Annotated in this window: 59 protein-coding genes (1 of these 59 cut by a window edge); 27 read left to right on the forward strand and 32 right to left on the reverse strand. The window is 65.5% G+C overall.

Features of this window, described 5'->3' with window-relative positions:
* A partial coding sequence (locus GSQ83_RS22795) for a hypothetical protein (protein WP_216850498.1) occupies window positions 1-330 on the forward strand: 330 nt, incomplete at its 5' end.
* Between the two features lie 18 nt (window positions 331-348).
* Window positions 349-996: a glutathione S-transferase family protein gene (locus GSQ83_RS22800; protein ID WP_158805165.1), complete on the forward strand. Its 648-nt coding sequence runs from the start codon at window positions 349-351 to the stop codon at window positions 994-996.
* Window positions 997-1,176: 180 nt separating this feature from the next.
* Here GSQ83_RS22800 and ppdK read toward each other — a convergent pair whose 3' ends face one another.
* Genes ppdK through GSQ83_RS22815 form a run of 3 tightly spaced genes read right to left on the reverse strand, consistent with a single transcriptional unit; the run spans window position 1,177 to window position 6,800 of the window.
* A complete protein-coding gene (gene ppdK / locus GSQ83_RS22805) occupies window positions 1,177-3,804 on the reverse strand; it encodes a pyruvate, phosphate dikinase (protein ID WP_158805278.1) in 2,628 nt (875 codons plus the stop codon).
* An 11-nt stretch (window positions 3,805-3,815) separates the two neighbouring features.
* Window positions 3,816-5,891, reverse strand: a complete 2,076-nt coding sequence (gene glyS, locus GSQ83_RS22810) for a glycine--tRNA ligase subunit beta (protein WP_158805166.1) — start codon at window positions 5,889-5,891, stop codon at window positions 3,816-3,818.
* 51 nt (window positions 5,892-5,942) lie between these two features.
* On the reverse strand, window positions 5,943-6,800 hold the full coding sequence (locus GSQ83_RS22815; RefSeq protein ID WP_174246720.1) for a glycine--tRNA ligase subunit alpha: 858 nt from the start codon (window positions 6,798-6,800) through the stop codon (window positions 5,943-5,945).
* Window positions 6,801-6,937: 137 nt separating this feature from the next.
* On the opposite strand from GSQ83_RS22815, the gene GSQ83_RS22820 reads away from it, so the two are divergent.
* Window positions 6,938-7,339, forward strand: a complete 402-nt coding sequence (locus tag GSQ83_RS22820; RefSeq protein ID WP_158805167.1) for a ketosteroid isomerase-related protein — start codon at window positions 6,938-6,940, stop codon at window positions 7,337-7,339.
* A gap of 214 nt (window positions 7,340-7,553) precedes the next feature.
* On the opposite strand, the gene GSQ83_RS22825 is transcribed toward GSQ83_RS22820, so the two are convergent.
* From GSQ83_RS22825 to GSQ83_RS22835, 3 genes are read right to left on the reverse strand one after another with little or no spacing between them, the layout of a single operon-like run.
* Window positions 7,554-8,213, reverse strand: a complete 660-nt coding sequence (locus tag GSQ83_RS22825) for a hypothetical protein (protein WP_158805168.1) — start codon at window positions 8,211-8,213, stop codon at window positions 7,554-7,556.
* Window positions 8,214-8,222: 9 nt separating this feature from the next.
* Window positions 8,223-8,876, reverse strand: a complete 654-nt coding sequence (gene aat, locus GSQ83_RS22830; RefSeq protein WP_158805280.1) for a leucyl/phenylalanyl-tRNA--protein transferase — start codon at window positions 8,874-8,876, stop codon at window positions 8,223-8,225.
* Between the two features lie 56 nt (window positions 8,877-8,932).
* Complete coding sequence (locus GSQ83_RS22835; RefSeq protein WP_158805169.1) at window positions 8,933-9,577, reverse strand: helix-turn-helix transcriptional regulator; 645 nt, start codon at window positions 9,575-9,577, stop codon at window positions 8,933-8,935.
* A gap of 448 nt (window positions 9,578-10,025) precedes the next feature.
* On the opposite strand from GSQ83_RS22835, the gene GSQ83_RS22840 reads away from it, so the two are divergent.
* Window positions 10,026-10,262 (forward strand): hypothetical protein, encoded by a 237-nt coding sequence (locus GSQ83_RS22840; protein WP_158805170.1) that lies wholly within the window; start codon window positions 10,026-10,028, stop codon window positions 10,260-10,262.
* 43 nt (window positions 10,263-10,305) lie between these two features.
* On the opposite strand, the gene GSQ83_RS22845 is transcribed toward GSQ83_RS22840, so the two are convergent.
* The 11 genes from GSQ83_RS22845 to GSQ83_RS22895 all read right to left on the reverse strand — a co-directional run bounded on the left by GSQ83_RS22845 (window position 10,306) and on the right by GSQ83_RS22895 (window position 20,241).
* Entirely contained in the window at window positions 10,306-10,575 is a 270-nt protein-coding gene (locus GSQ83_RS22845) for a hypothetical protein (protein WP_158805171.1), read from the reverse strand.
* 161 nt (window positions 10,576-10,736) lie between these two features.
* A complete protein-coding gene (locus GSQ83_RS22850; RefSeq protein ID WP_158805172.1) occupies window positions 10,737-11,684 on the reverse strand; it encodes a cation diffusion facilitator family transporter in 948 nt (315 codons plus the stop codon).
* A 23-nt stretch (window positions 11,685-11,707) separates the two neighbouring features.
* Complete coding sequence (locus tag GSQ83_RS22855) at window positions 11,708-12,370, reverse strand: tyrosine-protein phosphatase (RefSeq protein WP_158805173.1); 663 nt, start codon at window positions 12,368-12,370, stop codon at window positions 11,708-11,710.
* Window positions 12,371-12,397: 27 nt separating this feature from the next.
* Window positions 12,398-13,180, reverse strand: a complete 783-nt coding sequence (locus GSQ83_RS22860) for a succinate dehydrogenase iron-sulfur subunit (protein ID WP_158805174.1) — start codon at window positions 13,178-13,180, stop codon at window positions 12,398-12,400.
* A gap of 188 nt (window positions 13,181-13,368) precedes the next feature.
* Window positions 13,369-15,180, reverse strand: a complete 1,812-nt coding sequence (sdhA, locus tag GSQ83_RS22865; protein ID WP_158805175.1) for a succinate dehydrogenase flavoprotein subunit — start codon at window positions 15,178-15,180, stop codon at window positions 13,369-13,371.
* Between the two features lie 60 nt (window positions 15,181-15,240).
* Complete coding sequence (sdhD, locus tag GSQ83_RS22870) at window positions 15,241-15,642, reverse strand: succinate dehydrogenase, hydrophobic membrane anchor protein (RefSeq protein ID WP_158805176.1); 402 nt, start codon at window positions 15,640-15,642, stop codon at window positions 15,241-15,243.
* 11 nt (window positions 15,643-15,653) lie between these two features.
* Window positions 15,654-16,088 carry a succinate dehydrogenase, cytochrome b556 subunit gene (gene sdhC, locus GSQ83_RS22875; RefSeq protein ID WP_158805177.1) on the reverse strand — a complete coding sequence of 145 codons (435 nt, stop codon included), beginning with the start codon at window positions 16,086-16,088 and terminating at the stop codon, window positions 15,654-15,656.
* A gap of 156 nt (window positions 16,089-16,244) precedes the next feature.
* Window positions 16,245-17,273, reverse strand: coding sequence for an aspartate-semialdehyde dehydrogenase (locus GSQ83_RS22880; RefSeq protein WP_158805178.1), 1,029 nt, complete (start codon window positions 17,271-17,273; stop codon window positions 16,245-16,247).
* A 133-nt stretch (window positions 17,274-17,406) separates the two neighbouring features.
* Window positions 17,407-18,282: a CDP-alcohol phosphatidyltransferase family protein gene (locus tag GSQ83_RS22885; protein ID WP_254065850.1), complete on the reverse strand. Its 876-nt coding sequence runs from the start codon at window positions 18,280-18,282 to the stop codon at window positions 17,407-17,409.
* The gene (locus GSQ83_RS22890) at window positions 18,279-19,037 is read right to left on the reverse strand and encodes a phosphatidylserine decarboxylase (RefSeq protein WP_158805179.1); all 759 of its coding nucleotides are present in this window, start codon (window positions 19,035-19,037) and stop codon (window positions 18,279-18,281) included. Before GSQ83_RS22890 ends, GSQ83_RS22885 begins: the two co-directional genes overlap by 4 nt.
* 16 nt (window positions 19,038-19,053) lie before the next feature.
* Window positions 19,054-20,241 carry a LysM peptidoglycan-binding domain-containing protein gene (locus tag GSQ83_RS22895; protein ID WP_158805180.1) on the reverse strand — a complete coding sequence of 396 codons (1,188 nt, stop codon included), beginning with the start codon at window positions 20,239-20,241 and terminating at the stop codon, window positions 19,054-19,056.
* Between the two features lie 359 nt (window positions 20,242-20,600).
* On the opposite strand from GSQ83_RS22895, the gene GSQ83_RS22900 reads away from it, so the two are divergent.
* Together GSQ83_RS22900 and GSQ83_RS22905 are read left to right on the forward strand one after the other, a co-directional pair.
* The gene (locus tag GSQ83_RS22900; RefSeq protein WP_158805181.1) at window positions 20,601-21,185 is read left to right on the forward strand and encodes a TIGR00730 family Rossman fold protein; all 585 of its coding nucleotides are present in this window, start codon (window positions 20,601-20,603) and stop codon (window positions 21,183-21,185) included.
* Window positions 21,186-21,385: 200 nt separating this feature from the next.
* On the forward strand, window positions 21,386-22,201 hold the full coding sequence (locus GSQ83_RS22905; RefSeq protein ID WP_158805182.1) for a 23S rRNA (adenine(2030)-N(6))-methyltransferase RlmJ: 816 nt from the start codon (window positions 21,386-21,388) through the stop codon (window positions 22,199-22,201).
* Window positions 22,202-22,373: 172 nt separating this feature from the next.
* Here GSQ83_RS22905 and GSQ83_RS22910 read toward each other — a convergent pair whose 3' ends face one another.
* The 3 genes from GSQ83_RS22910 to GSQ83_RS22920 all read right to left on the reverse strand — a co-directional run bounded on the left by GSQ83_RS22910 (window position 22,374) and on the right by GSQ83_RS22920 (window position 24,346).
* The gene (locus GSQ83_RS22910) at window positions 22,374-22,961 is read right to left on the reverse strand and encodes an NUDIX domain-containing protein (protein ID WP_158805183.1); all 588 of its coding nucleotides are present in this window, start codon (window positions 22,959-22,961) and stop codon (window positions 22,374-22,376) included.
* Between the two features lie 5 nt (window positions 22,962-22,966).
* Window positions 22,967-23,599, reverse strand: a complete 633-nt coding sequence (locus GSQ83_RS22915) for a 2OG-Fe(II) oxygenase (protein WP_158805184.1) — start codon at window positions 23,597-23,599, stop codon at window positions 22,967-22,969.
* An 84-nt stretch (window positions 23,600-23,683) separates the two neighbouring features.
* Complete coding sequence (locus GSQ83_RS22920) at window positions 23,684-24,346, reverse strand: ribonuclease D (RefSeq protein WP_174246721.1); 663 nt, start codon at window positions 24,344-24,346, stop codon at window positions 23,684-23,686.
* Window positions 24,347-24,504: 158 nt separating this feature from the next.
* Between GSQ83_RS22920 and GSQ83_RS22925 the strand changes: the two genes are divergently transcribed.
* From GSQ83_RS22925 to GSQ83_RS22935, 3 genes are all read left to right on the forward strand, one after another.
* Complete coding sequence (locus GSQ83_RS22925) at window positions 24,505-26,154, forward strand: alpha-keto acid decarboxylase family protein (RefSeq protein WP_158805185.1); 1,650 nt, start codon at window positions 24,505-24,507, stop codon at window positions 26,152-26,154.
* A gap of 72 nt (window positions 26,155-26,226) precedes the next feature.
* Window positions 26,227-26,895, forward strand: coding sequence for a YoaK family protein (locus GSQ83_RS22930; RefSeq protein WP_256367096.1), 669 nt, complete (start codon window positions 26,227-26,229; stop codon window positions 26,893-26,895).
* A 3-nt stretch (window positions 26,896-26,898) separates the two neighbouring features.
* Window positions 26,899-28,332: an aspartate ammonia-lyase gene (locus tag GSQ83_RS22935; RefSeq protein WP_158805187.1), complete on the forward strand. Its 1,434-nt coding sequence runs from the start codon at window positions 26,899-26,901 to the stop codon at window positions 28,330-28,332.
* Between the two features lie 173 nt (window positions 28,333-28,505).
* On the opposite strand, the gene GSQ83_RS22940 is transcribed toward GSQ83_RS22935, so the two are convergent.
* The 3 genes from GSQ83_RS22940 to GSQ83_RS22950 form a co-directional block, all read right to left on the reverse strand.
* The gene (locus tag GSQ83_RS22940) at window positions 28,506-28,907 is read right to left on the reverse strand and encodes a VOC family protein (RefSeq protein WP_158805188.1); all 402 of its coding nucleotides are present in this window, start codon (window positions 28,905-28,907) and stop codon (window positions 28,506-28,508) included.
* A gap of 65 nt (window positions 28,908-28,972) precedes the next feature.
* Window positions 28,973-29,659, reverse strand: a complete 687-nt coding sequence (locus GSQ83_RS22945) for a helix-turn-helix transcriptional regulator (protein WP_371418062.1) — start codon at window positions 29,657-29,659, stop codon at window positions 28,973-28,975.
* 48 nt (window positions 29,660-29,707) lie between these two features.
* The gene (locus GSQ83_RS22950; RefSeq protein WP_158805189.1) at window positions 29,708-30,583 is read right to left on the reverse strand and encodes an oxidoreductase; all 876 of its coding nucleotides are present in this window, start codon (window positions 30,581-30,583) and stop codon (window positions 29,708-29,710) included.
* Window positions 30,584-30,652: 69 nt separating this feature from the next.
* Between GSQ83_RS22950 and GSQ83_RS22955 the strand changes: the two genes are divergently transcribed.
* Window positions 30,653-31,069 (forward strand): helix-turn-helix domain-containing protein, encoded by a 417-nt coding sequence (locus GSQ83_RS22955; protein WP_158805190.1) that lies wholly within the window; start codon window positions 30,653-30,655, stop codon window positions 31,067-31,069.
* 367 nt (window positions 31,070-31,436) lie between these two features.
* Here the strand turns inward: GSQ83_RS22955 and GSQ83_RS22960 are convergent, their stop codons facing one another.
* Genes GSQ83_RS22960 through GSQ83_RS22975 form a run of 4 tightly spaced genes read right to left on the reverse strand, consistent with a single transcriptional unit; the run spans window position 31,437 to window position 34,099 of the window.
* On the reverse strand, window positions 31,437-32,258 hold the full coding sequence (locus GSQ83_RS22960; protein ID WP_158805191.1) for a class III extradiol ring-cleavage dioxygenase: 822 nt from the start codon (window positions 32,256-32,258) through the stop codon (window positions 31,437-31,439).
* 5 nt (window positions 32,259-32,263) lie between these two features.
* Window positions 32,264-32,827: a YceI family protein gene (locus GSQ83_RS22965; protein ID WP_158805192.1), complete on the reverse strand. Its 564-nt coding sequence runs from the start codon at window positions 32,825-32,827 to the stop codon at window positions 32,264-32,266.
* Between the two features lie 24 nt (window positions 32,828-32,851).
* On the reverse strand, window positions 32,852-33,448 hold the full coding sequence (locus GSQ83_RS22970) for a cytochrome b (RefSeq protein WP_158805193.1): 597 nt from the start codon (window positions 33,446-33,448) through the stop codon (window positions 32,852-32,854).
* A 21-nt stretch (window positions 33,449-33,469) separates the two neighbouring features.
* Complete coding sequence (locus GSQ83_RS22975) at window positions 33,470-34,099, reverse strand: YceI family protein (RefSeq protein WP_158805194.1); 630 nt, start codon at window positions 34,097-34,099, stop codon at window positions 33,470-33,472.
* A 113-nt stretch (window positions 34,100-34,212) separates the two neighbouring features.
* On the opposite strand from GSQ83_RS22975, the gene GSQ83_RS22980 reads away from it, so the two are divergent.
* From GSQ83_RS22980 to GSQ83_RS23010, 7 genes are all read left to right on the forward strand, one after another.
* Complete coding sequence (locus tag GSQ83_RS22980) at window positions 34,213-35,253, forward strand: LysR family transcriptional regulator (protein WP_158805195.1); 1,041 nt, start codon at window positions 34,213-34,215, stop codon at window positions 35,251-35,253.
* Entirely contained in the window at window positions 35,144-35,647 is a 504-nt protein-coding gene (locus GSQ83_RS22985; protein WP_158805196.1) for a GNAT family N-acetyltransferase, read from the forward strand. The genes GSQ83_RS22980 and GSQ83_RS22985 overlap by 110 nt, the downstream gene beginning before the upstream one ends.
* 156 nt (window positions 35,648-35,803) lie before the next feature.
* Window positions 35,804-36,109 (forward strand): AtpZ/AtpI family protein, encoded by a 306-nt coding sequence (locus GSQ83_RS22990; protein ID WP_254065853.1) that lies wholly within the window; start codon window positions 35,804-35,806, stop codon window positions 36,107-36,109.
* Window positions 36,110-36,130: 21 nt separating this feature from the next.
* Window positions 36,131-36,883, forward strand: coding sequence for a F0F1 ATP synthase subunit A (locus GSQ83_RS22995; RefSeq protein ID WP_158805198.1), 753 nt, complete (start codon window positions 36,131-36,133; stop codon window positions 36,881-36,883).
* 50 nt (window positions 36,884-36,933) lie between these two features.
* Entirely contained in the window at window positions 36,934-37,167 is a 234-nt protein-coding gene (locus tag GSQ83_RS23000) for an ATP synthase subunit C family protein (protein ID WP_158805199.1), read from the forward strand.
* Window positions 37,168-37,189: 22 nt separating this feature from the next.
* Entirely contained in the window at window positions 37,190-37,813 is a 624-nt protein-coding gene (locus GSQ83_RS23005; RefSeq protein WP_158805200.1) for a F0F1 ATP synthase subunit B, read from the forward strand.
* 12 nt (window positions 37,814-37,825) lie between these two features.
* Window positions 37,826-38,347: a F0F1 ATP synthase subunit B gene (locus GSQ83_RS23010; RefSeq protein WP_158805201.1), complete on the forward strand. Its 522-nt coding sequence runs from the start codon at window positions 37,826-37,828 to the stop codon at window positions 38,345-38,347.
* A gap of 196 nt (window positions 38,348-38,543) precedes the next feature.
* Here GSQ83_RS23010 and GSQ83_RS23015 read toward each other — a convergent pair whose 3' ends face one another.
* From GSQ83_RS23015 to GSQ83_RS23025, 3 genes are all read right to left on the reverse strand, one after another.
* Window positions 38,544-42,014 (reverse strand): AAA family ATPase, encoded by a 3,471-nt coding sequence (locus tag GSQ83_RS23015; RefSeq protein WP_158805202.1) that lies wholly within the window; start codon window positions 42,012-42,014, stop codon window positions 38,544-38,546.
* A gap of 8 nt (window positions 42,015-42,022) precedes the next feature.
* Entirely contained in the window at window positions 42,023-42,634 is a 612-nt protein-coding gene (locus GSQ83_RS23020; protein ID WP_158805203.1) for a DsbA family protein, read from the reverse strand.
* 68 nt (window positions 42,635-42,702) lie between these two features.
* On the reverse strand, window positions 42,703-43,218 hold the full coding sequence (locus tag GSQ83_RS23025; RefSeq protein WP_254065854.1) for a DUF721 domain-containing protein: 516 nt from the start codon (window positions 43,216-43,218) through the stop codon (window positions 42,703-42,705).
* Between GSQ83_RS23025 and GSQ83_RS23030 the strand changes: the two genes are divergently transcribed.
* Together GSQ83_RS23030 and GSQ83_RS23035 are read left to right on the forward strand one after the other, a co-directional pair.
* On the forward strand, window positions 43,217-44,368 hold the full coding sequence (locus GSQ83_RS23030) for an A/G-specific adenine glycosylase (protein ID WP_158805285.1): 1,152 nt from the start codon (window positions 43,217-43,219) through the stop codon (window positions 44,366-44,368). The genes GSQ83_RS23025 and GSQ83_RS23030 overlap by 2 nt on opposite strands.
* A 10-nt stretch (window positions 44,369-44,378) precedes the next feature.
* Complete coding sequence (locus tag GSQ83_RS23035; RefSeq protein WP_158805204.1) at window positions 44,379-45,488, forward strand: S-(hydroxymethyl)glutathione dehydrogenase/class III alcohol dehydrogenase; 1,110 nt, start codon at window positions 44,379-44,381, stop codon at window positions 45,486-45,488.
* A 32-nt stretch (window positions 45,489-45,520) separates the two neighbouring features.
* Here GSQ83_RS23035 and GSQ83_RS23040 read toward each other — a convergent pair whose 3' ends face one another.
* Complete coding sequence (locus tag GSQ83_RS23040; RefSeq protein ID WP_158805205.1) at window positions 45,521-46,642, reverse strand: AI-2E family transporter; 1,122 nt, start codon at window positions 46,640-46,642, stop codon at window positions 45,521-45,523.
* Between the two features lie 294 nt (window positions 46,643-46,936).
* Here GSQ83_RS23040 and GSQ83_RS23045 point away from each other — a divergent pair, with 294 nt between their 5' ends.
* From GSQ83_RS23045 to GSQ83_RS23075, 7 genes are all read left to right on the forward strand, one after another.
* Window positions 46,937-47,830, forward strand: a complete 894-nt coding sequence (locus GSQ83_RS23045) for a helix-turn-helix domain-containing protein (protein ID WP_158805206.1) — start codon at window positions 46,937-46,939, stop codon at window positions 47,828-47,830.
* A complete protein-coding gene (gene sseA / locus GSQ83_RS23050; RefSeq protein ID WP_158805207.1) occupies window positions 47,827-48,678 on the forward strand; it encodes a 3-mercaptopyruvate sulfurtransferase in 852 nt (283 codons plus the stop codon). Before GSQ83_RS23045 ends, sseA begins: the two co-directional genes overlap by 4 nt.
* A gap of 49 nt (window positions 48,679-48,727) precedes the next feature.
* Window positions 48,728-49,894 (forward strand): cystathionine beta-lyase, encoded by a 1,167-nt coding sequence (gene metC / locus GSQ83_RS23055; RefSeq protein WP_158805208.1) that lies wholly within the window; start codon window positions 48,728-48,730, stop codon window positions 49,892-49,894.
* The gene (gene hisI / locus GSQ83_RS23060) at window positions 49,891-50,301 is read left to right on the forward strand and encodes a phosphoribosyl-AMP cyclohydrolase (protein ID WP_158805209.1); all 411 of its coding nucleotides are present in this window, start codon (window positions 49,891-49,893) and stop codon (window positions 50,299-50,301) included. Before metC ends, hisI begins: the two co-directional genes overlap by 4 nt.
* A complete protein-coding gene (locus tag GSQ83_RS23065) occupies window positions 50,294-51,127 on the forward strand; it encodes a DUF72 domain-containing protein (protein ID WP_158805210.1) in 834 nt (277 codons plus the stop codon). Before hisI ends, GSQ83_RS23065 begins: the two co-directional genes overlap by 8 nt.
* A gap of 33 nt (window positions 51,128-51,160) precedes the next feature.
* Window positions 51,161-51,934 (forward strand): VOC family protein, encoded by a 774-nt coding sequence (locus GSQ83_RS23070; RefSeq protein WP_158805211.1) that lies wholly within the window; start codon window positions 51,161-51,163, stop codon window positions 51,932-51,934.
* Window positions 51,935-52,103: 169 nt separating this feature from the next.
* Entirely contained in the window at window positions 52,104-52,868 is a 765-nt protein-coding gene (locus tag GSQ83_RS23075) for an SDR family oxidoreductase (RefSeq protein ID WP_158805212.1), read from the forward strand.
* A 35-nt stretch (window positions 52,869-52,903) separates the two neighbouring features.
* Here GSQ83_RS23075 and GSQ83_RS23080 read toward each other — a convergent pair whose 3' ends face one another.
* The gene (locus tag GSQ83_RS23080; protein WP_158805213.1) at window positions 52,904-53,818 is read right to left on the reverse strand and encodes a LysR substrate-binding domain-containing protein; all 915 of its coding nucleotides are present in this window, start codon (window positions 53,816-53,818) and stop codon (window positions 52,904-52,906) included.
* 109 nt (window positions 53,819-53,927) lie between these two features.
* Here GSQ83_RS23080 and GSQ83_RS23085 point away from each other — a divergent pair, with 109 nt between their 5' ends.
* Window positions 53,928-54,228, forward strand: partial view of an SDR family NAD(P)-dependent oxidoreductase gene (locus tag GSQ83_RS23085; protein ID WP_158805214.1) — the 5' end (the start) only. It continues 452 nt past the right edge of the window; the window shows 301 of its 753 coding nt (coding positions 1-301); the start codon lies at window positions 53,928-53,930; its stop codon lies beyond the right edge, outside the window.

The following is a 54,228-nucleotide window of genomic DNA, read 5'->3' on the forward strand; positions in this document are numbered from 1 at the left end:
CACCTACATTATGCCCGCTGCATAGACCCATATTTCGGACCTTCTTGGTACTGGCGGGTGCTCGGGGTCGCCCAGTTCGCGCTATATCAATACGGGGAAGCCTTGGCCAACTTTGATCGGGGCGCACCAACGGGCGCGGGCGAGACTGCCATGATGGCGGGATGCTGCGCGAAGTTGGGCTTCGTCGAACGCGCTCGGGAGTTGGTGGCGCAGTGTTTGGCAATTCAACCCGACGCGACGATAGGCTACCTCGTCGCCAGAACCCTCTTTAGCGAAGGTGACCGCGAGCATCTTGCCGAGTGCCTGCGTCTTGCCGGATTGCGCGAATAGCCCCGTTTGAGGAACACGATGTACACTCTCTATTATTCGCCGGGCAGGGCAAGCCTGGCGATCCACTGGATTCTGATCCATCTTGGCGTTTCCTTCGAGGCTCGCTTGATAGATTTCGTCACCAAGGCCCACAAGAGCCCCGAATACCTTCGGATCAACCCCGACGGAACGGTTCCAACGCTCGTCGTGGGTGGTGCGCGGTACTTCGAGTCCGCCGCGCTTGCGCTGATGTTGGCGGAGCGCCATCCGGCGGGCGACCTCGATATTCCGCAAGGAGCGCCGGAGCGGTCAGACTACCTGCAGTGGATGGTTTATTTTGCCAATACGCTGCAGCCGCTCTACCGTGCGTGGTTCTACGCCGATGAGGTTGGAGGAGCCGAAGCGGTCGAGGCGGTGAAGGCGCATGCGCGTGTGCGCATCGAGAGGGTTTGGGAGCGTGTCGATGCACGGCTGCGGGAAACGCCCTACATTGCGGGCAAGAGCCTCAGTGCCGTCGATTTTCATGCGACCATGCTTATGCGCTGGTCACGCGAAATGCCAACGGCCGCGGATCGATGGGACAATATAGCTGGTTATCTTGATAGGATGAGAGCTTTGAAATCATTCAGCCTTGTGCACGAGCGCGAGGGACTTGAGATGTGGCCTCGTGTCCTTCGCGGATTCTAGCTCGGGGGTCGACATTTCTATGTCTCATCTCCCAAACAAGAGAATTAAATATCTCGTTCAGCTCATTCGAGCTTTCCCGGGAAGACTTTCGCTCTACGGCACTTTTACGCCCTCTCTAGGGCCGACTGTTCCGGATAATCATCGAGCCTTCCCAGAAAGAGTCGCCGTTTTCTAACACTTTTATGGCCCACGGAGCTGGAACACCTTGACCGAGCGACCGGAAACATAGTCGAGCCCGACCTCCTGGCAGAAGGCGATCGAGGCCGGATCGCCGCCATGCTCGCCGCAAATGCCGAGCTTGAGCTTCGGTTTCGTCGCCCGCCCTTTCTCGACCGCGATCTGCACCAGCAGGCCGACGCCATCACGATCGAGCGAGACGAAGGGGTCCTTCTCAAAGATCCCGCTCTCGACATATTTCGGCAGGAACTTGCCGGCGTCGTCGCGCGAAAGCCCGAAAGCGGTCTGGGTCAGGTCGTTGGTGCCGAAGCTGAAGAAGTCGGCATCGATCGCGATGCGGTCGGCGAGCAAAGCTGCGCGCGGCAGCTCGATCATGGTGCCGACCTGATACTCGATCCGCTGTCCGGCGGCGGCGAAGACCTGCTCGGCCATGCGATCGACCTGGGCGCGGGTGATCTCCAATTCGCGCTTGCTGCCCACCAGCGGGATCATGATCTCCGGCACCGGTGCTTCGCCGCCCTCGGCCACGATCGCCAGCGCCGCCTCGAAGATGGCGCGGGCCTGCATTTCGTAGATCTCGGGATAGGTAATGCCGAGGCGGCAGCCGCGATGGCCGAGCATCGGATTGGCTTCCGAGAGATCCGCCGCGCGCTGGCGCATCACGGACGTATCGACGCCGATCGCCTGCGCCACCTCGGCCAGCTCCTGCTCGCCATGCGGCAGGAATTCATGCAGCGGCGGGTCGAGCAGGCGGATGGTCACCGGCAGCCCGACCATGATGCGGAAGAGCGAGATGAAATCGTCTCGCTGGAAGGGCATCAGCTTCTCGAGCGCGACGCGTCGCCCCGCCTCGTCGCCCGCCATGATCATCTGGCGCACGGCGCCGATGCGGGTGGGGTCGAAGAACATATGCTCGGTGCGGCAGAGGCCGATGCCCTCGGCGCCAAACTTGCGCGCCGTTTCGGCGTCGAGCGGGGTCTCGGCATTGGCGCGCACCGCGAGGGTGCGGATCTCGTCGGCCCAGCCCATCAGGATGCCGAAGTCGCCCGAAAGCGCGGGCTCGATCATCGCCACGGCGCCGACGAAGATCTCGCCGGTTGCGCCGTCCAGCGTGATGGTCTCGCCGCCGCGCACGGTGCGGCCGCCGGCCGAGAGGGTCTGCGTGCCGTAATCGACCGCGACGCCGCCGGCGCCCGAGACGCAGGGGCGGCCCATGCCGCGGGCCACCACCGCCGCATGGCTGGTCATGCCGCCGCGCGTGGTGAGGATGCCGCGGGCGGCATGCATGCCGTGGATGTCCTCGGGGCTCGTTTCAATGCGAACGAGAATGACCGCCTCGCCCTTCTGCGCCCGCATCTCGGCCTCATCGGAGGAGAAGACGACGATGCCGCAAGCGGCACCCGGGCTCGCGGGCAAGCCACGGCCAAAGAGCGTCCGCTTCGCATCGGGGTCGAGCATCGGATGCAGCAGTTGGTCGAGCGAGGCCGGGTTGATGCGCCGCACCGCTTCCGGCTTGTCGATCAGCCCGGCCTGAGCCATTTCGACTGCCATGCGCAGCCCGGCGGTGGCCGTGCGCTTTCCGTTGCGGGTTTGCAGCATGTAGAGCGTGTTGCTCTGCACGGTGAACTCGATGTCCTGCATGTCGCGATAGTGCTGCTCCAGCGTTTCGCGGACCTTCAGCAGCTCGGCATAGGCCTGGGGGAGTGCCTCCTCCATGCTGACCTCGCCGGGTTTCGCACGCGCCTTGGATAGCGGTTGCGGGGTACGGATGCCGGCGACGACATCCTCACCCTGCGCATTGACCAGGAACTCGCCGTAGAAGATGTCCTCGCCGGTCGAGGGATCGCGGGTGAAGCACACGCCCGTCGCGCAGTCCTGGCCCATATTGCCGTAGACCATCGCCTGCACATTGACGGCGGTGCCCCACTCGGCGGGGATGTCGTGCAGCCGGCGATAGGTGATGGCGCGCGGGTTCATCCAGCTGCCGAAGACCGCGCCGATCGCGCTCCATAGCTGGGCCTGCGGATCCTGGGGGAAGGGGGCGCCGGTCTCGTTCAGCACGAGATCCTGGTAGGCCTCGACGACTTCCTCCCATTGATGGGAGGTCAGCGCGGTGTCTTCCACCACGCCGGCATCGATCTTGGCTTGCTCGATGATCTCCTCGAAGCGGTGGTGATCGACGCCGAGTACGACGCTGCCGAACATCTGGATGAAGCGGCGATAGCTGTCCCAGGCGAAGCGGCTGTCGCCCGATGCCGCTTCCAGTCCGCGCACCGTCTCGTCGTTCAGGCCGAGGTTGAGCACCGTATCCATCATGCCGGGCATCGACACGCGCGCGCCCGAACGTACCGAGACGAGCAATGGCTTGGCCGGATCGCCGAAGTTCAGGCCGACGGCCTCCTCGACCCGCGCCAGGGCGCTGCGTACCTGGGCGTCGAGATCATCCGGGTATTTGCGGCCATTGTCGTAGAAGGCCGTGCAGAGATCAGTTGTGATGGTGAAACCGGGCGGCACCGGCAGGCCGATCCCGGCCATCTCCGCCAGGTTTGCCCCCTTGCCGCCGAGCAGGTTGCGCATTTCGGCGCGGCCCTCGTTATGGCCGGCCCCGAAGTTGTAGACCCACTTCGTCATCACATCAGCCATTACACGGCTCCCGTGGTTTCTAGTCGCGAGAAGTCTGCGGCTCGATCCATCGTGCCGCGCAGCCGCTTGAGCAGCCGCAGCCGATTGTCCCGCAGTTCAGGCACGTCGGTATTAACGATGACCGCCTCGAAGAAGGCGTCAACCGGGGCACGCAACCGCGCGAGCGCCGCCATGGCGCCCGAGAAATCCTCGTCGGCAAGGCGCGGCCCGATCGCCGCTTCGGCGGCGTCGAGCGATTGCACCAGTGCCGTTTCCTCAGGTTGCGTCAGCCGCATCGTATCGACCGGGCCCTCGGGCAGTGGCGCCTTACGCTCCTCGATGCGGAGGATGTTGGCGGCGCGGCGGTAGGCGGCAAGGAGATCCGCGCCCTCTGTCGTGCCGAGCAAAGCCTCGACCGCATCGGCGCGGCGCAGCAGGCGATTGAGGTCGTCATCATTGGCGGCCGCGAAAGCAGCGGCGAGCACGTCGTGACGGCGGCCCTCGGTGCGAAGTTGCACGCGGAGGCGTTCGACGATGAAGGCGAGCACGTCGTCGGCGAGAGCGGCTTCGCTGTCCGTCGGCTGCGCGAATGCTTGGTGTGCATGCCGCACCAGTTGGCGCAGTTCAAGCCGCAGGTCGTTCTCGCGGATGAGGCGCAGGACGCCCAAGGCGGCGCGGCGCAGCGCATAAGGATCGCCCGAACCGGAGGGCTTCTCGCCGATCGCGAAAAATCCCGTGAGGATGTCGAACTTCTCGGCAAGTGACACTGCTATCGAAACTGGCGCGGTCGGCGTCGGGTCTTGCGGCCCGCGTGGCGCATAGTGGTCGCGCACGGCATCGGAGACTTCGATCGTTTCGCCGTCATGGAGCGCGTAGTAGCGGCCCATGGCGCCCTGAAGCTCGGGGAATTCGCCGACCATTCCCGTCGTCAGATCAGCTTTCGCGAGTTGCGCGGCACGACGCGCTTGCGCCGGGTCCGCACCTACCAATGGCGCAATGATTCCGGCGAGCGTTTCCATCCGCCACACGCGCTCTCCCTGATTGCCGAGCTTGGCGTGGAAGGTCACGCGGTCGAGGGCCGGGAGGCGCGACGCAAGGGTATCCCGGCGGTCCAGATCCCAGAAATGCCGCGCATCCGATAGCCGCGCGCGCAGCACGCGCTCGTTGCCCGCGACGATCGCCATGCCACCATCCGGGGCCGCGATATTGGCGGCGAAGACGAAGGCCGGTGCGGGTTTTCCGAAGGCGTCGGTGAGCGCGAAATAGCGTTGGTTCACGCGCATGGAGACCTGTCTCACCTCAGGTGGCAGCTCCATGAATTCGGCATCGATGCGGCCGAGCAGTGGCACCGGCCATTCGACTAGGCCGGTCACCTCATCGAGTAGGCCATCGTCGGGTACCATGTGGTATCCAGCGGTCTCCGCGACCCGCGCCAAACCCTCGGCGATCTGCGTTCGCCGTTCGACGGGGTCGGCGAGCACGAAGCGCGCGCGCAGGGCGGATTCGTAGTCGGCACTTGACGCGATGGCGACGCCGCCGGGCGCAAGAAAACGGTGGCCTTCGGTCTTGTTGGTGCTGGCCAATCCGTGGCCGTTATCCTCGCTTTGGGCGAGATCGAACGGCACGACGGTGCCATCGAGCAGGCACAGGATCCGGCGTAGCGGACGGACCCAGGTGAAGGCACTCGTGCCGCCCCAGCGCATGGATTTCGGCCAGGGGAAGCGCCGCAACAGGGCCGGGATTGCTTCGGCGATCAGCGCTTCGGCCGGGCGGCCGGCGGTGCGCTTGGTGAGCAGCCAGTAGCCACCCTCCTCGCGCAGATCGTCGCGCGCGGCGCCGTGTTTGCGGAGAAAGCCGGCGACCGCTTGCTCTGGCGCGGCGAGCTTCGGTCCGCGTTCGTCGGTTGTGGCGGCCGGAACCTCGGCGGCCACCGTGCCGATCCAGGCGATCCGCCGGGGGCCATACAGCACGCGTGTCGTAGTGGGGGCGAGAGTGGCCAGGGCTTCGGTCAAGAGACGGCTGAGGTCCTCGGCGGCGCGCTGCTGCATGCGCGCCGGGACCTCCTCGGAGAAGAGTTCGAGCAGGAGCTCAGGCATGGACCGAGCCCGGCCGTAGCGGTGGGCTAGCCGGTGGATCGGCCGACGCCATCAAACTTCACCCGCCAGCCAGGCCTCGGCGCAGCCACGAGCCAACGCACGGACCCGGCCGATATAGGCCGCGCGCTCCGTCACGCTGATGACGCCGCGAGCGTCGAGCAGGTTGAACAGGTGGCTCGCCTTGATGCATTGGTCGTACGCCGGCTGCGCCAGCTTGCAGCTGAGCAGGCTGGCGCACTCGGCCTCGGCATCCGCGAAATGCCGTATCAGCATCTCGGTATTCGCGACCTCGAAATTGTAGCGACTGTAGTCCCGCTCGGCGCGCAGGAAGATATCGCCATAGCTCACGCCCTGACCGTTGAAATCGAGGTCATAGACGCGCTCGACGCCTTGGACGTACATCGCCAGCCGCTCAAGCCCGTAGGTCAGTTCCATGCTCGGCAATTCGCAGGCGATGCCGCCGACCTGCTGGAAATAGGTGAATTGCGTCACCTCCATGCCGTCGCACCACACTTCCCAGCCGAGGCCCCAGGCGCCCAGGGTCGGGCTCTCCCAGTCATCCTCGACGAAGCGAATGTCGTGCAGGGCGGTGTCGATGCCGATGGCGCGGTAGCTGCCGAGCAACAGCGCCTGGGCATCCGCCGGGCTCGGCTTCATGAGCACCTGATATTGGTAATAGTGCTGAAGCCGGTTCGGGTTTTCGCCGTATCGCCCATCGGTCGGGCGGCGGCTCGGCTGCACATAGGCGGCTTTCCACGGCCGCGGACCGAGCGCCCGCAAGGTCGTCGCCGGGTGAAACGTACCGGCGCCCATCTCGACGTCATAGGGTTGCAGGATGACGCAGCCTTGCGCCGACCAATACTCGTGCAGGCGCAGAATTATGGCCTGGAAGCTCAGGGGCTTGGCCATCGATGAAGCCCCTTCGACGGGGGGCTTGCACTGGTCCATCGAACTCGGGTTCATGGGCTCGCCACGCTACGGGGCCACTCCCTTACGGCCCCTCAGGCGCCAGGGCAAGGCGAGCGAGCGAGAGGGTTGGATCCGGAATGAGCGAGACGGCGCGGGTAATCGAGGCTTACTACCGAGCCTTCAACGCGGGCGACAAGGCGGCGTTTCTCGCTTTGCTCACCGAGGATGTCGTCCACGACATCAACCAGGGCGAGCGACAGGTCGGGCGGGAGGCGTTTGGCCGCTTCGTCGACCACATGACGCGCTGTTACAGGGAGCGGCTGGAGAATCTGGTGATCCTAACCGGCCCGCCCGGTAGTGGCGCGGCGGAATTCACTGTCCATGGCAGCTACATCGGCACCGATGAGGGGCTGCCGGAGGCAAAGGGCCAGACCTATGTCTTGCCGGCCGGCGCCTTCTTCGAGGTGCGGGACGGTAAGGTCGCTCGCATCACCAACTACTACAGCCTGCCGGATTGGATCAGGCAGGTCGGCGGCTGACGTTCTCGAGGCGTTGGGACGGACGGGCGCCTCGAGCGGGATGCGTTTGGTTTGCGACCATGCTCATTCCATCACGTCACGCTCGGCGAAGGCCGAGCATCCACGCCTTTGTTTGCCCGAACGAAGGCAGGCGTGGATGGCATGCGGGGGGCCGCCCCGCCTTCGCATGCCATGACCGATCTTTGGAGCGCCGTTCAGACCAAAGACACTAGGCTTAAGGTCCCGACAGCCCCGTGATGCCCGAAACCATGCTTTGAAACAGGCTCGGCGGAAGATTGACCGTTGGCATGCCGTCGGGCGGATCGAACAGATCGGGCGGCTGATCGACATAGTTCACACTCAGCGCCGTGACGCGGCCGGACGGGATCCGGCCGGAACTGTCAGGCTTGTCGCCCTTGCCCTCGGCGCTCAGGATAATGCCGTCATTGGTGATGCAGCTATCGCCAGCGCCATGCGGCCCCTCGATCCGCCAGACGGTGCAGGCGATGCCGGCGACGCTGCGGGTGCCGGCGCGGCTGAAATGGAGGTTCGACCCAGGGTCGAGCTGGCGGTGCAGGAAGCCGCCGGTCGCGACGGCGAAGCTCATGCCCTTATCAGGCGACACCAGGATGACCTGTTCGGCGCCCCGGTCGATCAGCAGGTAGTCGGGCCGGCCGACTTCCGATAGCCGCAGCTTCTGGTTGGCGGCTGAGATATCCGCTTCGACCCGCAACGCACCGCTTCCGGTGCTCTGGACATCATAGACGATGGTCGCGTCCCGCATCGGCAGGATCGAGGGATACTCCTGCGCCGCGGCACCGGTCGCGACGCAAAGGGCACCGGCGGCGCCGAACACGAGCCGACGCAAGATCAGGCCAGAGGGGAGGGATTGCATGAGGCGATGCTACTCCAATTCCGTAACGATACGGTTGAGAAGATCCGCGTCGATCGTCTCGACCCAACGCGCGTCGATCCGCAACGCCCTTTCGAGCCGGTCGCGGTAATCCTGTCGGGCGATCTCGATGGTGCCGAATTGCGCCAGGTGATCGGTCACGAACTGGGTGTCGAGGAGCGTGAAGCCACCCAGCCGAAGCCGCGCGACAAGCTGGACCAGGGCTACTTTGGAGGCGTCTCTCGCGCGGGAAAACATGCTCTCCCCAAAGAACGCACCGCCAAGGACCACGCCATAAAGCCCGCCCACCAGCCGGTTCCCGGACCAGCATTCGATACTATGGCCATAGCCCATCATATGCAGCTCGCAGAACAGCCGCTCGATCTCCGGATTGATCCAGGTATCGGCGCGGCGCGGCCCGGTTTCGGCGCAGAGATGCAGCACCTCGGCGAAGGCGCGGTCGGCCGTTACCTGGAACTCGCCGGACAGGACGGTCCGGCGCAGGCGGCGCGGCAAATGGAAGGTATCGAGCGGGAGCACGCCGCGCAGCTCAGGGTCGAGCCAATAGAGCCTCGGGCTGCCGCGCGTTTCGGCCATCGGGAACAAACCCGCCCGATAGGCACGGAGCAGAAGCTCCGGTGTGACATCGATCTGGCGGCGGGACATGCGAGGCATGTGGGGCGATTCCGCCTGGGGAGAACTAGCGCCGGGCGCGGTAAACATTATTGGCTCGCCCAGACGATGCGATGCATCCACAGAATCGCATCCACCGGCAGGCTGACATCGCCGCGCGCCGGGTTGAGCGACCGGGCGTCCACGCTCCGCGCCGAGCGGCGGGCGATCTGACGGACCAGGAAACGGCCCTTGCGATCCCGCAGCACCACGCGGTCGCCGCGCCGGATCGGGGCGAGGGGCGAGACGATCACAATGTCACCGTCACGATACACCGGCTCCAGCGCATCGCCGCCAACCTCGATGGCATAGGCGCGCGGATCGAGCACTTCGGGCAAGCCCGCCTCATCCCAGTCGCTGCCGGTCGGATTGCCGGTGTCGTCGAAAAAGCCGGGCAACGTCGCTTGGGCCAGGCCGATGAGGGGGAGGCGCCGGGTCGCTGGCCGGGAACCCGCGGGCAGCGCCCGCGCACCGCTCACGAGGGCGGCGAACTCCTCGAGCGTGGCGTCAGCCGCTTCGAGAACCTTGGAGACGCTTTCGGTGCTTGGCCAGCGCTCGCGGCCCGTTTGGGTCGCTCGTTTGGACGGGTTGAAGGTGGTCGCATCCAGGCCTGCGCGGCGAGCCAGGCCTGAGGCAGAGAGCCCACGTTCCGCTGCCAGCGTATCGATGGCGCGCCAGACGTCTTCATGCCGCATTCAAAATCCCATCACGCTCGGCCCGCCTGCCGGAGCGGCACTCTGACGAAGATCGTCCTGGCCGAAAATAAGATAATTTTCCTTGCGTCGAGCTTGAAAATCTCCTTCGCTAACGTTAGTTATTTCGTTATGGTAACGAGTGTCCCTCCTAACCGTCTCTATTTTGCGATATTTGCCTTCGCGACGACCAGAAAGGGTCTTTGAGGCGGTATAAAATTCTGGGCTATTCCATTGGCGGAGAGGCCGCTTGATCCGCAGAGACAAACCTGCGGTCGCCGAAACATACTTAGCCTGTGAGCACAATCTGTAGAATCCGAAAAGCCCGCAAAACCCGTTAAAGCGACAGAGCGGTCTCGGGAATTTTTTTAAGACACTAACATTTTAACAAGAATTAATTCCTGACGTAAATCTCTCAGGATTAAGTTCATAGAGATAAAGGATGGGACCAATGTCCTTCGCTCTCCGGAACCTTTGCGTTCTCGCCTATGCGAATGGCTTTACGCTTTGGCACTACAAGGCCGGGGCGGACGCGCTTGACGATATCGGCGGTCAGGGCTTCTTCGCCGACGCTTCCAATATGATGATGGCCGGCGACATGGTCATGATTTCGGCCCATGACGGCGGTCGAGTCGCGGCAGTTGCTAAGCGCCAGGGGGCCGTGGCCTTGGCGGAGTTGCAGGCATAGCGGGTTAGGGTCCGGCTGCTGGTCGCCGGACCCCGCCGCGACGCTAGTAGCCGCCGTAATAGCCGCCGTTGTTATAGTACTGAGGCCGCTGGGGTGTTGTGGCGGCGCCGCCAGCGGCGCCGACTGCGCCACCGATCAATGCTCCGATACCGGCACCCTGGCCGCCGCCTGCGATGCCACCGATGACGGCCCCACTTCCCGCGCCGATGGCCGCGCCGCCGAGGGCGCGCTGGCCGGGGCTATAGGGATCGGTACAGGCGCCGAGTAGCGTTAGGCCAGCCAATGCGGCGAGCGTGGTCAGCTTGGTCTTCATGGTTAAGGCTCTCCTTGTCCTAGTGACCGCAACATCTGGGTGTGCATGCGAGTTCCGGCATCACCCATCGCGCTACGGTTTGCTTCTGAGACCTAGATCGGCCCCGAGGCCGAATTGGCACCTTCCTGTGGTGGCGTTGTGGCGATGCGGCGGTGAGGCCGTTACAGAACCACAACGCCGGTATGCTTCGCCTTTCGTTCCGGCTCGACATGGATGGTGACGACAAGACCCTCCATTTCGGCACGCAGCGCGGCTTCGATCCGGTCGCAGATGTCATGCGCCTGATCCACTGGCATCGCACCTGGCACGACGAGGTGAAACTGGAGGAAGGTCAGCCGGCCCGCCTGACGTGTCCGCAGGTCATGGGCTTCCAAGGCGCCGTCGGCATGGGTGCTGACGAGGTAGCGGATGCGCGCCAGGGTTTCGGCATCCGGCGCCGCATCCATCAAGCCGCTGACGGAACTGCGCAGCATGCGAAGGCCAGACCACAGGATATAGACCGCGGTCGCGGCGGCGAGGGCCGAATCGAGCCACAGGATCCCGGTGGCCAGGACGAGGCAAAGGCCGAGGAGAATACCGCCTGAGGTTACCACGTCCGAGGCGAGATGCCGTGCGTCGCCCAGCAAAGCAGGGGAGCGCAGCCGCCGTCCCTGGCGGAACAGCACCGCCGACCAGGCGCCGTTAAACGCGGTCGCGACCAGGTTGATGCCCATCCCGGAGAGTGGCGCCGACAGGCTGTGGCCGAGCTTGAGATCGAACCAGACGTGGAAGAGGATCGAGCCCGCCGCGAGGATGATCAGCAGCGCCTCGACCACGGCCGAGAAGAATTCCGCCTTGTCGTGGCCGAAGGGGTGATCGTGATCGGCCGGGCGCGCGGCGATCGTCAGCGTCCAGAAAGCGACCACCGCGCCGGCGACGTTGACCACGGATTCGAGCGCGTCGGAATAAAGCGCGGCGCTGCCCGTCAGCCACCAGGCCGCAACTTTCAGGGCAAGCACCGTCAGCCCGACGAGGATTCCCCCCGCCGCGAGGCTGCGCGCCGGAAAGGCCCCGCGTGAGCGCGCCCAATCCGCTGCGTCATCGCTTAGATCGACTGCAGGCAAGGCCATCCGAGGAACACTCCCGGCTTCTGCTATTCGCGCCGGAGCACCCGGTCCACGACGAAGGCTGAGAGGCCGCCGGCGATAAAGTCCCGGCGGAGGGCCGCTTCGTCATACTCGGTCTTCACCCAATCCAAAAACGGGATTCGGCCTTCCGCCTCTCTCGCGTAGAGCAGGAAAAATGCATCGAGGATGCCGGTGCGGGCATTGCTCCAATGGCCGAAGCGCCAGGAGAGCTGGTTCAGGGCATCCGCGCTGGTGCCGCCGCGCATCACCAGATAGAGGCCGGCGGCAAGTCCGGTGCGGTCCGCGCCCGACTTGCAATGCATGATCGCCGGCTCGACCAGGGTTTCCAGGATCGAGGCGAAACGCAGAATGCGCTCCTTGTGCGGCGCGCCACGGCTCTCGAACGCCATGTCGATATGGTGCAGCCCGAGTTTCGCCGCTGCCTCGCGCGACAGCGCGTCGGATCCGCAGAACCGCTTGCCACGCAGATTGATGACCGTCTTGATGCCGAGCTTGCGCTGCGCCGCGGCCAGCCGCCAGGCATGCGGATGGTTGCAGCGATACATTCGCTTCGGCGCCACCTCCGCCCAATTCGCGAAGACGAAGCGGACGAAGGAATGGTCCATCACGAGCGAGTCGGACCAGGCGGCTACCCGGCCGCGGCCCGTCGTGAGATTTCCTCTGAACATGCGAGTTGAAGCGGTGCGCGCCCGGCCTTAGCCTTGGCGCTGCACCATGAGCTTCTTGATCTCGCCGATCGCCTGGGCGGGGTTCAGCCCCTTGGGACAGGTCTCGGCGCAGTTCATGATGGTGTGGCAGCGGTAGAGCTTGAACGGATCCTGCAGGGCGTCCAGCCGCTCGCCCTTATGCTCGTCGCGGCTATCGGCGATCCAGCGATAGGCGGCGAGCAGCACGGCCGGCCCGAGATAGCGGTCGCCGTTCCACCAGTAGCTGGGGCAGCTTGTGGTGCAGCAGAAACACAGGATGCATTCCCACATCCCGTCGAGCTTGGAGCGCTCCTCCACACTCTGCAGCCGCTCGGCATCCGGTGGCGGCGGCGTGTCGGACTGCAGCCAGGGCTCGACGCTGCGATATTGGGCGTAGGCCTGGCTGAGGTCGGGCACGAGATCCTTGATCACCGCCATATGCGGCAGCGGATTGATCCTGACCGCGCCACGGCAATCCTCGATCGGCTTGAGGCAGGCAAGGGTATTCGTGCCGTCGATATTCATGGCGCAGCTACCGCAAATGCCTTCACGGCAGGAGCGGCGAAAGGTCAGCGTGCCGTCGACCTCGTTCTTGATCTTGATCAGCGCGTCGAGAACCATCGGCCCGCAATCATCGAGATCGATCTCGTAGATATCGGTATGCGGGTTCTTTTCGTCGTCGGGGTTCCAGCGATAGATCTTGAATTCGCGCACGCGTTTGGCGCCGGCCGGCGCCTTGTAGCGCTGACCCTCGACGACCTTGCTGTTCTTCGGAAGGGTGAACTCAACCATTTCCGGGATCTCCTAGGAGTCGATGCGGGCGGGAGTGATCCGCGCCGGATGAGCAAGCACGACGTCATCCCATGCGAAGGCATGGGATTCACGCCTTGCCGCGGGCGGCCCCGCCTTCGTGACGCGCGTAAGGCGTGGATGCTCGGCCTTCGCCGAGCATGACGAGGTGGTTGCGATGGCCATCAGCCTCAATACACGCGCTTCTGCGGCGGGAAGACGGAGACCTCGTTGGTCAGGGTCTGCATCTTGACCGGCCGATAATCGAGCTTCACCGCACCGGAGTCGTCACACCAGGCCAGGGTGTGCTTCATCCAGTTCTTGTCGTCGCGATCGGGATAGTCGTCATGCGCGTGGGCGCCACGGCTCTCATGGCGGGCTTCCGCGCCGACCATGGTCACCATCGCATTGCCCATGAGGTTCTGCAGTTCCAGCGCCTCCACCAGATCCGAGTTCCAGATCAGGCTGCGGTCGCTGACACCCATATCGGCCATGCCGCTCCAGATCTTCTGCACCTTCTCGACGCCCAAGGTCAGACTCTTGGCGTTGCGGAAGACGGCGGCGTGGGACTGCATCGCACGCTGCAGATCTACACGCAGCTCGGAGACGCGGGTCGCGCCTTTCGCGTGCCGCACGTCATCGAAGCGCGCGATCGACGCCTCGCCGGCGCGTGGCGGGAGCGGCGCCTGGGTGGCGCCGGTCTGGATCGTCTCGGCGGCGCGATGCGCGGCGGCGCGGCCGAAGACCACTAGGTCGAGCAGCGAATTGGTGCCGAGGCGGTTCGCGCCATGCACCGAGACGCTGGCGCATTCGCCGATCGCCATCAGGCCGCGCACCACGCGGTCCGGATCGCTCGGCGTAGGGGATAGTACCTCGCCGTGATAATTCGTCGGGATGCCGCCCATGTTGTAGTGCACGGTCGGCAGCACCGGGATCGGCTCCTTGGTCACATCCGTGCCCGAGAAGACCCGCGCGGTCTCGGAGATGCCGGGCAGCCGCTCATGCAGCAGCGCGGCGCCGAGATGCTCCAGATGGAGCAGGATGTGGTCCTTGTTGGGACCGCAGCCGCGTCCCTCGTTGATTTCGATGGTCATCGAGCGTGACACCACGTCCCGGCTCGCCAGGTCCTTGGCGGTCGGCGCGTACCGCTCCATGAAGCGCTCGCCCTCGCTATTGGTGAGGTAGCCGCCCTCGCCACGCGCGCCCTCGGTTATCAGGCAGCCGGCGGAGAAGATGCCGGTCGGGTGAAACTGCACGAATTCCATGTCCTGCATGGGCAGGCCGGCGCGGATCACCATGCCGTTGCCGTCGCCGGTGCAGGTATGGGCGGAGGTGCAGCTCTGATAGGCGCGGCCATAACCGCCGGTCGCGAGCACCACCGTCTGCGCTCGGAAACGATGGATCGAGCCGTCATCCAGGCACCAGGCCGTCACGCCGCGGCAGACGCCTTCCTCATCCATGATGAGGTCCAGCGCGATATATTCGACGAAGAACTCGACCTCATGCTTCAGGCTCTGCTGATACAGCGTGTGCAGGATGGCATGGCCGGTGCGGTCGGCGGCGGCGCAGGCGCGCATCGCCGGGGATTTGCCGAACTCCTTCATATGGCCGCCGAAGGGGCGCTGGTAGATGCGCCCATCCTCGGTGCGGCTGAAGGGGACGCCGAAATGCTCAAGCTCGTAGATTGCCGGGATGGCGTTGCGGCACATGTATTCGATGGCGTCCTGGTCGCCGAGCCAGTCCGACCCCTTCACGGTGTCGTACATGTGCCAGCGCCAGTCATCCTCGCCCATATTGCCGAGCGCCGCGCCGATGCCGCCCTGCGCGGCGACCGTATGGCTGCGGGTGGGGAAGACCTTCGTAAGGCAGGCGGTCTTGAGGCCGGCTGCGCCCATCCCCAGGGTCGCGCGCAGCCCGGCCCCTCCGGCACCGACGACGACAACGTCGTAGGTGTGGTCGATGACGTCGTAGCTGCCCAGGGTGGGCTTCGTGATCGCGTTCATCTCAGCCTCGTCGTGATGGGAGGGACGGCCGCATGGGAGGGCCGCCAGCCTCGCCTGAATTCAGATCGCGAGCTTCACCACGGCGAGCAGGGCCGCGAGACCGAGGAGCACCACTGCGGCTTTCATCACCAGCAGCACGATGAGCCGCGTGCCCTCGCCATGGATGTAATCGTCGATCACCACCTGAAGCCCGAGCTGCGTGTGGTGGAAGGAGGTCACGATCAGCGCCACCAGCAGTACGGCGACCAGCGGATGCGAGACCCAATGTGCGATGTCGGGCTGCGGATGGCCCGCCATGCCCAGAACCGAGAAGACAAACCAGAGGGTGAGCGGGATGAGCGCGACCGAGGTCACGCGCTCCATCCACCAGTGATGCACTCCGCTGCGCGCGGCGCCGAGCCCTTTGACGCGGCCAAGCTCGCTCTGCCGCACCGTGATCGAAAGCTTGTCCTTGGGCGCCATGATCGCGGTCCTCAGAGCCACACGGCCAAGCCGACGACCCAGCTCAGCACCGTGAGCACCACGGTCGCAACCAGGACCGCGAAGGCATTGCGGTGCGATGTTTTGACATCGAAGCCAAAGCCGGCGTCCCAGAACAGATGCCGGATGCCGTTGCAGAAGTGGTACCAGAGCGCCAGCGTCCAGCCGAACATCAGGATCAGGCCGATCGGCGAGCCCACGAAGCCCTGAGCCGAGGCGAAAGCGCGGGGACCCGTCGCCGCCGCCACCAGCCACCACACCATGAGCAGCAGCCCGACCGCGAGCGCGCAGCCGGTGATGCGGTGAAAGATCGAGGTCGCGGTGCTGATCTGCGGCTTGTAGATTTGGAGATGCGGCGAGAGCGGGCGTTGCACCAACTTGCCGTCGCTGCGCTTGCCGATGATCAATGCGTCGCGCACGTCCGCCATGGGTCGGTTCCAGTTAGAATGTCGGTCGGGCCGGGACCGTGCGTCCGGCAGAGGAGGGCCGAGGAAGGCTAGGTCTTTGGGACGCTTCTCTAATCTTCGACGGAAGATGGGTCAACGCAGGTGCAGCATCACGATCGTGGGTTGCCGGGGCAGCGCTTACGCTGCCTGCCGGGCGAAGACTCCCTGGGCCACCAATGTTTCGGCGATCTGCACAGCATTCAACGCGGCGCCCTTGCGGAGGTTGTCGCCGACACACCAGAAGGCGATGCCGTTCGGCACGGTGGGGTCGCGGCGAATGCGGCTGACATAAACATTGTCCTCGCCGGCGACCTCGGTGGGTGTCGCATAGCCGCCATCTTCGCGCACATCCGTCACCGCAATGCCGGGGGCGCCACGCAGCGCCGCGCGGGCTTCACCGGGGGCGACCGGCCGTTCGAACTCGACATGAAGGGCGAGGGCGTGGCCGATGAACACCGGCACGCGCACGCAGGTCGCCATTACCGCGATATTCGGATCGAGGATCTTCTTGGTCTCCACCACCATCTTCCACTCTTCCTTGGTGGAGCCGTCATCCATGAAGGAGTCGATATGCGGGATGACGTTGAAAGCGATGTTCTTGGTAAATTGCTGCGGCGTCACAGGATCGTTGACGTAGAAGGCCCGGCTATTGGCGAAAAGCTCGTCCATGCCTTCCTTGCCTGCGCCAGACACTGACTGATAGGTCGCGACGACAACCCGCTTGATCTTGAACTCGTCGTGTAGCGGCTTGAGGGCGACAACCATCTGGATCGTCGAGCAATTTGGGTTCGCGATGATCCCTCCGCGGAAGCCGTGGAGCGCCTCGGGATTGACCTCGGGCACGACCAGCGGAACGTTCGGGTCCATACGGAAATGGCTGGTATTGTCGATGACGATACACCCAGCCTCGACCGCGCGCGGCGCGTGAATGGCGGAAACCGACGCGCCGGGGCTGAACAGTCCGATGTCCCAGCCGCGAAAGTCGAACTTCTCGAGATTCTGGGTTTTGAGGACGCGGTGCTCGCCGAAGGAGATCTCGGTGCCCGCCGAGCGGCCCGAGGCCAGGGCCGCGATGTCGCTCACCGGAAAGTTGCGTTCCGCGAGCGTCTTGAGCATTTCGCGTCCCACCGCTCCGGTGGCACCCACGACCGCGACCCGATAGCCCATGACCCTCTCCCGTCCCGGCGCCTGAATGCCGCGCCACCAACCCGAAGCGGTTAAGCCCAAGCGCCGCCGGCGACAAGCAGCGCTATAGGGGGGATGCCCTGCATAAGGCGCTTTCCACTTTTGGCTGCCATCGTCAGGCTTCCTCGTCTGAACCGGCCCGCATCGCTTCCGCCTCGTGCTTGAGCCGGTGGAAGCTGCGGAGGCTGAAGGGGAGCATGCCGAGATAGATCAGCCCCGCCGCGGCCAGGGCGGCCCAGGGCTCGGCGAAGAGGATGGCTGCGAAAATGCCGGTGCCGAGCAGCAGCGGCAGCACGTATTCCGCCGGCACCTTGAAGTTCTTGAAGCTCCAGACGGGCAAGGTCGAGACCAGCAGGATGGCGGTGCCGATCAGCACCAGCGCCCCGAAGAACGGCGAATGCGCGATCATCGAGAGCCAGCCGAGGTCGAGGGAACGCGCTTCGAGACCAAGGAAAACCGGGAGGAGGGCGAGCCCCGCTCCGGCCGGCGCCGGAACGCCGGTGAAGAAGCCGGAGGTATAGGTCGGCGCGGAATCGCTATCGAGCGCCGCGTTGAACCGCGCGAGGCGCAGCGCCATGCAGACCGCGAACATCAGCGACGGCACGAAGCCGATGCCGCCATAGGTGCCGAGCGACCAGAGATACATGACGAAGGCGGGGGCCACGCCGAAGCACAGGAAATCCGCCAGGCTGTCGAATTCGGCCCCGAAACGGGAGGTGCCTTTGAGCAGGCGGGCGATGCGCCCATCCAGCCCGTCGATAACCCCGGCAAGGCTGATGGCCACGACCGCGGCGTCAAAATGACCGCCAAGCGCGAAGCGCATGCCTGTCAGCCCCGCGCAGAGGCCGAGCATGGTGAGAAGGTTCGGCAGGAGCCGGTTGAAGGATGGACCCTTGAAGCGCGGGCGATGCGGCGGGCGCACCCGCCTCCGGCGCCTCCGGGCCGGCCAGATGCGCCCGTCGGGCTCGCCCGAAAGGCGCGGGCCGCTCAAAAGACTGTTCCGCCCGAGATTGTGGAGGCGCCCGCGTAGGTGATTGTCGGCCCCGTCGTCTCGGCCCGAGCGCGGGGTGCGAATTCGAGGTCGAGCTCGGCGATGACGCTTTCGCCGCCGACCATCTTCTGCCCTTCCGACACCAGGGGCTGGACGCCTTCGGGCAGATAGAGGTCAGTGCGGCTGCCGAAGCGGATGATGCCGAAGCGGCCGCCCGCCTGCACCGCGTCACCCTCGCGAACCTGGCAGACGATGCGCCGCGCGATGAGGCCAGCAATCTGCACCACGGCGATCTCCCGCCCGTCCGGCAAGCGGATGGCAAGGGCGTTGCGCTCATTCTCGTCGGCGGATTTGTCGAGATTGGCGCTCAGGAACTTGCCGTGACGATAGGCGATGCGGGTGACGGTGCCATCCGCCGGCATGCGGTTCACATGCACGTCCAGCACCGAGAGGAAGATCGCGACGCGCCAGCGCGGCATGATGCCGAGGCCAAGTTCGGGCGGCGGTGTCGCCAGCATGACGCTCACGACATGGCCATCGGCAGGCGCCAGCAGCGCGCCGGGGCGCGGCGGGGGATGCCGCTCCGGATCGCGGAAGAAGTAGAGGCAGAACAGCAGGAACAGCACGCCGATCCAGGACAGCCAGTGCCCGAAGATCAGCCCGACGACGACGACCGCCGCGCCGATGGCGAGGAAGGGCCTCGCCGCCGGGTGGGGTGGGGAAAAAACGAAGCGAAAAGCGCTGCCGTGGGCCATGATGGCGGTGCTGTTATCAGCTCTTATGGTGGTGTGCCATCTTGTGCCATGGCGGCAGAGGCGGCGCATGGGCTGCCTCGTCGGCGGTCGGCATGTGGAAAGTCTGGCCAGGATAGATCAGGTCGGGGTCGCGGATCTGGTCCGTGTTCTCCTTGAAGATCGCAGTATATTCCGTGCCGTGCCCGAAACTGTGGCGCGAGATGAGCCAGAGCGAGTCGCCGGGCTGCACGATGGCCTGGCCTGGCAGCAGCAGATGCGCGAGGTCGGCGCGGGCGAAGGGCACTTCTGTGCGCGCCGCGACCTTGCCGCTGGCGCTCAGCTCATCCGCGCGCAGCTTGTGGACGCCTGACTTGAGTTCATCAATCGGCGAAAGCTGCCATTGGCCTGACGCATCGGCCTCGGCATCCCCAACAGCCTTGTTGTCGACGTAGAGGCGAACACTCCGGCCCGGCGCGGCATGGCCGACGAAGCGGATATGCCCTTGCTGGTCGTATTGCACGATATCGAGGCCGACCGGCCCCGGATGGCTGCCCGGCACTGGTTGCAGCAGGCGTGGCGGCGCATTGCCCTGCGACAGCACGACAAGGGAGCCGCTCGGGCCGATGCTGCTCGGCGGGTTTGCCGGGGGCGCGCCGCTTTGCGACATGGCCACGCTGCCCGGTGCGCTCGGGGTGGAAACGCCACCGGGGGGGCTTTCGGCGGGGATGACCTTCTGGACGGTGTTGTCGGCGACGCTGCCCTGGGGGCTTTGGGGCGCCGCGCCCTGGGGGGTCTCTGTCGCACCGGCGCTCTTCGGCGCGAGGGCAGCGACCACGCCGGGAACGGTCAGAAGGACGGTGGAACTGCCCGGCCCAACGGTTTTCGTGCCGGGCGTCGTGAGATGCAGCTCATGCACACCCGGCGCGAGCGGCGCATCGGGCAGGAAGACCCACTGGCCGTTGCTGTCGGAGGTGATCTCGCCAATGACGTTCTTGTCGTTGGTGATCGTGACAGTCGTTCCCGGCGCCGCGCTACCGGCCATGACAAGCGAGCCCTGCGGATCGACCCGCACGACGTCCACGCCTGGACCTTTGGTGGCAGCGGGTGGGGCGGGCGGTGGCGCGACGCTCGGCGGCATGGCCAGCGCGGTCATCTTTGGCGCACTCGCGGCCGGTGCCGCGCTTGCTGGCGTGGTTTGCGGTTTCGCGGGCGTGGTCGGAGCCATGGCAACACCGTGCGGCGCCGCGGGTTCGCTGCCTGGTCCCATACGTTCGTAGACGGTAGCGGCACCTGCGGCCAGTATACCGAGCAGGAGAACAAGTCCCAGGATGGGCCGCCAGGACGTCCGAGACGTCCCAGTGCCTTCTTCTGGTGAATGGCGAGTCACCTCAGTCATCGATTCGCGGCCGCCCCTGTCGAAAAGCTCTCAATACATCCGCTCGTTATCATGAAATGAATAATTCTTGTGCACCCTTCGGGTTCGCAGGTTCTGATTGCGGTGCCGGGGCGGTTGCACCGCAGCCGAAGGGCTGCCACCAAGCGCTCGCTGGCGGAGACTCTGCTGGCGGCAAGGAAGGAGAATGCATGCCGGCGATCAAGGCAGTGACGGTCTTCGGCGGCGCGGCATCCGGCCAGGATCCCGCCTATCGGCGCGCGGCTCTGGCGCTGGGTGAGGGTCTCGCGCAGGCGGGCATCACCGTGATCTACGGCGGCGGCGGCATCGGCATCATGGGCGCCGTCGCGGATGGTGCTCTGGGCGCCGGTGGCCATGTCATTGGAATTATACCGGACTTTCTGGCCCGGCGCGAGGTGGCGCATCGTGGCGTTAGCGAAATGATCGTCACCGACAGCATGCATTCGCGCAAAAGCCGCATGTTCGAGATGTCGGATGCCTTCATCACGCTGCCCGGCGGACTCGGGACGCTGGACGAGACCTTCGAGATGATTACCTGGCGGCAGCTCGACCTGCACAACAAGCCGATCTTGATCTGCGACATCGGCGGCTGGGCGGCGCCGTTCATGGCTCTGATCGACACGCTGGTTGGCCAGGGTTTCGCGCTGCCCTCCGCCCGCGCGCTTTATGAGGTGGTGGACAGCACGGATGCCGTGCTCGCCCGCTTACGTCAGGTGCCGGCCGGCGATCAGGCAGTGGAAACTGAGCAGCTTTAGAGGCGGATTTCTCTGGTTTGGACCGTGCCCAATCCCCCACGTCATGCTCGGCGAAGGCCGAGCATCCACGCCTTTCTTGCTCGACGAAGGCAAGGCGTGGATGGCACGCGGGGGCCGCCCCGCCTTCGCGTGCCATGACGGATCCTGGGGTCGGGGTTCAGTATTAGACCATCACGCCCTAGAAACGAGACGCCGAGCGGATGAATTATCGCCACGCCTTCCACGCCGGGAACTTCGCGGACTGCCTGAAACATGTGCTCCTGCTCTGGCTGCTGCGTGCCATGGCGCGCAAGGAGGCGGGCTTCGCGGTGCTGGATACTCATGCCGGGGCAGGGCGCTACGACCTGTCGGGCACCGAGGCTGAGCGTAGCGGGGAATGGCGGCAGGGCATCGGCCGGCTGCTGGATGACACGCCGCCAGCCCTTGCCGATTACCTGGGCATCGTGCGATCCCTCGGGCTCTATCCCGGTTCGCCGGCGCTGACCCAGGCCGTGCTGCGCCCGCAGGACCGTCTCATTTGCTGCGAATTGCAGCCCGAGCAGAACGCGGCGCTCTCCCGGCTGTTGCGCGGCGACAAGCGGGTCGCGGTCCATCTGCGGGATGGATTCGGGGCACTGAGGGCCCTGCTGCCGCCGGCCGAACGGCGCGGGCTCGTGCTAATGGACCCGGCTTTTGAGAACCCCGGCGAGTTCGACCGTATCCTGGTGGCTCTGCGGGAAGGGCTCGGCCGGTTCCCGGCAGGCGTCTTCGCCGTCTGGTATCCCGTGAAATATCGCGCCCGGGTGCGGGCTTTCCATGCCGCGATCGTGGAGAGCGGGATGCGGGACGTGGTGGTGGCCGAGCTCTTGCTGCGGCCGCCTAACGAGTTCGAGCATCTCGGCGGTTGCGGTGTCCTTGTGGTCAATCCGCCCTGGCGCTTCGAGGAAGAAGCGGCGCCGATCCTGGCGGCATTGGCCGAGAGGCTGGGAGAGCCCGGGATTACCGAGGCGGTGCTGACGCGGCTGGCAGCGGAGTAGAGGCTGAGCGCCCGTTGCCAATCGGCAAGATACTGACCGATCCAGGAGTCCCCCCGTCATGCTCGGCGAAGGCCGGGCATCCACGCCTTACTCGCGCAACGAAGGCAAGGCGTGGATCCTCCGCCTTCGCGGAGGATGACGATGGTGGGCTTATTGCCAACGCTAGCTCGTATCAGTCCGCAATTCCGTGCAAAGCCGCCCATTGCAGCAGCAGAATCGTCTTCCCATCGACGATCTCGCCGCGGCCGATCATCGCCACGGCCGCTTCGAGCGTGATCTCAAGCACCTCGATATCCTCGCCCTCGTCGGCCAGGCCGCCGCCCCGGCCGGTGCGGTCGGCTTCGCCATAAGTCGCGACGAAGAACGAAATGCGTTCGGTCAAGCAGCCGGGGCTCATGAACGAGTCGAAGATTCGGCGCGGGTTGCGGATGACGCAGCCGATTTCCTCGCGCGCCTCGCGGATGATCGCGGCTTCCGGCTGTTCGTCGCCATCCAGCATCCCGGCGCAGACCTCGATCAGCGGGTGCGGATGGCCGTTGAGATAGGTCACGAAGCGGATCTGGCGGGTCAGCAGCACGGTGCCGCGCGCCGGGTCATAGGGTAGCAAGGCGACGGCATTGCCGTGGGTATAGACTTCACGGGTCAGCCTCGACCACCGCCCATCGAAGTGGCGCTGGTCGAACTCCACCCGCCGCAGCAGGAACTTCTCGTCCGAGAGCACCGTTTCCTTGAAGTTCCGGACGGCGCTCTCCTCCGCCATGCGGATCAGGAGGCCATGGTGAGGCGTTTGACGAAGGCGGAGACCTTGTGGCGGCGCATTTCGGATCGGGCGGTGCTGTCGGTGGTCATGTAGTTGAGCTGGATCACGTAGCGCGTGCCGACGAACTGCTTATGGCCGTGCCAGGTGGTGGGGCCGTTGGGGAAGATCAGCAGCGTGCCGTTCACCGGCGGCACTTCCACCGCGAAATCCTCGATGTCGTCGGGGCCGCGCAGCAGGCGGAGGCAGCCTTCACGCCGCGCCCAGGCCTCGGTCTCGGGGTTGAGATACAGCAGGATGGTGACGCGTTTGGTGTGGCTGTCGCAGTGGATGCGGCCATCCTTCTCCCGGCTCGACCCACGCAGCGTCACCATCGTCGGCGCGCCTTCGAGGTCGAGGTCGAACTTGGCGGCGACGGCATCGCGGAACCGCGGGCCTTCCAGCTCCTCCATCAGTGCCTTGGCGTTCGGGCCGAGGCGCAACGAGCCGATCGGGAAGGAGCCGCCCTTGTCGAGCTTGGGCAATTCGCGCGTCACGGCGGCTAGCGAGGCGGGGCGGACGAAGTTCTCGATCACGATATGCTCGTACGGGTCCTCGGAAACCGGCGTCGCCTGCAACGCCTGATAGTCGAGATCGATCATGGTGACCCTCCATGCGGCAACGGACTCCCACCTAACATGGTGCGGGCGCGTCGCGTTGCGCGAAACTCGCGGGGCGGCGGCTCCTCAGCCGCGATGGGCGTAGATGTCGGGTTCCTCGTAGCCGAGGAGATCGAGCTCGCAGCGCGCCGGCAGGAAGGCGAAGCATTCCTCCGCCAGAGCCAGCCGATTTTCGCGGATCAGCAGCGCCTCTAGCCGCGCCCATAGGGGGTGGAGGTACATAACGTCCGAAGCGGCATAAGCGAGTTGCTCGGAAGTGAGTTCCGGGGCGCCCCAGTCACTGGTCTGCTGTTGCTTGCTGATCTCGACTCCGAGCAACTCGCGGCAGAGGTCGCGCAAACCGTGTCGATCGGTGAAGGTGCGGACCAGCTTGGCGGCGATCTTGGTGCATTTCACCGGCGCGGCGCGGATGCCGAGGGCGTGGTACAGCATCGCCACGTCGAACCTAGCGAAATGCATGAGCTTGACCCGGTTGGGGTCGCTGAGCTGCGCCTTCAGGTTCGGGCAATCATAGCCCCGGCCGCCGAGCGCGGGCGGGATGAGCTGCACCAGATGCGCCTGGCCGTCTCCCGAGGAAATCTGGACCAGGCACAGCCGGTCGCGCCTGGGGTCGAGCCCCATGGTCTCGGTATCGACCGCGATGACAGGTCCGAGTTCCAGCCCGTCCGGCAGGTCGTGCCGATGCAGGTGGATCGTGGCATTGGGCATGAATTGGGTAACGTCCGCCATGAGCGGTGGCCTACAGCATCAACCTTGGACCCTCAAGCGAAGCGGCGAAAAGAGTGGCGCCATGCATGTCTCGGCTGCGGTTCCGGTCGGCGGGCGTTCCTCTGGCCAGTCGCCGGAGAAAGGGTGCAACCTCCCCCGATTCAGCCGGAAGCCCCTTTATGTCACAAACCGTCATCCAGCATGTGCTCCGTCGCCTGACGGAGATTGGCCTCACCGATGTTTTCGGTGTTCCCGGAGACTTCGCCTTTCCCGTCAATGATGCGATCTGCGCCCCGGACTCGGGTCTGCGCTGGATCGGCACGGCCAATGAGCTCAATGCGGGATACGCGGCGGATGGCTATGCCCGGGTCCGCGGCTTCTCGGCCGTCTGCACGACCTATGGCGTGGGTGAGCTGGCCGCGCTGGCCGCCATCGCAGGCGCCTATGCTGAGCATGTGCCGCTGTTTCATCTGGTCGGCATGCCGAACATGGCGGTGCAGGCGAGCCATTCGCTGATGCACCACACGCTCGGCAATGGCGAATTCAATCTGTTCCACCAGATGAGCCAGCCCGTGGTCTGTGCCAGCGCCATCTTCACGCCGCAGAATGCCGCGTACGAAACCGAGCGATTGATCGCCGAGGCGCTGATGCACCGGCGGCCCGTCTATATGGGCTTCCCGGCAGATTACGCGTCGCAGCCGGTGCTGGGGCAGGCGTCGCCAATTCCCGCGCCCCGCAGCGATCCAGCAGCGCTCGAGGCCGCGCTGGTGGCGGTACTGGCCGAGCTTGGCGCCGCGAAATCAGCCTGCATCCTGCCCGGTACCCTCGCGGCCCGGCTTGGTCTGCAGAGCGCGATCCAGGCCATCGTCGATGCCAGCGGACTGCCCTTCGCGACGATGTTCATGGACAAAACGATGCTGGACGAATCCCAGCCCGGCTATCTCGGCATCTACATCGGCAAGCTGATGAACGAAGCGGTAAGGGTTTTCGTGGAAGGCTGCGACCGCATCCTCACCATCGGCACCATGATGACCGACTTCAACAGCGGATTTTTCACCGCGCGGCTCGATCCCGAGCGAGTCATTGCGATCCACCACCATCATGTGACGGTGCGCGGCCATGTGATCGCCAATGTCGAGATGGCCGATATCCTCGCGGCGCTGGCACCGCGGCTGACGCGCGGGCGGAGGATTTCGGCGCCGGCGCCGGAGCTTCTTGGCGATATCGAAGGCGAGGGCGACGCGCCGATCACAGCCGCCGCGCTTTATCCGAGATGGGAGCGCTTCCTGCGCGAGGGCGATATTGTCGTCGCCGATACCGGCACGGTCTCGATGGGTCTCGGCTTCGCCCGGATGCCGAAGGGCGCGACCTTCTACAATCAAAGCCTTTGGGGCGCGATCGGCTGGGCGACGCCGGCAGCGCTTGGTGCGGCACTCGCGGCGCCGGAAAGGCGCACCGTGCTCGTAACGGGCGAAGGCGCGCATCAGTTCACTGTGCAGGAGCTTGGCCAATTTGGCCGCCTCGGGCTGAAGCCGGTGATCTTCGTGCTCAACAACGACGGCTATCTCATCGAGCGTTTGCTCTGCCGTGATCCGGCGATCAGCTACAACGACATCGCGCAATGGAAATACGCGCAACTGCCGGAGGCCTTCGGTTGCGAAGGATGGTTTTCCGCCCGCGTCACGACATGCGGCGAATTGGATGCCGCGATGGAACGGGCGGCGCGCGGTGACGTCGGTGCCTATATCGAGATCGTCACCGACGCCTATATGGCGCCGGAATTGCCGCAACGGATGCACGAAAACGTTGCGAAGATGTATAAGCAGTGAGGCGGCACCGTGCCCTTCGACGGTCCCCATAGGCCCGAGCCCAATATCGTGGGAATCGGCGTTGGACTCGCGGTGGTCCTATCAATGATAGCGGGGATGACGGATGCCGTCGGCTTCATCCGCAGCCGGGACTTCGTGTCCTTCATGACCGGCAACACCACCCATCTGGCGATCGCTGTCGGGCAGGGTTTGTGGCGCGAGGCCCTGCCGCTGTTGCTCCTCATTCTGGGCTTCGTTCTTGGCAATACCCTGGGCGGCCTCGTCGTCATCCTGACACGCGGGCGGCAGACGCCGCTGCTTTCGCTTGTGACGCTGCTGCTTGCCGCCGCGGCGCTGGTATCGCCAGCGAACGCGCTATCGTTGCCAGCACTGCTTCTGCTCGTTCTCGCGATGGGCGCGAGCAATGCCGGGCTGCAGCGAATCGGCGGGACAGCGATGAGCGTCAGCTTCGTGAGCGGCGGTCTTTCCCGCTTCGGCATCGGTCTTGCCGGGTGGCTCATGGGCGAGCGTCGCTCCGGCTGGGTCATCCAGGCGGTTCCTTGGATCGGCATGCTGCTCGGCGCCATCCTGGGTACCGAGCTGGAATTGCGGGCGCAGGCGGTGGCGCTTTGGGTGCCCTGCGCCGCGATGGGCGGACTTGCATTTCTCACGCTCGCGCTGCCGCACGAACGGCAACAGGGCTTCACCACCGTTTTCTCCGCCCCATCAGGCGCGGGCAAGAGAAGATCATCGACAGGATGACGCATGACCGAGACCCGGATCGAACACGACAGCCTCGGCGAGATCGCCGTGCCGGCGGCTGCCTATTGGGGCGCGCAGACTATGCGCGCCGTGCAGAACTTCCCCATCAGCGGCCAGACGCTGACCCGGCACCCGGCCTTGCTGCGCGCGCTGGCCATGGTCAAGCACGCGGCGGCGCTCACCAATAGCCAGCTCGGCAAACTGCCAGATACCAAGCGGGACGCCATCATCGCCGCAGCGCGCGAGATCGAGCGCGGGCGGCTGCACGACCAGTTCCCGGTCGATGTCATCCAGGGCGGGGCCGGCACCTCCACGAACATGAATATGAACGAGGTGCTTGCCAATCGCGGGCTGGAGCTGATGGGTCATCCGCGCGGCGCGTACACGCATCTGCATCCCAACGACGACGTGAATCTCAGCCAGTCCACCAATGACGCTTATCCGACGGCGGTGCGCCTCTCGGTGCTGCTGGAAATGGGCGGCTTGATGCGTGCCTTGGAAGCTCTGGCCGCGGCTTTCGAGGATCGCGGGCAAGCCTTCTCCAGCATCGTGAAACTCGGCCGCACGCAGATGCAGGATGCGGTGCCGATGACGCTCGGCCAGGAATTCGACGCCTATGCCGTGACGATCCGCGAGGATATCCAGCGCCTGCAGGAAGCCCAGCCGCTGCTCTGCGAGGTCAATCTCGGCGGCACGGCGATCGGCACCGGGATCAATGCGCTGCCGGAATACGGACCGCGCGCCATTGCCGCACTTTCGGCGATCTCCGGTTTCCGGCTGGTGCGCTCGGTGAACTTGCTCGAGGCGAGCTGGGACATGGGCGGCTTCGTCATGTTTTCGGGCGTGCTCAAGCGCGTTGCCTCGAAACTGTCGAAAATCGCCAATGATTTGCGGCTGCTGTCTTCCGGTCCGCGCGGCGGCCTGGCCGAGATCGCCTTGCCGGCGATGCAGCCGGGCTCGTCGATCATGCCGGGCAAGGTCAATCCGGTGATCCCCGAAGTGCTCAACCAGGTGTGCTTCCAGGTGATCGGCAACGACCTCGCCGTGACCATGGCGGCGGAAGGCGGCCAGCTTCAGCTCAACGCTTTCGAGCCACTGATCGCGCATAACATCCTGTCGTCGATCGAGTTGCTGGCCAATGGCGTCCGCACCTTCACCACGCGCTGCGTCGCGGGGATCGAGGCGCGGCCCGACCAATGCGCCCGCCATGTCGAGGCGAGCGTCGGCGCGGCGACCGCCCTGGTGCCACTGCTGGGCTACGAGCGCTCGGCGATCATCGCGAAGGAGGCCCTGGCAAGCGGTCGCACGGTCCGCGAACTGGCGATCGAGGCGGGTCTCCGCTCCGACCAGGTCACCGACCTCCTCAACCCCGCCCACCTCATCCTGGCGCGCCGCGACGAATGGCTGAGCGCGGTGGAGAATACGCCGGATCCGTGAGGAGTGTGGGGTGTCTGTCTTCGGTTTGAACCGTGCTCGCCCCACCACGTCATGCTCGGCGAAGGCCGGGCATCCACGCCTTTGCTTGCGTGACGGAGGCAAGGCGTGGATGGCACGCCTTCGCGTGCCATAACGAATCCCTTGTTTGTGGTTCAATATCAAGCCATCGCGCTCTAAGAGTTCGGGGCGGGACGGTGGCGCCCCTCCGATTGCCACGCCGCCGCGGGTGCGAAGACCCTGAGGCGATGACCGTCCGGATCCAAGGCGACGAAGGTCCGGCCGAAATCCATGTCGGTCGGCGGCTGTGCGATGCGGAGGCCACGCGATGACCAATCCCGATGCACGGCATCAATATCCTCGGCGGCGAAAACCACCTCCGCGCCCCCGGGCCCAGCCAATACGGCGGGTTCCACGGCGTGGCGCGCCCAGAGGCCAAGTCCCATGCCGCCCGACAACGGGAACATGACGAAGTTCGGCGATGATTCCGCGGGCTCGCGGTCAAGCAGGTCGCGGTAGAAGGCGGCGCTCGCGGCGAGGCTGTCGACGTAGAAGACGACAAGATTCGGCTTGGTCATGTGTGTTTTCCGGTTGTGACCGAAGCAGCTTGGCGCCGAGCTGTGACAGTTTCCGGCAGTAGACGTCACACGTCCGAGTCCAACTCCCGGCTCCGCCAGTCCGCGAGAAGGATTCGCCGGCGTTTCGCGTAACGCTGCCCGGTTGTCTCGGCCGTCGCCATCCGGTCGAGGCGGAAGTGGCGGAAATCCTCTCGCATCTCACACCAGGCGGCGAGAACCTCGGCGGCCTGAAAAAAACCCAGGGCGATCGGCCAGACGATGCGTTCGGTGATAGCGCCCGACTTGTCCGTGTAGCGCAGCCGCAGTCTGTGCTCGGCGCGGATCGCCTGACGCAGCGTGCCAAGGTGGGGCGTGTCGTCCTGGCTACCCGGCGCGGCGAGGAGACCGCTGGTTGCGGCCGCATCCTCCATCTCCGGCGGCAACACGGCGGAGATCTTGGCCAGCGCATCCTCGGCCGCTTGCCCGAGCGCCTCGTCGCCGCGCTGCGTGACGAGGCGGAGGCCGAGGATGAGCGCATCAAGCTCGTCCTCGCCGAACATCAGCGGCGGGAGGAAGAAGCCCGGCTTGAGCACATAGCCCAACCCAGCCTCGCCCTCGATCGCGGCACCTTCGGCGACCAAACTGCCGATGTCGCGATAGATCGTGCGGAGGGAAACACCGAGTTCGGACGCGAGAACCGCCGCCGTCACCGGCAGCCTCCGGCGCCGCAGGGCCTGCATCAGCGCGAGGAGGCGTGCGGAGCGAGACAGGATTCTCTCCCAAAGCGGCGGAAGCTGCGCCTCCGCTCGATGATGGCGTCATCAGGCTGTGAGCGAAAGAACCGCGTGGTCCTGATCCGAAACCGTCAGCCCATCGAAGTCGGTCGAGCCGGTGACCGTGGCGTTGCGTTCCAACTCCGCCAGGCTCGCCTTCAAGCCGTTGCGCATGATGGCGAGCGCGTCGTTGCCAAGTGGGAGTCGTAGCGGTGGCGCCCGCATTTCGGCGATGTCGAGGATGACACGCGCCGCCTTGCGCGGATCGCCGGGAACCTCCGGGCCATGTGCCTTGATGAAGTCGCTGAAGGCGCCGACCGACGGGGCGTATTCTGGCATCGGCTCCGCATAGGCCATCGAGCTGCCCGCCCAGTCCGTGCGGAAACCGCCAGGCTCGACGATGGTAAGCTTGAGGCCGAGCGGCTTGATTTCCTGTGCCAGCGATTCGCTGAAGCCTTCGACCGCGAATTTCGCCGCGTGGTAGCCTGACAGGCCCGGCATGGCATGACGACCGCCGACGGAGCTGAACTGGAAAATATGGCCAAAACCCTGCCGGCGCAGATGCGGGAGGGCTGCGCGGGTGACGTTGACGGTGCCCCAGAAATTCGTGTCGATCTGGCCGCGGAACTGCGCCGGCGTCATCTCCTCGAAGGCGCCGATGAAGCCATAGCCAGCATTATTCGCCAGCACATCGAGCCGTCCGAAGCGCGCAAAGGCGGCCTCGATCGCCGCGGCCGCCTGTGTCTCATCCGTGACATCGAGCGCGATGGGGAGGATGCGGTCGCCGTAATGCTCGGCCAGCGACGCCAGTGACTTTGGATCACGCGCGGTCGCGACGACGCTGTGCCCTTGCTCCAAAGCGGCTTCCGCCAGATTGCGCCCGAGGCCGCGCGAGCTTCCCGTGATCAGCCATACCTTCGTCATGTCCGTCGTTCCTTGCATTGGCGGCCGGAACATAGGAGAGCTGGTTTCCATCGGAAAGAAGGCACCCGGATGTTCCATACTAACCCCGCGGATACTATCGGCGCTGTGACCGCTGCCTGCGACGCGCTGACGCCGGAGGAGGATCGGCTGGCGCGGGACATCATGAGCCGGGTCACGGACACTTGGTCGATGTGGGTGATCCACGTGCTTGGGGAGCACAGCCCAATGCGGTTCTCGCGGATCGCGGAGCAGGTGGAGGGCGTCAGCCAGAAGATGCTGACCAAGACGCTGCGTCAGCTTGAGCGGGACGGGCTGGTGACGCGGCGCATCTTCATGGAAGTACCGCCGCGCGTCGAATATGCGCTCACGCCCACGGGCCGGGAACTGATGCTGAAGTTCCTGCCGCTTTGGCTGTGGATCGTCGAGCAACTGCCGGTATTTGTCGCGGCGCGGCGGACATACGAAGCGCGGCTTGCGGCGGAGTGAAGAGGGCTCGGATGCGATAGTCGCTCGAAGTCAACAACCGCATATCACGCGATGGAACGAGATTCGTTTCGTAAGCAGCTCTTTAATTGAGCCTTTTCTTTTTGCGGCAATACAGTGAGGCTCAAGCAAGGAAAACGGTCATGTCAGTGAGTTATTGCGGTCGTCAGCGCTCCACCAGCGATACGTCGGACCACTCATCTTGGGTTAGCGACGATGTCTTCGAACCCGCAACCAATACAACTTATATTAGCTTTGCAACGGTGACGGTGGCGCCGCCGCCGCCCCGTCCAGCCTACAAACAGTCGGGACTGGCGAACCAGAGCTTCCAACGCCTTGGCGTCACCTACTACAGACTCCGCTAAGCGACCTACCCGAAGCGAAAGCCCGAAATCGCCTTGCCGAGAACGTGGTCGCTATAGGCGTGTGTGGCGGGTTCGTCTTCCGCCGCGCCGGCGGCGACCATGAGGGGGATGAGATGCTCCTCGCGCGGGTGGCATAGCCGGGCAGACGGCGCCGAGGCCCAGTCGATCAGCCGCTTGCTGCGGGTCTCGCCCGTCTCGTTGCAGACTGCCTCGCTGAGCCAGGCGTCGAAGGCTTCCGAGGCGGCGGCGCCTCGGGGGTCGCTGCCGAAGAAGCCGCGCAGGTTGTGGTAGCTCATGCCGGTCGCGACGATCGCCACCCTGTCGTCCCGCAGCGGCGCGAGCGCGCGGCCCATGGCGAGATGGGCGGCCGGGTCGAGATCCTGGCGCACCGACAGTTCCACCACTGGAATGGCGGCCTTGGGGAAGGCGAGGAGAAAGGGGATGAACACGCCGTGGTCGAAGCCGCGCGCGGGGTCCTGAATCGTGGGGAATCCGGCCTGTTCCAGCAGCCGCGCGACATCCGCCGCGAGCGCGGGATCGCCCGGCGCCGGGTAGCGCAGCGAATAGGTGCTCTCGGGGAAGCCGCAATAATCGTAGATCAGGTCCGGGGCAGCGCCGGATGTGACGGCGAGATCCGGCGTCTCCCAATGGCCCGTCACCGTCAGGATGGCGCGGGGCCTCGCGCCGAGATCGGCCTCGATACCGCGCAGGAAGTCGGCCATGCGGTCCCAGGTGCCAGGCGGTCCCATCGGCGGGTCCATGAAAAAGCAAGGGCCGCCACCATGTGGCAGGAAATAGGTCGGGAAACGCTGAGCGCCCATTGTCATCGCCTTTACGGAGCTGATTTCGCAGTGATGGCAAAATTCACGGCAACCTCAAGCGCCACATATTGCGCCGTGCTCCAGGCGCCCTGACCGACGCCGAACCGCGTACGGATGAGCTGGACATGGCCAGTGGCCTTGGCGATGTCGCCGGTGATCGCGAGGGTAAAGGGCAGGGTGACGGGCTTGGAGATGCCACGGATCGTCAGCGTGCCATTCGTCTCGAAGCCGCCAGCGGTGGTGAGCTTGAAGCCGGTCGCGACGAAATGCGCTTGGGGGAATTTTTGCGCCGCGAACCAATCGGCGCCGGGCATGGCGCCGTCTTTCTGGCTGTCGCCCGTGGTCGCGGTCGCAGTGTCGATCGTGACATCAGCATGGCCGGCGGCGGGGTTGGCGGGATCGAAGGCGATCGTGCCGGCGAAGCCAGTGAAGTGGCCGTTGAAGGGCGAGCCACTCTGCGAACCGGTGAAATCGAGGTGGCTCTGTGCCGTATCGATCGTCCAGTCGGCGGCATGGGCCGCGGAAAGGGAGGCCGTGAGCAGCACGGCACCGACGGTAAAGGCGACGGCCTTCATGGGAGAAGTTCCTTGGGAGGGGTGTCAGTCGCGGCTCGGCAGGCCGCGCCCGGGCAGCATGCGGCGCAGGATGGGCTCGCGCTTTAACAGGTGGTGGCGCAGCACCGCTGCGATATGGACGGCGAGGAGGCCGATGAGGGTCCAGGCGCCATAAGCATGGACCCAGGCCAGGATATGACTGACCGCTGCCTTATTCGCGAGATTGGGCAGGACCGGCAGATCGGGCCAGGGCACCAGGCTGTAGAGAACCGTTGGCAGGTTGAAGGGCGAGGACGAAACTACCGCCCAGCCTGTCAGCGGCATGCCGAACATGAAGACATAGAGCAGCCAGTGCAGCCCATGCGCCGCCCCCTTTTCAAGAGGTGGCGTCTGGGCCGGAAGCGGCGGCGGCCGATGCGTGAAGCGCCATAGCAGCCGGACTACCGCGAGCAGCAGGACGGTGATGCCGATCGATTTGTGGAGCTGGAAGAGCTTGAACTCCAGCATCTGCGTGATCTTGAGCTGCGTCATCACTAGGCCGATGACGATGAGTGCGAGAATACCTAGCGCGATCAGCCAATGCAGCAGGATCGCCACCAGGCTGTAGCGCGAGCGGCGCAAAGGAAGGATCGCGCGGGCCATGACCAATGCGCCGTCCGAATGTTAAGCGCGGCGCTCGAAGGCCGAACTGATCGTCACCGTCACGGTGTCGCCGATGAGCGGCACGTAAGTCTTGATGCCGAAAGCGCTGCGCTTGATCGTCGTCGTGCCGTCGAAGCCGATCGTGTATGCCTTGTCCAACGGGTTGACGCCGCCGCCGTTGAAATGGGCGTCCAAGGTGACCGGCTGGGTCACGCCGTGCAGCGTCAGCTCGCCCTTAATGCGGCCGGTGTCATGCCCGGTGCGGGTGATCGAGGTCGCGTTGAAAGTGATCGTCGGATATTTCGCCGCATCGAGCCAGGTCGGGCTCTTCAGCTCACCGTCGAGCTTCGGGTTGGTGGTGCTGATACTGTCGGTCGGAAGGGTGATCGAGAGCTTGCTATGGGAGGGCACCTTGGCGTCGAAGTCGAGCGAGCCGCTGGCGTCGGAAACGTTGCCGTACCAGGTCGTGAATCCCATGTGAGACACGGCGAAAAGAACGCGGGTATGCGCGGGTTCCACGGCGTAATTGCCGCTTTGGACATGGCCCGGATCCTTGGTCACGACCTGGGCAGAAGCGGGAGTCGAGACCGCGGCGGCACCGAATGCAACGCCGGCAGCGACGGCAACTGCGAAGAGAGGAGAACGTATCATGATTGGTCCTCGAGAGATTGAGCAGATGCCCAGCGGTTTATTGCAGCTGAAACATAGAGGAAATAGATAAAATATAGTGAAACTCCATCCAATCTTCGGATAGAGTGAGGGCGATGATTACGGACGGACTAACGCTCGACCAGATTCAGGTCTTCCTCATCGTGGCGGACCAAGGCAGCTTTTCGGCCGCTTCGCGCAGTCTCGGCCGCGCACAATCCGCGATCACCTACGCGGTCCAGCGGCTGGAGGAGCAGATCGGCACCAGCCTCTTCGACCGCAGCGGCTATCGTGCCGTGCTTACCGAGGCGGGCGCGGCGCTGCTGCCGAGGGCCTGCCGTATCGCGCAGGAGGTCGCGGCCTTCCGCGCCCAGGCGCATGGCCTGACTGAGGGGTTGGAGCCCGAGCTGACCCTGGTGGTGGATGCCATGTTCCCGACCACGGCTCTGGTCGCGGCGCTGACGGATTTTCGCGAGCGCTACCCGACCGTGCCGACCCGCATCTATGTCGAATCCCTCGGCGCCGCGGCGGCTTTGGTGGCGGATGGCACCTGCACCATCGGTCTGCTGCTGTATTTTGCGGCCGAGGACCCGCTTCTGAGTTTGCGGCCAATCGCGCGGGTTCGCATGGTCGCGGTGGCAGCGCCGCAGCATCCCCTGGCGCTGATGCCGGGTCCGATTCCGACAGATGACTTGCAGGCCCATGTCCAGCTCGTGCTGACGGATCGTTCCGGCCGGACCGGCAGCCGGGACCACGGGGTCCTGTCCAGCCGCACCTGGCGTCTCGGCGACCTTGGCGCCAAGCATGCGCTGCTGCTGGGCGGCCTCGGCTGGGGCGGCATGCCGTGGCACATGGTGGAAGCGGATGTCGCGGCCGGGCGGCTGCGGATTATTTTGCCGGAGGAGTGGCAGGGGAATGACGGCGGGGTACCCCTGCAAATCTGCGTCGCGCACCGGACCGACCGCTCGGTGGGTCCAGCCGGGCGCTGGCTAATCGAGCGGCTGATGGCAACCCAGGACGAGACCATAGCGGAGAAAGAGCAAGCGAATGGAGATCAGGCCGGCCGAGGAGAGCGATCTGCCGCGCATCCTCGACATCACAAACGACGCGATCCTCAACACCACATCGAGCTGGAACATCACGCCGACCACGCTTGAGGCGCGCAGCCGCTGGCTTGCCGAGCGGCAGGCTGCCCGGCTGCCGGTACTGGTGAGTGTGAGCGATGGGTTTGTGACGGGCTTCGGGAGCTACGGGGCCTTCCGGCCCTGGGATGGCTATGCCCTCACCGTCGAACACTCGATCTACGTCGACGCCGCTTGCCGGCGTCATGGGGCCGGTCGCCGGCTGCTAACGGCGCTTCTCGATCATGCCGCGCGGGCCGGGATGCATGTGATGATCGGGGTGATTTCCGCCGACAACCTCATCTCGATCCGGCTGCATGAGGAGTTCGGCTTCGCGGTGACCGGCCGCCTGCCGGAGGTCGGCCGCAAGTTCGACCGTTGGCTCGGCCTCGTGCTCATGCAGAAGACACTCGATTTGCCGGAGGCTTGAACAAGTCGTTTGAAACTCAAATGAATTTCTTCGGTTCCGACAAGTCGCCGCGCTAGCCTCGGATCCTTGACACCTTAGGGGGCGGTCGGTAGCAGACGCTGTGCCCTGGGTGGGCCCGCTTGCGGCGGGGCTGTTCGGCTATGAGAGGGCATGGGAATGAGCGGCGGCGAGGGGAACGAATCGTTCGAACAACGGCTTGCCAAGGCTCGCGGAAGCGCCGGTATGGATCGGCCGCCGAGCAGTGGGAAGCCACCGGACAACTCTAACAGCAATGCCATCAGGCTCGCGATGCGCCTGGGTATTGAACTGGTCGCGGCGCTTGTTATCGCCGTGGTGATTGGTTGGGGTTTGGACCGGCTGTTCCATACGCGTCCCTGGCTGATGATCGCCTTCGTGCCAATCGGCGCGGCGGCAGGGATACGGAATTTGATCCGGGCCGTCGGTCCGGGTGACAAAAGCTGACGAGGCTACTGGGAAACGTTCATGGCTGGTCCTTCGATCGACGCGCTTGGCCAATTCAGGCTGACCACGGGACTGGGGCCTATCGGTCATGCCGTAAACTTCACCAATTCCAACGAAATGATGGTTGTCGCGGCCGGCATCATCATCGTGCTTTTCGCGCTCGGCCTGCGCGCCCGCGCCGTGGTGCCGGGCCGGCTGCAATCCCTCGTCGAGATGATCTACGAGTTCGTCCGAAATATGTGCGTGGATACGATCGGGCCGGAGGGGGTGAAGTTCTTTCCGCTGGTCTTCACGCTGTTCAGCTTCATCCTGCTGGGCAATCTGCTCGGCCTGTTCCCGTATTTCTTCGCTTTCACCAGCGGCATCGTGGTGACGCTGACGCTCGCGATCTTCGTGTTCCTGTTCTCGACGGGCGTGGGTTTCTATGTCCACGGCTTCCGTTTCCTGAAATTCTTTGTGCCCGACGGGGTGCCCGGCTGGCTATTGCCGCTGCTGGTGCCGATCGAGATCATCTCCTACCTGTCGCGGCCGGTTTCCCTCTCGGTCCGACTTTTCGCCAATATGACCGCCGGGCATGTGATGCTTGAGGTCTTCGCCGGCTTCATGATCCTGCTGACGGCGAGCCTTGGCATTTTTGGTGCTGTTGCCTCCATCGTGCCGCTCGGTCTCAATGTCGCGCTGATGGGGCTCGAAGTTCTGGTGGCGTTCCTGCAGGCTTATGTTTTCGCCATCCTCACCTGCCTGTATCTGCACGACGCCGTGCATATGCACTGACACGATCCGGTGCCTGTGCACTGATGAATTCCTGAAAGGACGATAGAACTATGGACATCAATTCTGCGCTTCTCGCCAAGGATATCGGCGCAGGCCTAGCCACTATCGGCGTCGCCGGTGCCGGCGTGGGTATCGGCAATCTGTTCGGCGCCTTCGTCTCCGCGGTTGGCCGCAACCCGGCCGCGCGTGACAAGATGTTCCGTGACGTGCTGCTCGGCTTCGCGCTGACGGAAGCGGTGGCGCTCTATGCGCTCGTCATCGCGCTGGTCATTCTGTTCACCTGATCCCGCGCCAAAGCTGATCCTCATGCGCCGCTTCGTCACCAGCGCCGGTTCCGTCCTCACCGGCCTCGTTCTCGCCGCCGTCTGCCTGCCCGGTTCTGCCTGGGCTCAGGAAGAAGGCAGCAAGACCATGCCGCAGATGGATTTCAAGAATCCGCTGACGGCGAGCCAGGTCGTCTGGCTGGTGATCATCATCGTCGCGCTCTACTTCATCCTGTCGCGCTGGGCGCTGCCCGCGGTCGGCGAGGTGCTGGCGGATCGCGCGAAGCGGATCGAGACGGATCTGGAGGCGGCGCGCGCGGCCAAGGCCGAGGCGGACGCCGCGGTCGCCGAGCTCAACTCGGCCATGAAGGCGGCCCGCGAGGGCGCCCATGCCGAGATCGCCGAGGCGGTGGCCCGTGCCAAGGCCGAGGCGGTCAAGGAAGCGGCGGCGGCATCGGCCAAGCTCGATGCGAGGGTGGAGCAGGCTGAGGCGCAGATCGCTGCCGCCCGTACCTCAGCGATGAGCGCGATCCGGCCGGTTGCGACCGACACCGCGAAGCTGCTGCTCGCCCGGCTGACGGGCGGGAGCGCGGACGAGGCCATGCTGGGCCGCGGCATCGATGGCGCGCTCGCGGCGCGCGGTCTGGCCGAAGCCGGCAAAGCCTAGAGGGAGCGGGACATGCAATACGAATCGCTCGCCAACGCGCCCTGGGTCCACGGGACCTTCTGGGTCTTCATTTCCGTCGTCATCTTTGCGCTGCTGTTCGGCAAGAAGATCCTGGGGCCGGTCAGCAAGGCGCTGGATGGCCGCGGCGAGGCGATCCGGCTCTCGCTCGAAGAAGCAGCGCGGCTGAAGGTCGAGGCCGAGGCGATGCTCGCCAGCGCCCGCATCAAGCGGGATGAGGCTCTGGCCGAAGCGCAGGAGATTTTGGCGCGCGCCAAGGACGAGGCGCTCCGCATGGCCGCCGAGCTCGCCGCCGAGGCGGAGACCCGGGCACGGGCGCGCGAGCGGATGGTTACCGAGCGTATCGCCGCCGCCGAGGCTTCGGCGATCACCGAGGTGCGTGCCGCCGCTGTCGAGATCGCCATCGCCGCGACGGCGCAGGCGCTACGCGAGGGGTTGGGCGCGGCGCAGGACGCGGCGCTGGTGGATCGCGCGATCGCCAATGTCCCAACGGCTCTGGCGGCGCGCGCGGCTTAGGGTCGTCTGCGTGGGCGTCGACGCCCGCCGAACAACAAGAGTCACGTCATGACCAACTGACTAACGTCATGCTCGGCGAAGGCCGAGCATCCACGCCTTTGCTCGCGTGACGGAGGCAAGGCGTGGATGGCACGCCTTCGCGTGCCATGACGGATCTTTTGGGTCGCCGTCCAATCTTAGATCGTCACGCCTGGCCCTACTCGGCCGCCAGCCGCGCCCCAGAATCCGTCATCTCCACCGCGCGCCCAAGATCGACCGAGAGCAGCCGGGAAACGCCGCGTTCCAGCATGGTGACGCCGTAAAGGCGGTCCATGCGCGCCATGGTGTGATGGTGGTGGGTCACGATCAGGAAGCGCGTGCCGGTCTCGCTGACGATCTCTCGGAGCAAGGTCGAAAGCCGCTCGACATTCGCGTCGTCCAGTGGCGCATCGACCTCGTCCAGCACCGCTAGCGGCGCCGGGTTGCAGCGGAAGACCGCGAAGATGAGGGAGAGGGCGGTCAGCGCCTGCTCCCCGCCCGACAGCAGTGATAGGGCCGAGAGCTTCTTGCCCGGCGGCTGGGCGTAGATTTCGAGCCCCGCCTCCAGCGGATCATCCGAGCCGACCAGCGCCAGATGGGCGCGCCCTCCGCCGAACATCCGGGCGTAGAGCGTCTGGAAATGCTTGTCGATTTCGACGAAGACGGTGGTGAGGCGCTCGCGTCCCTCCTTGTTGAGATGACCGACCGAGCCCCGCAGCTTGGCGATGGCGGAGGTGAGATCGCCTTTCTCGCTGTCGATCAAAGCAATCTGGCGGGCGAGTTCGTCCGCCTCGATCTCTGCCCGGAGGTTTACCGGACCCATCTCATCGCGTTCGCGTGTCAGTCTTTCGAAGCGGCGGCGTGCCTTGTCCTCGGCCTCGACGGTGGGTTCGCCGGCCAGCTCCGGGAAGCTGGGATTGGTGCCGAGGCGTTCCAGCACGCGCTCGGCGGCGGTGCCCCAGGCGTGTTCGGCTTGGGCCAAGGCGCCTTCCGCGCGCACCACCGCCTCGCGCGCCAGGGCCTGGGCGGTTTCGGCGCCGCGTACGGCCTTTTCGGCGGCTCGCGCGGCGCTTTCCGCTTCACCGAGGCGCGTGGTGGCGACCCGGTGCTCCGCCTCGGCCTCGCGCAGCAGGTCACCCTGGGCGGCGCGTTCGGCGGCGAGGGCGGCGGGTCGGTCGGTGAGTTCGGCGTGTTCCGTCTCGGCGGTGGCGCGCCGCGTCTCGAGCTCGGCGATGTGGGTCTCGGCGTCTCGTGCGCGGTCCGACCAGCCGGAGCGTTCGCGCGTCAAAGCCTCGCGGCGCTGAGCGCGGCCGGAGATGCCGCGCGAGAGGTCGTCGCGGATGGAGCGGCATTCCGATTCGTGTCGTCGCGCCTCGCTGAGCGCAGTCCGGGTCGCGTCCACCGTGGCGCGCAGGGCGGCGAGGTCGGGGAGATTTTCGGTTTCGGCGCGCGCGGCCGCGAAGGCGGCCTCCGCCTCGCGAGCCTCGGCCGCCGCCGCTTCGCTTTGCGCGGCGACACCCGCGAGCCGGGCGGTCGCGGCGGCGGCGCGGCCGCTGAGGGCGTGGGCGGTCTGGCGGCTGCGTTCGGCGCCCTGCTCGGCCTCCCGCCGCGCTGCTCGGGCGGCTTGTTCTTCGATGACGGCTGCGCGGTCGGCGGCTTCCGCGCTTTCCCGTAGTTCGCGCGCTTGGATGGCGGCGGCTTCAGCGGCGTCACGCTTCCGGCGTAAGGCAATGAGCCGGTTGCGTTGGGTGAGGCGCACGGTCGCGGCGGTCGGCGTGCCGGGTCGGATGGTGTAACCGTCCCACCGCCAGACACCGCCCGCTTCGGAGACGAGCATCTGGCCGGGGCCGAGGCGGGCTTGCAGTGCTTCTGCCGCGCCTTCGGGGGCGAGCGCGATCCCCGCTAATGCACGCGCGAGTGCAGGGGGGCCGCGGACGATCTCCGCCAAGGGTTTGCAGCCCTCGGGCAGGTCTCCGGCCGCGTCGAGCGGCGGCAATTCGCGCCAGTGGCGCGCCCCTTCGGGATTCGCCGCGGCGCCGAGTTCCTCGCCCAGAGCCGCGCCAAGCGCCTGCTCGAGACCCGGCGGCACGTCCAGCGCATCGACCATGGGCGGCCAGCGCTCGCCATCACTGACGCTCAGAACCTCGTCGAGCGCGCGGCATTCCGCCGCCAGCCGGCCCCGGGCGGTTTCGGCGGCGTGATCCTGCTCGCGGCCGGCGGTGAGCGCCGCCTGGGTGCCTTGGCGCGCTCGTTCGGCGGTCTCCAATCGAGCAAGCGCGGCTTCGCGCGCGGCGATGGCTTCGGCGACCGCAGCCTCAGCGGCAGCGATCTGTGCCTCGGGGATGATATCCGCCGCGAGTCGCGCCCGGTCGGCGGCGAGGCGGGTTGCCTGCTCGGTCAGGCGTCGCGCCCGCTGCTCGGCCTGGGTCAGGCGTTGCCGCATGGCCTGGCTTTCGGCGGCCAGCGCGGCATTTCGCTCAAGCGCCTCCTGGGACGCCAAGTCGGCCGCGCGCGCGGCTGCGACTGCCGATTCGAGCGCCGCCTCGGCGGCATCCAGGCGTGTGGCCGCGTCGATATCGGCGGTCGCGAGACTTTCCTCCTCGGCGGCGAGGCGGCGTTCCGCCTCCGCCGCGTCCCGCAACACGGCGCGTGCGCGGTCGAGGTCCCGGGCCGTGTGCTCGAGCCGGCTGGTCGCGGCGGCGAGCGCGGCGCGCACGCGATTCTCCTCCGCCGAGAGTTGCTCATGGGCGATGCGCTGGCGTTCGAGCGCCGTGCGGGCCGCGCTTTCAGCTTCGCGCAGGCCGGGCAGCGCCTCGTCGGAATTGCCGTGGCTGGACGCGGCTTCCCGCGCTGCCTCAGTGGCGGCGGTCGCCGCTATCCGCGCCTCGCCAAGCGCCGTGCGCGCCGCCTCCCGTTCCTGCTCGGCGCGGGTTTGCAAGATGGCGAGGAAGGTTGCCTCGGCGGTGCGGATGTCGCCGGAAATGGTGCGGTAGCGGGCCGCCTGGCGGGCCTGGCGCTGGAGCGCGAAAAGCTGCGTTTCGACCTGGCCGCGCAGATCTTCGGCGCGCTGGAGATTGGTTTCGGTGGCACGCAGCTTGAGCTCGGCCTCATGCCGCCGGGAGGAGAGGCCGGCGATGCCCGCGGCTTCCTCCAGGATCGCCCGCCGCTCATCGGGCCGGGCATTGACCAAAGCCGCCACCCGGCCCTGGCTGACAATGGCGCAGCTCCGTGCACCGCTCGCGAGATCGGCGAAGAGCGTCTGTACATCGCGCGCCCGGGTCTCGCGTCCATTAATGCGATATTGGCTGCCGGAGCCCCGCTCGATCCGGCGCGTGATCTCCAGCTCGCTCTGCTCGGCCAAAGGCGGCGGCGCGACGCCGATCGTCTCCTCCAGGCTCAGCGTGACCTCGGCAAGGTTGCGGGAGGGGCGGCTGGTGGTGCCGGCGAAAATGACGTCGTCCATCTCGCCGCCACGCAGGGACCGGGCGCTGGCCTCGCCCATGGCCCAGCGCAGGGCGTCGACGATGTTGGATTTGCCGCAGCCGTTGGGGCCGATGATGCCGGTCAGCCCCGGCAGTACGTCAAGGCTCGTGGTGTCGGCGAAGCTCTTGAAGCCTGCGATACGCAGGCGGGCGAGCCGCGCGGCCATCGGGCGCTCTAGCTCCCCGTGCGAATGGCGTTCGCGAACTCGTCGTAGCTCATGTCGCCGGCCTGGAGGTGGCCGTTGATCAGGAAGCTCGGAGTCGCGTCGATGTTGTATTTCTTGGCGTCCGCCGCCTGGCGCTGCAGGATCCAGGTCTTGAGCGCGTCATCCTTGATCGCCGCATCGAAGGTGGCGCGGCTCATGCCGGCGAGTGCTGCCATCTTCCACAGCTCGTCGGTGTAGTTCACGCCCTGGGCGAAGGCCCAGCGGTCCTGGCTGGCGAAGAGGGCGCTGCAGAAAGGGAAATACTCGTCGGGCGGCAGGTGGCGCGCGACCATCGCGGCCTCGAGCGCCACCGCGTCGAGCGGGAAGTCGTGATAGACGATTCGCAGCAGGCCCGGCTTGATGAGCTTGTCCATGACCTGGGGCATCGTGGTCATCGAGAAATGGGCGCAGTGGGTGCAGGTGAGCGAGAAAAACTCATCGACCGTGGTCTTGGCGGTCGGTGAGCCTACCGAGCGCGGCCCCTCGGTGTCCGGCAGCGTGTCGGCGCGGGCGAGGGATGGCAGGGCGGCGAAACCCGCGGTGGACACACCGGCAGCAAGCAGGAAGCGGCGCGAGATCATCTCTTGGTCCCTCAAGATCTAGTGGTCGTTAGCTCAGCCTATCCCAAGCTGTCGAGTTTTATGCCTGGTCAGGAGCGTTTCGGGGCGCTTTCGCGCCGAATGGCGGCGGCCGCCTTGACCGCGCCGCCGAGTCGGGCGAGCGCATCATGCAGCGGACCCGGCGAAATCCCCTCGATCGGCGGTGGAGTCGCCGTGGGGCGCGGGGCGCGGGGCGGCTCGATCACATGCGAGACGACGGCGAGTTGCACGAAGCGAAGGCGCTCGACGAGCCGCTGGCCGACATGGCCGTTGATGCGCGCGATGAGCTGCGGCGCGAGGTGCTGCAGCTCCATGGCGACGGGACCGTCGCAGGCGATGGTGAGGGTTCCGGCGGTGAAACGGTGGGGCGCGGTGCGCGCGCCGAGGTCGGGGCCGAGGATCGTCGCCCATTCCGTCATGATCTGGGAGGCGGCCGGAGAACGGCGGCGAAAGGCCGGACGCGCCACGCGGGCGACGAGGCCGCCGATGCCGCGCGGGCCATAGGCGCGCGGCGGCTCCATCTCGGTCTTGGCGGTGGTCTTGTTCGCGGCCCCGGCCTTCGCCATGGTGCCGCCCGTGTCCTCTGCCAGCCTGTCCTCGCCCAAGCCTTCCCCGCTTTCCGCGCCACCCGTGGCGGCGCTGCTGCACTGGTATGGCCGCCATCGCCGCCGCCTGCCCTGGCGCGCCGAGCCGGGCGAGACGATGGATCCATACCGCGTCTGGCTGTCCGAGATCATGCTGCAGCAGACCACGGTGACGGCCGTCATTCCCTATTATGACCGGTTTTTGCGCCTCTTCCCAGCCGTTGAGAGGCTCGCGGCGGCGGAGGATGACGCCGTCATGGCTGCCTGGGCCGGGCTTGGCTACTACGCCCGTGCCAGGAATCTCCTCGCCTGCGCGCGACGGGTCGCGGCGATGGGCGGGTTTCCCCGGGATGTGGCGGCACTGCGGCTGCTGCCGGGCATCGGCGACTACACGGCGGCGGCGGTGGGTGCGATCGCGTTTGGCCTGCCGGCGATCCCGGTGGATGGCAATGTCGAGCGGGTGGTCAGCCGCCTTTTCGCCATCGAGACGCCCTTGCCCGCCAGCCGGCCCGCGCTTCGTGTGGCGGCTCTTCGTCTTGCGGCGGATCCCATCGCGGTGGCATCGCCATCGGATACCGCGCAAGCCCTATTCGACTTGGGCGCTACGGTCTGCACCCCGACTCGGCCTGCCTGTGGGGTCTGTCCGTGGGCGGCGGAATGCGAAGGTCGTCGGCTGGGCATCGCCGAGACCTTGCCGCGCAAGGCGGCGAAGGTGCCGCGACCGGTGCGTCATGGCGCGGTTTTCCATCTGACGGATGTGGAGGGACGGCTGCTGCTGCAACGCCGCCCGCCGACCGGTCTCCTCGGCGGCATGACGGAGCTCCCAGGCACGCCTTGGCTCGCGGAGGCATTGACCAAGGCCGAGGCTCTGAAACTCGCGCCAATGATCGCCGCCTGGGAACGGGGTGGCGAAGTGCGCCATGTCTTCACCCATTTCGAGCTGCGACTCGACGTCTACGCCGCGTGGGTGGAAAGAATTTCCCCGACATCGGGCTTCCTCTGCACGCCCGAGGATCTGGCGGCGCAGGCGCTTCCCAGTCTCATGGTCAAGTGCCTATCCTTGGCAGCGAAGACGGCCACGACGGACTCCACGCCGAAGCCAAAAGAACCTGCCGTCACTCTTCTCGTTTAGGGAGCGATCCATGAAGACCCGCGCCGCCGTCGCCCGCGCCAAGGCCCAGCCGCTCAGTATCGAGACCATCGACCTAGAAGGTCCGCACGCTGGCGAGGTGCTGGTGGAGATCAAGGCCACCGGCATCTGCCACACCGACGAATTCACCCTGTCGGGCGCCGATCCGGAGGGCATTTTCCCCTCCGTCCTAGGCCATGAGGGCGCGGGGATCGTGGTGGATGTGGGCGCGGGCGTGACCAGCCTGAAGAAGGGCGACCACGTCATTCCGCTCTACACGCCGGAGTGTCGGCAGTGTGAGTATTGCCTCAGCCGCAAAACCAATCTCTGCGTCGCCATTCGCGCGACCCAGGGGCAGGGGCTAATGCCGGATGGCACGTCGCGCTTCTCCTCGGGCGGCGAGCCGATCCACCATTACATGGGCACCTCGACCTTCTCGAATTTCACGGTGCTGCCGGAGATCGCGCTGGCCAAGATCCGGGAAGACGCGCCTTTCGAGAAGGTTTGCTACATCGGCTGCGGCGTCACCACGGGCATCGGCGCCGTCATCAACACGGCGAAGGTCGAGCCCGGCGCCAAGGTCGTCGTCTTCGGCCTGGGCGGGATCGGGCTGAACGTGGTGCAGGGCGCGCGGCTGGCGGGCGCCGAGATGATTGTTGGCGTCGACCTCAATCCGGGCCGGGTGCCGATGGCCGAGAAATTCGGCATGACCCATTTCGTCAATCCGGCCGAGGTTGAGGGCGATCTGGTGCCCTATCTCGTTAGCCTGACCAAGGGCGGGGCCGATTACAGCTTCGAGTGTATCGGCAATGTGAAGGTCATGCGGCAGGCGCTGGAATGCGCCCATCGCGGCTGGGGTCAGTCGATCATCATCGGCGTGGCGCCGTCCGGGGCGGAAATCAGCACCCGGCCCTTCCAACTGGTCACCGGGCGGCAGTGGAAGGGAACGGCTTTCGGCGGTGCCCGTGGCCGGACCGACGTGCCGCGCATTGTCGATTGGTACATGGACGGCAAGATCAACATCGACGACCTCATTACCCATGTGCTGCCGTTCGAGCGCATCAATGATGGATTCGACCTCATGAAACGCGGCGAATCGATTCGGACGGTGGTGACCTACTGACGCCCGGTCCAGCGCCGGGCACGCCTGGCCACTCAGATTTCGCGGCTGCGACGGAGGGCGGCGATGGTTTCGGCCGCCTTGCGCGCGTCCTCGTGGCGCAGCGCGTGGATCTCGGCGGCGGGCGCCAGAGGCGCGCCACGGGAGAATTCCTCGACCAGGATGAAGCCCACGCCCAACAGCACGGGGCCGAGGAATATTCCCAGGAGGCCGAAGGCGAAGGCGCCGCCAAGGACGCCGATGAGGGTGAGCAGGAAAGGCAGATGCGCGCCACGGGCGATGAACCAGGGCCGCACGAAGCTATCCGCCACGGTGATGCCGATGGCGCACCAGGCGGTCAGGATCGCGCCGGCATAGGGGTGGTCCATGCTGAACAGCCAGATCGCAGCCGGCACCCAAATCACCATCCCGCCCCCCGGCACCAGGGAGAAAAACGTGCCCGCCAAGGCCAAGGTCAGCGCATTCGGCACGCCGCTGACCCAGAGGCCGAGGCTCAGCATGAGACCCTGAACCAGCGCGGTGCTCAGAATCCCATAGACGGCGCCACGAACGGTCGCTCCCGTGATCGTGATGAGACGTTCCGCCTGGCCGCCGATGATCCGATAGAGGAAACCTCGCAGCCGGCGCTCGATCGCATCGCCATAGAGGAAAAAGAAGAAAGCGATGAAGAGGGCGACCGCCATCCGCGCCACCCCGTCTGTAACTGTGATGACGAGGTGAAGCCCTTCCTTAGCAAACATTCCGAGATAAGGATGGATTGCGGCGAGCAGGCTTTCGAGATCGGCAGACCAGTGGTTCCACAGGTCGCTGACCGTCGAGCCCAGCACAGGAAGGGAGGAGAGCCATGTCGGAGCGGGCGGCAGACCGAAGATCAAGACTTCGTTGATCATGCGGCGAATATTGGCTGCATTCTGCAGGCCGCTCTCGGCGATCAATGCGAGGGGAAGGAGGATGACGACCGCGGTCAGCACCACCATGAGTAGAGCGGCCGGGACGCGATGGAGCCGCCAACGGAGCCGGAGCCATGCATAGATCGGCCAGGTGGTGAAGGTTAGGATCGCGGCCCATGCTAGTGCTGCAATGAAAGGCTGAAGAACTGCGAGGCAGCCGGCGATGAGACCGGCGAGCAAGACCCAGATCAGAAAGCGTTCGGTCACGGATCTCGATCCTTGTGGTCCGCATTGCAGCAGACGGGGCCGGAGCCGCTCAAAATGAGCGACCCAGCTAAGCGCGAAGGGGCTTGTAGGCGATATAGGCGCTCGTCGGGAGCCGTCTTGATAAGCTTTCGCTTCAAAGTCTCCGAAAAGGCTTGCCGAAGCTGGGTCTGTGTCGATATCACAACGTTCTCGACAAGGTTTTTTTAACCCTCTTCACAGTTTTGGAGCGTTTCATGGTATCCGGCTCCAGCGTCGTTCGCAGTCTCCAAAATGCAAATAGGGAATAGCCGGTCGGTGCGCCTGAACGATATCGGACAACAACTCCGTGCTTACAGGATGGAGTCGGGGCTGCGGGCGGACGAGATTGCTGCACGACTCGGTGTGTCTCGTGCGGCACTCTACCGTTACGAGAAGGGCGAGGTTATCAAGCTCGACACGGTACAGCGTCTCGCCGAGCTCCTCAAGATTTCCCCGCTCGCGCTGCTCGGTGTCGGCGTGGAATATTACACGCGGCTCACCGGCTATTTGGAGCGTATCCGCCAGATCGAGGAGAGTGCTGACCAGATATTGCACCTGTCTGGGCCATTCCATTATCTCATGACCTCGGACAATTTTGACACCATCTACGCGGAGGCCCTTAACGAATTAGTAGCGCAAGCCGGCGATGATCGGGCGGCGCTACGCGCGCAATCGGACCAGGTTCTCAATCTCATGGCGGAACGCCGTCGCTCATTTCAGAACAGGCGGCCCAATATCGTGGCTATCATCGCGGCCGAGGCGATCGACCAGTATATCCGGCGGCCACCAAGCACGCGCTTTACGGCCTCGCCACGACTCCGCCGGCGGATGCTCGACGCTTCGGTGACGGAGCTGATGACTATCGCAGATCTTATGGAGGCGGAACCGATTGGCTTCCAGTTTGGCCTGCTCACTAACGAAGTCCCGATTACCAACTTCACGGTGCTTCGATCGCGCGAGCGTGCGCAGATCGCGATCAATCCATTCCGCTCTGACGCACATCCGACCCAGGTTGGCTGCGTAATGATCACCTCTGCGGAGGAAGCGATCGGCGCGCATCAACGGGTAGCGGAGGTCTGCTGGCGCGACGCCCTGAAAGGCTCTGCTGGGGCACAGAAGCTCAGGGCTTTGGTGAAGGTAGCATCGGATGCGGAGAGCGCCATCGCATGATGCCGCTTGTCTCGACGAACTGGCTAGCCGAACATCTCGGTGAGCCAGGCATCGTGGTCTGCGACTGTTCCTTCCATTTGCCGGCTGACGCGCGCGACGCCACCGCCGAATATCGTGCGGCGCGTATCCCAGGGTCCCGTTTCTTCGATATAGAAACTATCGCCGATCGCAGTACCGGACTTCCGCATATGCTGCCCGAGGCGTCGGCTTTCGCCGACATGGTCGGCGCGCTGGGTATCGATAACGAATCCACCGTCATCTTTTACGATCAGACGGGACTATTTTCCGCGGCGCGCGGCTGGTGGATGATGGCGGCATTCGGGCATGACCGTGCCGCGGTGCTAGACGGTGGACTGCCGAAGTGGCGCGCCGAAGGCCGGCCGCTCGATATCGGGCTGCCCATGGAGGTTCCCGCCGCGTCCTTTACGTCGCGATCGCAGCCCGAACTCGTCCGCGACCTCGTCGCGATGCGCAATCTGGTGCAGAGCGACTCGGTGGTGATCCTCGATGCCCGTGCCGCCAATCGGTTCGCCGGCACCGTGCCCGAGCCCCGGCCGGGCTTGCGGTCTGGACATATGAGGGGCGCACACAATCTGCCGTTTACCGAATTGTTGGCCGGCGACGGTACGATGCTATTGCCCGACCAATTGCGTGCCCGCTTTGCAACGGCGGGCGTGGATGGCACCAAACCGGTGGTGACGAGCTGTGGCTCTGGCGTCACCGCGGCCGTGCTTAGCCTTGGCCTCGCCGTGGCTGGATTGCCGGGCGGCGCGCTTTATGATGGTTCTTGGGCGGAATGGGGCTCCCGCCCCGAGACAGCACCGGATTCTGAAACCTATGCCGCATGACTCGCCCGAAGACCATTCGCCGAGACGGGAGCTTCAACCTTCCACACGGATGACGCAGGTCGGTCGAACCTCCACCCGCGGCTACGGCTTCGTCAATCCCGCGGTGGTTCGCGGATCCACCGTTCTGCACCCGGATCTCGCCCATATGCGCGGCGTGGAGACGGCGCGTTACGAGCAGGCCGTCGTCTACGGCACTCACGGCACGCCGACCCATTTCGCTCTGGAAGACGCGGTCGCGGAGATTGAAGGCGGTACGCGTTGCCAGGTCGTTTCCTCGGGCCTGGCAGCGGTCACCACCGCGCTGCTCGCCTTCGTGAAGGCTGGCCAGCATATTCTGGTGCCGGATAGCGTTTACGGCCCGACGCGGCGCTTCTGCGGCGGCATACTCGCCGGCTTTGGCGTGGAGACTACCTATTACGACCCCATGATCTCGGCGGCGGGGCTCGATGAGCTGATGCGGCCGACCACTCGGGTGGTCTTCACCGAGAGTCCGGGCAGCCATACTTTCGAGGTGCAGGACGTTCCGGCCCTGGCGGAGGTGGCGCATCGCCACGGTGCCAAGGTGCTGCTGGACAACACCTGGGGCATCCATTTCTTCCAGCCCTTCACCCACGGCGTCGATGTCTCGATCCAGGCGCTGACGAAATATGCCGGCGGCCATTCCGACATTATCCTGGGGGCCGTGACCGTCGCGACGCCAGAGGATTGGATCAGGCTGCGGGACGCCGCCACGTCGCTCGGCCAATATGCGAGCCCCGATGACTGCTGGCTGGCGCTGCGAGGCATCCGGAGCCTCGGCGTAAGGCTGTCCCGCCAGATGCAATCCGGCCTCCTCGTGGCGCGCTGGCTGGAGCAGCGGCCCGAGGTGCTGCGTATTCTGCATCCGGCTTTGCCGGGTTCGCCGGGCCATGAAATTTGGGAGCGGGACTTCTCCGGTGCCCCAAGTCTCTTTGGGCTGGTGCTGAAGCCCGAATACAGCCTGCACGCGATGCACGCGATGATCGATAGCCTCGAGTTATTCGGCATCGGCGCATCCTGGGGGGGGTTCGAGAGCCTGGTGCTGCCGACCACCGAGACGATCCGCCGCTCCGCCGGAACCGGCGATTTCGGCGGCGAGATCATGCGGCTGCATGTTGGGCTGGAAGATCCCGCTGATCTGATCGCGGATCTGGAGCGTGGCTTCCGTCAGCTCCGCGAAGCCACGATGCGGGGATGACCAGGTCCGAAACCGTGCTGGCTGCCATCGCTTTCGATGCCGCCGGCTTGGTGCCCGCTATCGCGCAGCAGCACGATACCGGCGAGGTCCTCATGATGGCCTGGATGAATCGCGAGTCCGTGGCCGAGACCCTGGCGACCGGGCGGGTCTGCTATTTCAGCCGTAGCCGCAACCGGCTGTGGCGCAAGGGCGAGCAGTCCGGACAGGTGCAGCGCCTCGTGGAGCTGCGGATCGACTGCGACGGCGATGCGCTGCTTCTGCGCGTGGATCAAACGGGCGTCGCCTGCCATACCGGGCGTCGAAGCTGCTTCTACCGCGCCGCGACGCCGGACGGACTTGCCGAAATTGTCGCGCTGGAGGTCTCCCCGGAGGCTCTCTACGGCCATACGGAGGCGAGTCATGGCTAAGAGGGCGGAGACCGCGAAAGCGGGCGCCATCCGGGTCGGCGTTGGAGGCTGGACCTTCGAGCCATGGCGCGGCGTCTTCTATCCCGAGGGTTTGGCGCAACGGCGAGAGCTGGAATACGCCGCCTCCCACCTCACCACGATCGAGATCAACGGCACCTATTACGGCTCGCAGAAGCCGGAGAGCTTCGCGAAATGGCGGGATGAGACCCCGGAGGGCTTCGTTTTCTCCGTCAAGGGTCCGCGCTTCACCACCAACCGACGCAAGCTCGCCGAGGCCGCGCCATCGATCGAGCGATTCTTCACGAGCGGCGTCATGGAACTGCGTGAGAAGCTCGGCCCGATCAATTGGCAGTTCCTCCCCACCAAGCAGTTCAATGCGGAGGATTTCGCCGCTTTCCTCGCCTTGCTGCCGAAAAGCATCGCAGGCGTGAAGTTGCGCCACGTGGTCGAGGTGCGGCATGCGAGTTTCCGCGTGCCGGCTTTCATCGCGCTGTTGCGGGAATACGAGGTCGCCACGGTCTGCACGGACAAGGCGGACTTTCCGCAGATCCCTGATGTGACCGCACCCTTCGTCTATGCCCGGCTGCAGGCCGCCGCGGAGTCGGAAACCGTCGGCTATCCGCTCAACATGTTGGACAGTTGGGCCGCGCGTGGCCGTGCCTGGGCGGCTGGGGGAGCGCCAGCGGACCTCGAAACGGTCGGTCCGTCCCAAAAAAATCAGGCCGCGGGACGCGATGTCTTCATCTACATGATCAACGGCTTCAAGCCGAAGGCCCCAGCTGCCGCGATGGCGCTGATCGAGCGTTTGTCGCGCGCCGAAGCGTAAGCGACCGCAAAAACCAAGCCTGGGAGACAGGAAATGGCCGACGCAATGGGACAGTTCGTCTGGTACGAGCTGATGACGACGGATGCCGACGCGGCTGAGGAATTTTACCGCAGCGTGATCGGCTGGGGTGTTCAGGACGCCAGCAGGCCCGAGTTTCGATACACCCTTCTCACGGCCGGGGAGATTCCGGTCGGCGGGGTAATGGACCTGCCCGATGCCGCGCGCGAGATGGGCGCGGGTCCTGGCTGGATCGGCTATATCGCAGTCGATGACGTCGATGGCCGAGCCGCCATGCTGGCCAAGGCGGGCGGCAAGATCCATCGCTCGCCAGAGGATATTCCCGAGGTCGGCCGTTTCGCGGTCGTGGCCGATCCGCAAGGCGCGGTTTTCGTTTTATTCAAGAGTTTGTTGAATCAGCCTGTGCCCTCCGCCCCCCTTGGGACGCCGGGCCATGGTGGCTGGCGCGAGCTGCATGCCGCGGACTGGGAATCGGCTTTCGCCTTCTATTCCGGCCTGTTCGGATGGAACAAGGGCGAGGCGATGGATATGGGGCCGATGGGCGTCTATCAGCTTTTCGCGCGAGGCGCGGAGCCGATCGGCGGCATGATGACCAAGCAGGACGCGGTTCCCCATCCCTTCTGGCTGTTTTACTTCAATGTCGAGGGCACCACGGAGGCGGCGGGCCGTGTGGAGGTCGCCGGCGGCCGAGTTCTCAATGGACCAGTGGAGGTGCCGGGCGGCATGTGGATCCTCCATTGTATCGATCCTCAAGGTGCCATGTTCGCCTTGGTCGCCGCCCGCCGTTAAGGCTTCGGGCAGGTGGGTCGGTGCGGCGTGTTGCTCGGGGCTCATATCGTCGCCGCATCGACAGGAAACTGATATGCCGGGCGCACTGTCTTGACAGGTCCTGCGCCGAGCGGCTGCCCTGCGGCGTGGTTCCTCACGGGAACACACGGTCTTCCCGGGGGAAATCGATATGAGTGCGTTCGGCATGGTTCAGGACAAGGTCGCCATCATCACTGGTGGGGCCAGCGGCATTGGTCTCTCGACCGCGACATTGTTCGCGCAAGAGGGCTCGAAGCTCGTCATCGCGGATATCAATGAAGCGGGCGCCATCGCCGCCGCGCGGGAACTTGGCGGCGGCGCGATCGGTGTCGGCGTGGATGTCAGCAAGGCGGCCGAGGTTCAGGCGATGGTCGCGGCCGCTGTCGCGGCCTTCGGGCGCATCGATGTGCTGGTCAATAACGCGGGTTTCGGCTTCAGAGGGACTGTGGAAACGATCGAGGAGGCAGACTGGGACCGGCTGATCTCGGTCAACCTCAAGGGCATTTTCCTCTGCGCCAAATATGTGATTCCGGTGATGGCGCGGCACGGTGGCGGCAGCATCGTCAACACCGGTTCGTACACGGCGACCTCGGCGATCGCGGATCGCGCGGCTTATGTCGCGTCCAAGGGCGGCATCGGCGCTTTGACGCGGGCGATGGCGATCGATCACGCGAAGCAAAACATCCGCGTCAATTGCGTGGCGCCGGGAACGATCTCGTCGCCCTATTTCGACAAGATGTTCGCGCAGGCAGCAGATCCCGAGGCGTTGCGCGCGGAGCTAGACGGCCGCGCGCTGATGGGCCGCATGGGCAAGCCGGATGAAGTCGCGGAGGCGATTTTGTGGCTCGCCTCGCGGCGTTCCGGCTTCGCGACGGGCAGCACTCTCACGATCGACGGCGGCACGAGCATTTGGTGACGAGACGATACGCGCCCCGGCAACGACATCGCCCGCTATGGCAGGGCGCGGCCGGGCAGTCCGAGCTCGGCCAGCAGCCAATCGAGAAATAGCCGTAAACCCCGGCTATGCGACAAGCCTCGCGGAAAGACCAGGTGGTGGCCGATATAGGTCACGTCCTGGCAGCGCCCGAGGAGCGGCCGGACAAGACGCCCCGAAAGCAATTCCCGCTCCGCGAGCAGTGTCGATTCCAGCGCGACGCCCAAGCCGTCAGCCGCCGCGCTGAGCGAAAAGAAGCTGCGATCGAAGCGCGGTCCGTGCGGCGCGGGCGCCACCATGCCATTGGCCTTGAACCAGGCATCCCAGCGGATCTTCTTATTGTCGCTCTCGATCAAGGGATGGTCGAGCAAGGCGGCGACCGAGGTAATGCGTGGCGCCATCGCCGGGCAGCAAAGCGGCGTTACGGTTTCCTCGATGAGCGGAAGGATGACGATGCCCTCATGCCCGCGCGGGCCGTAGGCTTTCGGCTCCGGCGCGCCATAGACGATATCGGCATCGAACTCGTCGGCGACGAAGCGCGTGTAGTCGGTACCAGCCGCAAGACGTAGTTCCAGGCCGCCTCGCCGCCCGAGTAGCTGTGGCAGGCGCGGCACCAGCCACTGCGCTGCAAAGCTCGGGGCGCAGTGTAAGCGCAGCAGTGTGGGACCGCGCGTCGAAACACTGAGAAGTCCGTGACGCAGTTCGCCGAAGCCGCGCTCCACATGCGTCATGAGCGTTTCGCCCTCGACTGTCAGCCGCACGGAACGGCCATCCCGCGCGAAAAGCGGCGCGCCGATCTGTCGCTCCAGTCCGCGGATGGCATGGCTGACCGCGCTGGGTGTCAGCGACAGGGAAACCGCGGCGGCGCGGAAAGAGCCGGTGCGGGCCGCCGCCTCGAAGGCCCTCATCGCGGAAAGGGGAAGAGCGCGCATAGCCAATGATGAGCCTGATTCACCCTTGGGTGCAAACTTCGCGCTTGTTTGTAAGGGGGTATATTAGGCATGGCTCCCTCAAGCGGACTACCGCAGGGAGGAAAATCGGATGCTGCTCGCGAATAAGGTCGCCGTCATTTCGGGCGCCGCCGGTCCCCGGGGCATCGGCCTCGCCACTGCCAAGCTCTTCGCGCAGCACGGCGCCCGCGTTGTCATCCTCGATCTCGAAGGCGCCAAGCCGAGCGAAGTGGCGAACAGCATCGGCCCGGAGCATCGCGGCTATGTCTGCAATGTCGTCAATCTCGACCAGTGCCACAAGGTGGCCACACAGGTCATCGCCGACCTCGGACAGGTCGATATTCTTGTCAACAACGCCGGCATCAGCCAGCCGCTGAAACTCCTCGAAATCA

The organism is Acidisoma sp. L85 (assembly GCF_009765865.1).
In the GTDB taxonomy this organism is placed as follows: Bacteria; Pseudomonadota; Alphaproteobacteria; order Acetobacterales; family Acetobacteraceae; genus Acidisoma.

Bases quoted from the DNA above. Each gene is read 5' to 3' on its own strand.
- GSQ83_RS22915 (WP_158805184.1), bottom strand. From the start codon at position 23,599: ATGATCGATCTCGACTATCAGGCGTTGCAGGCGACGCCGGTTTCCGAG.
- GSQ83_RS22850 (WP_158805172.1), bottom strand. From the start codon at position 11,684: ATGGCCTTGCCTGCAGTCGATCTAAGCGATGACGCAGCGGATTGGGCG.
- GSQ83_RS22895 (WP_158805180.1), bottom strand. From the start codon at position 20,241: ATGGCTCCGACCACGCCCGCGAAACCGCAAACCACGCCAGCAAGCGCG.
- GSQ83_RS23015 (WP_158805202.1), bottom strand. From the start codon at position 42,014: ATGGCCGCGCGGCTCGCCCGCCTGCGTATCGCAGGCTTCAAGAGCTTC.
- GSQ83_RS22925 (WP_158805185.1), top strand. From the start codon at position 24,505: ATGTCACAAACCGTCATCCAGCATGTGCTCCGTCGCCTGACGGAGATT.
- GSQ83_RS22900 (WP_158805181.1), top strand. From the start codon at position 20,601: ATGCCGGCGATCAAGGCAGTGACGGTCTTCGGCGGCGCGGCATCCGGC.
- GSQ83_RS22820 (WP_158805167.1), top strand. From the start codon at position 6,938: ATGAGCGAGACGGCGCGGGTAATCGAGGCTTACTACCGAGCCTTCAAC.
- GSQ83_RS22975 (WP_158805194.1), bottom strand. From the start codon at position 34,099: ATGATACGTTCTCCTCTCTTCGCAGTTGCCGTCGCTGCCGGCGTTGCA.
- GSQ83_RS22970 (WP_158805193.1), bottom strand. From the start codon at position 33,448: ATGGCCCGCGCGATCCTTCCTTTGCGCCGCTCGCGCTACAGCCTGGTG.
- GSQ83_RS22960 (WP_158805191.1), bottom strand. From the start codon at position 32,258: ATGACAATGGGCGCTCAGCGTTTCCCGACCTATTTCCTGCCACATGGT.
- GSQ83_RS23005 (WP_158805200.1), top strand. From the start codon at position 37,190: ATGCGCCGCTTCGTCACCAGCGCCGGTTCCGTCCTCACCGGCCTCGTT.
- GSQ83_RS22910 (WP_158805183.1), bottom strand. From the start codon at position 22,961: ATGGCGGAGGAGAGCGCCGTCCGGAACTTCAAGGAAACGGTGCTCTCG.
- aat (WP_158805280.1), bottom strand. From the start codon at position 8,876: ATGTCCCGCCGCCAGATCGATGTCACACCGGAGCTTCTGCTCCGTGCC.
- GSQ83_RS22905 (WP_158805182.1), top strand. From the start codon at position 21,386: ATGAATTATCGCCACGCCTTCCACGCCGGGAACTTCGCGGACTGCCTG.
- GSQ83_RS22990 (WP_254065853.1), top strand. From the start codon at position 35,804: ATGAGCGGCGGCGAGGGGAACGAATCGTTCGAACAACGGCTTGCCAAG.
- GSQ83_RS23010 (WP_158805201.1), top strand. From the start codon at position 37,826: ATGCAATACGAATCGCTCGCCAACGCGCCCTGGGTCCACGGGACCTTC.
- GSQ83_RS22855 (WP_158805173.1), bottom strand. From the start codon at position 12,370: ATGTTCAGAGGAAATCTCACGACGGGCCGCGGCCGGGTAGCCGCCTGG.
- GSQ83_RS22890 (WP_158805179.1), bottom strand. From the start codon at position 19,037: ATGGCCCACGGCAGCGCTTTTCGCTTCGTTTTTTCCCCACCCCACCCG.
- GSQ83_RS23075 (WP_158805212.1), top strand. From the start codon at position 52,104: ATGAGTGCGTTCGGCATGGTTCAGGACAAGGTCGCCATCATCACTGGT.
- GSQ83_RS22840 (WP_158805170.1), top strand. From the start codon at position 10,026: ATGTCCTTCGCTCTCCGGAACCTTTGCGTTCTCGCCTATGCGAATGGC.
- sdhD (WP_158805176.1), bottom strand. From the start codon at position 15,642: ATGGCGCCCAAGGACAAGCTTTCGATCACGGTGCGGCAGAGCGAGCTT.
- GSQ83_RS22815 (WP_174246720.1), bottom strand. From the start codon at position 6,800: ATGGCCAAGCCCCTGAGCTTCCAGGCCATAATTCTGCGCCTGCACGAG.
- GSQ83_RS23080 (WP_158805213.1), bottom strand. From the start codon at position 53,818: ATGCGCGCTCTTCCCCTTTCCGCGATGAGGGCCTTCGAGGCGGCGGCC.
- GSQ83_RS22955 (WP_158805190.1), top strand. From the start codon at position 30,653: ATGTTCCATACTAACCCCGCGGATACTATCGGCGCTGTGACCGCTGCC.
- sdhA (WP_158805175.1), bottom strand. From the start codon at position 15,180: ATGAACGCGATCACGAAGCCCACCCTGGGCAGCTACGACGTCATCGAC.
- GSQ83_RS22800 (WP_158805165.1), top strand. From the start codon at position 349: ATGTACACTCTCTATTATTCGCCGGGCAGGGCAAGCCTGGCGATCCAC.
- GSQ83_RS22835 (WP_158805169.1), bottom strand. From the start codon at position 9,577: ATGCGGCATGAAGACGTCTGGCGCGCCATCGATACGCTGGCAGCGGAA.
- GSQ83_RS23020 (WP_158805203.1), bottom strand. From the start codon at position 42,634: ATGATCTCGCGCCGCTTCCTGCTTGCTGCCGGTGTGTCCACCGCGGGT.
- metC (WP_158805208.1), top strand. From the start codon at position 48,728: ATGACGCAGGTCGGTCGAACCTCCACCCGCGGCTACGGCTTCGTCAAT.
- GSQ83_RS22985 (WP_158805196.1), top strand. From the start codon at position 35,144: ATGGAGATCAGGCCGGCCGAGGAGAGCGATCTGCCGCGCATCCTCGAC.
- sseA (WP_158805207.1), top strand. From the start codon at position 47,827: ATGATGCCGCTTGTCTCGACGAACTGGCTAGCCGAACATCTCGGTGAG.
- GSQ83_RS22935 (WP_158805187.1), top strand. From the start codon at position 26,899: ATGACCGAGACCCGGATCGAACACGACAGCCTCGGCGAGATCGCCGTG.
- ppdK (WP_158805278.1), bottom strand. From the start codon at position 3,804: ATGACGAAGTGGGTCTACAACTTCGGGGCCGGCCATAACGAGGGCCGC.
- GSQ83_RS22950 (WP_158805189.1), bottom strand. From the start codon at position 30,583: ATGACGAAGGTATGGCTGATCACGGGAAGCTCGCGCGGCCTCGGGCGC.
- GSQ83_RS22860 (WP_158805174.1), bottom strand. From the start codon at position 13,180: ATGGTTGAGTTCACCCTTCCGAAGAACAGCAAGGTCGTCGAGGGTCAG.
- GSQ83_RS22825 (WP_158805168.1), bottom strand. From the start codon at position 8,213: ATGCAATCCCTCCCCTCTGGCCTGATCTTGCGTCGGCTCGTGTTCGGC.
- GSQ83_RS22920 (WP_174246721.1), bottom strand. From the start codon at position 24,346: ATGGCGGACGTTACCCAATTCATGCCCAATGCCACGATCCACCTGCAT.
- GSQ83_RS23070 (WP_158805211.1), top strand. From the start codon at position 51,161: ATGGCCGACGCAATGGGACAGTTCGTCTGGTACGAGCTGATGACGACG.
- glyS (WP_158805166.1), bottom strand. From the start codon at position 5,891: ATGCCTGAGCTCCTGCTCGAACTCTTCTCCGAGGAGGTCCCGGCGCGC.
- GSQ83_RS22980 (WP_158805195.1), top strand. From the start codon at position 34,213: ATGATTACGGACGGACTAACGCTCGACCAGATTCAGGTCTTCCTCATC.
- GSQ83_RS23025 (WP_254065854.1), bottom strand. From the start codon at position 43,218: ATGGCGAAGGCCGGGGCCGCGAACAAGACCACCGCCAAGACCGAGATG.
- GSQ83_RS22940 (WP_158805188.1), bottom strand. From the start codon at position 28,907: ATGACCAAGCCGAATCTTGTCGTCTTCTACGTCGACAGCCTCGCCGCG.
- GSQ83_RS23065 (WP_158805210.1), top strand. From the start codon at position 50,294: ATGGCTAAGAGGGCGGAGACCGCGAAAGCGGGCGCCATCCGGGTCGGC.
- GSQ83_RS22845 (WP_158805171.1), bottom strand. From the start codon at position 10,575: ATGAAGACCAAGCTGACCACGCTCGCCGCATTGGCTGGCCTAACGCTA.
- hisI (WP_158805209.1), top strand. From the start codon at position 49,891: ATGACCAGGTCCGAAACCGTGCTGGCTGCCATCGCTTTCGATGCCGCC.
- sdhC (WP_158805177.1), bottom strand. From the start codon at position 16,088: ATGGCGGACGTGCGCGACGCATTGATCATCGGCAAGCGCAGCGACGGC.
- GSQ83_RS23000 (WP_158805199.1), top strand. From the start codon at position 36,934: ATGGACATCAATTCTGCGCTTCTCGCCAAGGATATCGGCGCAGGCCTA.
- GSQ83_RS22880 (WP_158805178.1), bottom strand. From the start codon at position 17,273: ATGGGCTATCGGGTCGCGGTCGTGGGTGCCACCGGAGCGGTGGGACGC.
- GSQ83_RS22995 (WP_158805198.1), top strand. From the start codon at position 36,131: ATGGCTGGTCCTTCGATCGACGCGCTTGGCCAATTCAGGCTGACCACG.
- GSQ83_RS23030 (WP_158805285.1), top strand. From the start codon at position 43,217: ATGGTGCCGCCCGTGTCCTCTGCCAGCCTGTCCTCGCCCAAGCCTTCC.
- GSQ83_RS23035 (WP_158805204.1), top strand. From the start codon at position 44,379: ATGAAGACCCGCGCCGCCGTCGCCCGCGCCAAGGCCCAGCCGCTCAGT.
- GSQ83_RS22965 (WP_158805192.1), bottom strand. From the start codon at position 32,827: ATGAAGGCCGTCGCCTTTACCGTCGGTGCCGTGCTGCTCACGGCCTCC.